This window comes from Gordonia sihwensis NBRC 108236 (genome assembly GCF_000333035.1).
Taxonomy (GTDB): Bacteria; Actinomycetota; Actinomycetes; order Mycobacteriales; family Mycobacteriaceae; genus Gordonia; species Gordonia sihwensis.
The window spans coordinates 1-51,779 of record NZ_BANU01000039.1; the positions used below are offsets into that span (position 1 = coordinate 1).

55 protein-coding genes and 1 tRNA gene are annotated in these 51,779 nt (G+C 67.6%); 26 read left to right on the forward strand and 30 right to left on the reverse strand.

All coding sequences use genetic code 11. The features are described from left to right. Both eccD and mycP read left to right on the forward strand, forming a co-directional pair. Positions 1-651 (forward strand): type VII secretion integral membrane protein EccD (gene eccD / locus GSI01S_RS17740; protein ID WP_006898018.1); only part of this gene is annotated, 651 nt, incomplete at its 5' end. Then, positions 648-1,967: a type VII secretion-associated serine protease mycosin gene (mycP, locus tag GSI01S_RS17745; protein WP_006898019.1), complete on the forward strand. Its 1,320-nt coding sequence runs from the start codon at positions 648-650 to the stop codon at positions 1,965-1,967. The genes eccD and mycP, both read left to right, overlap by 4 nt. 27 nt (positions 1,968-1,994) lie before the next feature. On the opposite strand, the gene GSI01S_RS17750 is transcribed toward mycP, so the two are convergent. Next, complete coding sequence (locus GSI01S_RS17750; protein ID WP_081598154.1) at positions 1,995-2,948, reverse strand: 4-hydroxy-3-methylbut-2-enyl diphosphate reductase; 954 nt, start codon at positions 2,946-2,948, stop codon at positions 1,995-1,997. A gap of 34 nt (positions 2,949-2,982) precedes the next feature. Here GSI01S_RS17750 and GSI01S_RS17755 point away from each other — a divergent pair, with 34 nt between their 5' ends. The 3 genes from GSI01S_RS17755 (at position 2,983) to GSI01S_RS17765 (ending at position 5,256) form a co-directional block, all read left to right on the forward strand. After that, on the forward strand, positions 2,983-3,696 hold the full coding sequence (locus GSI01S_RS17755; protein ID WP_006898021.1) for a lipid droplet-associated protein: 714 nt from the start codon (positions 2,983-2,985) through the stop codon (positions 3,694-3,696). A gap of 79 nt (positions 3,697-3,775) precedes the next feature. Beyond that, the gene (gene xseA / locus GSI01S_RS17760) at positions 3,776-5,020 is read left to right on the forward strand and encodes an exodeoxyribonuclease VII large subunit (protein WP_006898022.1); all 1,245 of its coding nucleotides are present in this window, start codon (positions 3,776-3,778) and stop codon (positions 5,018-5,020) included. Then, complete coding sequence (locus tag GSI01S_RS17765) at positions 5,017-5,256, forward strand: exodeoxyribonuclease VII small subunit (protein WP_006898023.1); 240 nt, start codon at positions 5,017-5,019, stop codon at positions 5,254-5,256. Before xseA ends, GSI01S_RS17765 begins: the two co-directional genes overlap by 4 nt. A gap of 78 nt (positions 5,257-5,334) precedes the next feature. Here the strand turns inward: GSI01S_RS17765 and GSI01S_RS17770 are convergent, their stop codons facing one another. Then, entirely contained in the window at positions 5,335-5,904 is a 570-nt protein-coding gene (locus GSI01S_RS17770) for a DUF4245 domain-containing protein (protein ID WP_006898024.1), read from the reverse strand. Positions 5,905-6,012: 108 nt separating this feature from the next. Between GSI01S_RS17770 and glpX the strand changes: the two genes are divergently transcribed. Further along, positions 6,013-6,999 carry a class II fructose-bisphosphatase gene (gene glpX / locus GSI01S_RS17775; protein ID WP_006898025.1) on the forward strand — a complete coding sequence of 329 codons (987 nt, stop codon included), beginning with the start codon at positions 6,013-6,015 and terminating at the stop codon, positions 6,997-6,999. An 84-nt stretch (positions 7,000-7,083) separates the two neighbouring features. Here the strand turns inward: glpX and GSI01S_RS17780 are convergent, their stop codons facing one another. Both GSI01S_RS17780 and GSI01S_RS17785 read right to left on the reverse strand, forming a co-directional pair. After that, positions 7,084-7,782 carry an ABC transporter ATP-binding protein gene (locus tag GSI01S_RS17780; protein ID WP_039868088.1) on the reverse strand — a complete coding sequence of 233 codons (699 nt, stop codon included), beginning with the start codon at positions 7,780-7,782 and terminating at the stop codon, positions 7,084-7,086. 41 nt (positions 7,783-7,823) lie between these two features. Next, a complete protein-coding gene (locus GSI01S_RS17785; protein WP_006898027.1) occupies positions 7,824-8,795 on the reverse strand; it encodes an ABC transporter permease in 972 nt (323 codons plus the stop codon). 181 nt (positions 8,796-8,976) lie between these two features. Between GSI01S_RS17785 and GSI01S_RS17790 the strand changes: the two genes are divergently transcribed. Genes GSI01S_RS17790 through GSI01S_RS17800 form a run of 3 tightly spaced genes read left to right on the forward strand, consistent with a single transcriptional unit; the run spans position 8,977 to position 11,517 of the window. Beyond that, the gene (locus GSI01S_RS17790) at positions 8,977-10,164 is read left to right on the forward strand and encodes a sensor histidine kinase (RefSeq protein ID WP_039868099.1); all 1,188 of its coding nucleotides are present in this window, start codon (positions 8,977-8,979) and stop codon (positions 10,162-10,164) included. Continuing rightward, positions 10,161-10,793, forward strand: a complete 633-nt coding sequence (locus GSI01S_RS17795) for a response regulator (RefSeq protein WP_006898029.1) — start codon at positions 10,161-10,163, stop codon at positions 10,791-10,793. The genes GSI01S_RS17790 and GSI01S_RS17795 overlap by 4 nt, the downstream gene beginning before the upstream one ends. A gap of 46 nt (positions 10,794-10,839) precedes the next feature. Further along, positions 10,840-11,517 carry a PIG-L deacetylase family protein gene (locus GSI01S_RS17800; protein ID WP_006898030.1) on the forward strand — a complete coding sequence of 226 codons (678 nt, stop codon included), beginning with the start codon at positions 10,840-10,842 and terminating at the stop codon, positions 11,515-11,517. 90 nt (positions 11,518-11,607) lie between these two features. On the opposite strand, the gene GSI01S_RS17805 is transcribed toward GSI01S_RS17800, so the two are convergent. Continuing rightward, positions 11,608-12,471, reverse strand: a complete 864-nt coding sequence (locus GSI01S_RS17805) for a L,D-transpeptidase family protein (RefSeq protein ID WP_006898031.1) — start codon at positions 12,469-12,471, stop codon at positions 11,608-11,610. A gap of 193 nt (positions 12,472-12,664) precedes the next feature. Between GSI01S_RS17805 and GSI01S_RS17810 the strand changes: the two genes are divergently transcribed. Together GSI01S_RS17810 and GSI01S_RS17815 are read left to right on the forward strand one after the other, a co-directional pair. Beyond that, positions 12,665-13,264 (forward strand): class I SAM-dependent methyltransferase, encoded by a 600-nt coding sequence (locus GSI01S_RS17810; RefSeq protein WP_006898032.1) that lies wholly within the window; start codon positions 12,665-12,667, stop codon positions 13,262-13,264. A gap of 96 nt (positions 13,265-13,360) precedes the next feature. Continuing rightward, a complete protein-coding gene (locus GSI01S_RS17815; RefSeq protein ID WP_039868091.1) occupies positions 13,361-14,191 on the forward strand; it encodes a PDDEXK family nuclease in 831 nt (276 codons plus the stop codon). Between the two features lie 73 nt (positions 14,192-14,264). Here GSI01S_RS17815 and phoH2 read toward each other — a convergent pair whose 3' ends face one another. The 4 genes from phoH2 to GSI01S_RS17835 form a co-directional block, all read right to left on the reverse strand. Further along, positions 14,265-15,569 (reverse strand): RNA 5'-3' helicase PhoH2, encoded by a 1,305-nt coding sequence (gene phoH2 / locus GSI01S_RS17820; protein WP_006898034.1) that lies wholly within the window; start codon positions 15,567-15,569, stop codon positions 14,265-14,267. A 498-nt stretch (positions 15,570-16,067) separates the two neighbouring features. Further along, a complete protein-coding gene (locus GSI01S_RS17825; protein WP_006898035.1) occupies positions 16,068-16,937 on the reverse strand; it encodes an acyl-ACP desaturase in 870 nt (289 codons plus the stop codon). A gap of 90 nt (positions 16,938-17,027) precedes the next feature. Beyond that, the gene (glyA, locus tag GSI01S_RS17830) at positions 17,028-18,323 is read right to left on the reverse strand and encodes a serine hydroxymethyltransferase (RefSeq protein ID WP_006898036.1); all 1,296 of its coding nucleotides are present in this window, start codon (positions 18,321-18,323) and stop codon (positions 17,028-17,030) included. Positions 18,324-18,391: 68 nt separating this feature from the next. Further along, positions 18,392-19,618 carry a hypothetical protein gene (locus GSI01S_RS17835; protein WP_039868093.1) on the reverse strand — a complete coding sequence of 409 codons (1,227 nt, stop codon included), beginning with the start codon at positions 19,616-19,618 and terminating at the stop codon, positions 18,392-18,394. Positions 19,619-19,688: 70 nt separating this feature from the next. Between GSI01S_RS17835 and coaA the strand changes: the two genes are divergently transcribed. Then, entirely contained in the window at positions 19,689-20,630 is a 942-nt protein-coding gene (coaA, locus tag GSI01S_RS17840; protein ID WP_006898038.1) for a type I pantothenate kinase, read from the forward strand. Positions 20,631-20,658: 28 nt separating this feature from the next. On the opposite strand, the gene GSI01S_RS17845 is transcribed toward coaA, so the two are convergent. Genes GSI01S_RS17845 through GSI01S_RS17855 form a run of 3 tightly spaced genes read right to left on the reverse strand, consistent with a single transcriptional unit; the run spans position 20,659 to position 22,709 of the window. Then, complete coding sequence (locus GSI01S_RS17845; RefSeq protein WP_039868102.1) at positions 20,659-21,144, reverse strand: aminoacyl-tRNA deacylase; 486 nt, start codon at positions 21,142-21,144, stop codon at positions 20,659-20,661. After that, positions 21,144-21,887 (reverse strand): SDR family oxidoreductase, encoded by a 744-nt coding sequence (locus GSI01S_RS17850; protein WP_006898041.1) that lies wholly within the window; start codon positions 21,885-21,887, stop codon positions 21,144-21,146. Before GSI01S_RS17850 ends, GSI01S_RS17845 begins: the two co-directional genes overlap by 1 nt. 39 nt (positions 21,888-21,926) lie before the next feature. Further along, positions 21,927-22,709 (reverse strand): isoprenyl transferase, encoded by a 783-nt coding sequence (locus GSI01S_RS17855; protein WP_006898042.1) that lies wholly within the window; start codon positions 22,707-22,709, stop codon positions 21,927-21,929. 60 nt (positions 22,710-22,769) lie between these two features. On the opposite strand from GSI01S_RS17855, the gene trhA reads away from it, so the two are divergent. From trhA to GSI01S_RS17870, 3 genes are all read left to right on the forward strand, one after another. Next, a complete protein-coding gene (gene trhA / locus GSI01S_RS17860) occupies positions 22,770-23,456 on the forward strand; it encodes a PAQR family membrane homeostasis protein TrhA (RefSeq protein WP_006898043.1) in 687 nt (228 codons plus the stop codon). 23 nt (positions 23,457-23,479) lie between these two features. Next, positions 23,480-23,980, forward strand: a complete 501-nt coding sequence (locus GSI01S_RS17865) for a hypothetical protein (protein WP_006898044.1) — start codon at positions 23,480-23,482, stop codon at positions 23,978-23,980. Positions 23,981-24,050: 70 nt separating this feature from the next. Continuing rightward, a complete protein-coding gene (locus GSI01S_RS17870; protein WP_006898045.1) occupies positions 24,051-25,499 on the forward strand; it encodes a PepSY-associated TM helix domain-containing protein in 1,449 nt (482 codons plus the stop codon). Positions 25,500-25,604: 105 nt separating this feature from the next. Here the strand turns inward: GSI01S_RS17870 and GSI01S_RS17875 are convergent, their stop codons facing one another. The 4 genes from GSI01S_RS17875 to mca form a co-directional block, all read right to left on the reverse strand. Next, entirely contained in the window at positions 25,605-26,696 is a 1,092-nt protein-coding gene (locus tag GSI01S_RS17875) for a 3-deoxy-7-phosphoheptulonate synthase (protein ID WP_006898046.1), read from the reverse strand. A 271-nt stretch (positions 26,697-26,967) separates the two neighbouring features. Then, positions 26,968-29,004, reverse strand: a complete 2,037-nt coding sequence (locus tag GSI01S_RS17880; protein WP_039868095.1) for a thioredoxin domain-containing protein — start codon at positions 29,002-29,004, stop codon at positions 26,968-26,970. Continuing rightward, complete coding sequence (locus GSI01S_RS20605; protein WP_006898048.1) at positions 28,964-29,329, reverse strand: hypothetical protein; 366 nt, start codon at positions 29,327-29,329, stop codon at positions 28,964-28,966. Before GSI01S_RS20605 ends, GSI01S_RS17880 begins: the two co-directional genes overlap by 41 nt. Next, positions 29,326-30,177 (reverse strand): mycothiol conjugate amidase Mca, encoded by an 852-nt coding sequence (gene mca, locus GSI01S_RS17890; protein ID WP_045537340.1) that lies wholly within the window; start codon positions 30,175-30,177, stop codon positions 29,326-29,328. The genes GSI01S_RS20605 and mca overlap by 4 nt, the downstream gene beginning before the upstream one ends. A gap of 79 nt (positions 30,178-30,256) precedes the next feature. Here mca and GSI01S_RS17895 point away from each other — a divergent pair, with 79 nt between their 5' ends. From GSI01S_RS17895 to greA, 3 genes are all read left to right on the forward strand, one after another. Further along, positions 30,257-30,715 (forward strand): DUF4307 domain-containing protein, encoded by a 459-nt coding sequence (locus GSI01S_RS17895; protein ID WP_006898050.1) that lies wholly within the window; start codon positions 30,257-30,259, stop codon positions 30,713-30,715. Then, entirely contained in the window at positions 30,712-31,461 is a 750-nt protein-coding gene (locus GSI01S_RS17900; RefSeq protein ID WP_006898051.1) for a queuosine precursor transporter, read from the forward strand. The genes GSI01S_RS17895 and GSI01S_RS17900 overlap by 4 nt, the downstream gene beginning before the upstream one ends. A 114-nt stretch (positions 31,462-31,575) precedes the next feature. Then, positions 31,576-32,064 (forward strand): transcription elongation factor GreA, encoded by a 489-nt coding sequence (greA, locus tag GSI01S_RS17905; RefSeq protein WP_006898052.1) that lies wholly within the window; start codon positions 31,576-31,578, stop codon positions 32,062-32,064. Between the two features lie 73 nt (positions 32,065-32,137). On the opposite strand, the gene GSI01S_RS17910 is transcribed toward greA, so the two are convergent. The 3 genes from GSI01S_RS17910 to GSI01S_RS17915 all read right to left on the reverse strand — a co-directional run bounded on the left by GSI01S_RS17910 (position 32,138) and on the right by GSI01S_RS17915 (position 33,574). After that, entirely contained in the window at positions 32,138-32,569 is a 432-nt protein-coding gene (locus tag GSI01S_RS17910) for a helix-turn-helix domain-containing protein (protein WP_006898053.1), read from the reverse strand. 89 nt (positions 32,570-32,658) lie between these two features. Further along, positions 32,659-33,360: a DUF3558 family protein gene (locus tag GSI01S_RS20720; RefSeq protein WP_081598155.1), complete on the reverse strand. Its 702-nt coding sequence runs from the start codon at positions 33,358-33,360 to the stop codon at positions 32,659-32,661. Then, positions 33,278-33,574 (reverse strand): hypothetical protein, encoded by a 297-nt coding sequence (locus tag GSI01S_RS17915; RefSeq protein ID WP_101841724.1) that lies wholly within the window; start codon positions 33,572-33,574, stop codon positions 33,278-33,280. Before GSI01S_RS17915 ends, GSI01S_RS20720 begins: the two co-directional genes overlap by 83 nt. A gap of 252 nt (positions 33,575-33,826) precedes the next feature. Here GSI01S_RS17915 and GSI01S_RS17920 point away from each other — a divergent pair, with 252 nt between their 5' ends. Next, positions 33,827-34,330, forward strand: a complete 504-nt coding sequence (locus GSI01S_RS17920) for an SRPBCC family protein (RefSeq protein ID WP_006898056.1) — start codon at positions 33,827-33,829, stop codon at positions 34,328-34,330. A 40-nt stretch (positions 34,331-34,370) separates the two neighbouring features. Here the strand turns inward: GSI01S_RS17920 and GSI01S_RS17925 are convergent, their stop codons facing one another. Further along, complete coding sequence (locus GSI01S_RS17925; protein WP_006898057.1) at positions 34,371-35,513, reverse strand: cystathionine gamma-synthase; 1,143 nt, start codon at positions 35,511-35,513, stop codon at positions 34,371-34,373. Then, positions 35,513-36,928: a cystathionine beta-synthase gene (locus GSI01S_RS17930; protein WP_006898058.1), complete on the reverse strand. Its 1,416-nt coding sequence runs from the start codon at positions 36,926-36,928 to the stop codon at positions 35,513-35,515. Before GSI01S_RS17930 ends, GSI01S_RS17925 begins: the two co-directional genes overlap by 1 nt. A gap of 97 nt (positions 36,929-37,025) precedes the next feature. Between GSI01S_RS17930 and GSI01S_RS17935 the strand changes: the two genes are divergently transcribed. Beyond that, the gene (locus GSI01S_RS17935; RefSeq protein ID WP_006898059.1) at positions 37,026-38,246 is read left to right on the forward strand and encodes an acetyl-CoA C-acetyltransferase; all 1,221 of its coding nucleotides are present in this window, start codon (positions 37,026-37,028) and stop codon (positions 38,244-38,246) included. 87 nt (positions 38,247-38,333) lie between these two features. Here GSI01S_RS17935 and GSI01S_RS17940 read toward each other — a convergent pair whose 3' ends face one another. The 4 genes from GSI01S_RS17940 to GSI01S_RS17955 all read right to left on the reverse strand — a co-directional run bounded on the left by GSI01S_RS17940 (position 38,334) and on the right by GSI01S_RS17955 (position 42,680). Further along, the gene (locus GSI01S_RS17940) at positions 38,334-38,768 is read right to left on the reverse strand and encodes a hypothetical protein (RefSeq protein ID WP_006898060.1); all 435 of its coding nucleotides are present in this window, start codon (positions 38,766-38,768) and stop codon (positions 38,334-38,336) included. A 109-nt stretch (positions 38,769-38,877) separates the two neighbouring features. Beyond that, on the reverse strand, positions 38,878-39,744 hold the full coding sequence (locus tag GSI01S_RS17945) for a Bax inhibitor-1/YccA family protein (RefSeq protein WP_006898061.1): 867 nt from the start codon (positions 39,742-39,744) through the stop codon (positions 38,878-38,880). A gap of 89 nt (positions 39,745-39,833) precedes the next feature. Continuing rightward, positions 39,834-40,457 (reverse strand): TetR/AcrR family transcriptional regulator, encoded by a 624-nt coding sequence (locus GSI01S_RS17950; protein WP_006898062.1) that lies wholly within the window; start codon positions 40,455-40,457, stop codon positions 39,834-39,836. Positions 40,458-40,466: 9 nt separating this feature from the next. After that, on the reverse strand, positions 40,467-42,680 hold the full coding sequence (locus GSI01S_RS17955) for an MMPL family transporter (RefSeq protein WP_006898063.1): 2,214 nt from the start codon (positions 42,678-42,680) through the stop codon (positions 40,467-40,469). 127 nt (positions 42,681-42,807) lie between these two features. Between GSI01S_RS17955 and GSI01S_RS17960 the strand changes: the two genes are divergently transcribed. Beyond that, positions 42,808-43,929 carry a phosphotransferase family protein gene (locus GSI01S_RS17960; protein WP_006898064.1) on the forward strand — a complete coding sequence of 374 codons (1,122 nt, stop codon included), beginning with the start codon at positions 42,808-42,810 and terminating at the stop codon, positions 43,927-43,929. Beyond that, a complete protein-coding gene (locus GSI01S_RS17965) occupies positions 43,929-45,053 on the forward strand; it encodes an Rv3169 family protein (RefSeq protein WP_006898065.1) in 1,125 nt (374 codons plus the stop codon). The genes GSI01S_RS17960 and GSI01S_RS17965 overlap by 1 nt, the downstream gene beginning before the upstream one ends. A gap of 64 nt (positions 45,054-45,117) precedes the next feature. Here GSI01S_RS17965 and GSI01S_RS17970 read toward each other — a convergent pair whose 3' ends face one another. The 4 genes from GSI01S_RS17970 to GSI01S_RS17985 all read right to left on the reverse strand — a co-directional run bounded on the left by GSI01S_RS17970 (position 45,118) and on the right by GSI01S_RS17985 (position 48,513). Then, positions 45,118-45,753, reverse strand: coding sequence for a DsbA family oxidoreductase (locus GSI01S_RS17970; RefSeq protein ID WP_006898066.1), 636 nt, complete (start codon positions 45,751-45,753; stop codon positions 45,118-45,120). Between the two features lie 69 nt (positions 45,754-45,822). Next, positions 45,823-47,070 (reverse strand): MFS transporter, encoded by a 1,248-nt coding sequence (locus tag GSI01S_RS17975; RefSeq protein WP_081598156.1) that lies wholly within the window; start codon positions 47,068-47,070, stop codon positions 45,823-45,825. Continuing rightward, entirely contained in the window at positions 46,970-47,824 is an 855-nt protein-coding gene (locus tag GSI01S_RS17980) for a 3-hydroxyacyl-CoA dehydrogenase (RefSeq protein WP_006898068.1), read from the reverse strand. The genes GSI01S_RS17975 and GSI01S_RS17980 overlap by 101 nt, the downstream gene beginning before the upstream one ends. A 2-nt stretch (positions 47,825-47,826) precedes the next feature. Further along, positions 47,827-48,513 carry a TetR/AcrR family transcriptional regulator gene (locus tag GSI01S_RS17985; RefSeq protein WP_244874929.1) on the reverse strand — a complete coding sequence of 229 codons (687 nt, stop codon included), beginning with the start codon at positions 48,511-48,513 and terminating at the stop codon, positions 47,827-47,829. Between the two features lie 118 nt (positions 48,514-48,631). Here GSI01S_RS17985 and GSI01S_RS17990 point away from each other — a divergent pair. The 4 genes from GSI01S_RS17990 to GSI01S_RS18005 all read left to right on the forward strand — a co-directional run bounded on the left by GSI01S_RS17990 (position 48,632) and on the right by GSI01S_RS18005 (position 50,338). After that, positions 48,632-48,707: transfer RNA gene (locus GSI01S_RS17990), tRNA-Leu, on the forward strand. A gap of 134 nt (positions 48,708-48,841) precedes the next feature. After that, positions 48,842-49,165, forward strand: a complete 324-nt coding sequence (locus GSI01S_RS17995) for a hypothetical protein (RefSeq protein ID WP_006898070.1) — start codon at positions 48,842-48,844, stop codon at positions 49,163-49,165. Positions 49,166-49,283: 118 nt separating this feature from the next. Then, positions 49,284-49,730 carry a hypothetical protein gene (locus tag GSI01S_RS18000; protein ID WP_006898072.1) on the forward strand — a complete coding sequence of 149 codons (447 nt, stop codon included), beginning with the start codon at positions 49,284-49,286 and terminating at the stop codon, positions 49,728-49,730. After that, positions 49,727-50,338 carry a hypothetical protein gene (locus GSI01S_RS18005; RefSeq protein WP_006898073.1) on the forward strand — a complete coding sequence of 204 codons (612 nt, stop codon included), beginning with the start codon at positions 49,727-49,729 and terminating at the stop codon, positions 50,336-50,338. The genes GSI01S_RS18000 and GSI01S_RS18005 overlap by 4 nt, the downstream gene beginning before the upstream one ends. A gap of 598 nt (positions 50,339-50,936) precedes the next feature. Here GSI01S_RS18005 and GSI01S_RS20255 read toward each other — a convergent pair. Continuing rightward, positions 50,937-51,779: hypothetical protein (locus tag GSI01S_RS20255; protein WP_006898076.1), on the reverse strand; the 843-nt coding region annotated here is incomplete at its 5' end.

A 51,779-nucleotide genomic window follows, 5' to 3' on the forward strand; every position in this document is an offset into this window, starting at 1 on the left:
GGCCTGGTGCTCTGCGCGCCGCGAATCGCGATCGCCGCCGGACGTCTGCCGTTGCCGTCGGTGCCGAACACTGCGCCGGCGGCACCCGACGGGACCGATCCCGCGGTGGTCGACGGCGTGGACGCGGTCCGGCTCTCGACCCGCGATCCGCTCGGCGCAATCGCCGACCTCGCGCTGGGCGACCTCGACGCGCTCGCGCGCCGCGCCGCCGTGACCGCATCGATTCTGACGGGCGCACTCGCCGGTGCCGTCCTGGTCACCGGGGTCGCGACCGCGGCCGTCGCCGCTGCGGCGGGCGGATCGCCGGTGGCGCTGGGCTACTGCGCGTGCATCGTGGTGGCACTCGCCGCCCGCGGCCGGACGCACGCCGACCGGCTGCAGTCGGCTCTGCTGGTCGGGGCGGCCGGGATCATCGGAGTCGTCGCCGCGCTCGCCGCCGTCGCGGGGTCCGGCCCGGAACCGGTCTGGGTGTTCGCGGGGACGATCGGCTGGGCGGTCGGCGCTCTGCTGCTGGGCACGGTCGCATCCGGCCGCGACTACTCTCCGCCCGCCGTGCGCGCCGTCGAGATCGCCGAATACGCCGCGCTGACCGCGGTGATTCCGCTGCTGCTCTGGGTCCTGGACGTCTATCAGGCGGTCCGGACCCTGTGATCCGGCGGATCGGCGCGATCACGGCGGTCGCGGCGGTCGTCTGGTTCTCCGGCGCGGGTGCCGCCGTGGCGGTCCCGGCGCCGGTGATCGCCCGGGCGACGGTCTCGGCCGCACCGCTGGGCCCGCCCGAGCCGACCGAGCAGCGCGCCCGCTGCGCGACCACCGCCGACGCGGACACCGCAGGCGAACCCGCGGGCCACCGACTGCTCGACGTGGCAGCGGCCCATCGGTTCAGTCGCGGCGCCGGCGTGTCCGTGGCGGTCATCGACACGGGTGTGAGCCCGCACACCAGGCTGCCGCGCCTCGTCGCCGGCGGCGACTACGTCGGGACCGGCGACGGACTGTCGGACTGCGACGCCCACGGAACGCTGGTCGCGGGCATCATCGCAGCACAGCCCTCCGCCGACGACGACTTCGTCGGTGTGGCGCCCGAGGCGACCATCATCTCGATTCGGCAGTCGAGCGGAGCGTTCAGCGCCCGGGGCAGCGGAGCCGACGACGCCGTGGTGGGAGCCGGATACGGCCCGCTCACCACTCTCGCGCGGTCGGTGGTACGGGCCGTCGACCTGGGTGCACGGGTGATCAACATCTCAGAGGTGGCATGCGCACCCGCCGCCGGTCCGCTCGATGACGGTCTCGTCGGGACCGCGCTGGCCTACGCGCGTGAGCGGGACGTGGTGGTGGTCGTGGCAGCCGGGAACCTGACCGAGACCACGGCGTGTCGGGAGCAGAACCCGTCGGGTGCGGCCTCGGTCGAGCAGGCGTGGGCGCGACTGCGCACGGCCGTCACCCCGGCGCGATTCGCGCCGCTGGTGCTGACGGTGGGCGCCGTCGCGGCCGCCGACGGCGCAGCGGCGGACTTCAGCCTGCGCGGGCCGTGGGTGAGCGTGGCGGCGCCGGGCACCGATGTGGTCAGCGTGATGCCGGGCTCGGGCGGCCCGCGGCTCGCCGGCGGCCTGCGCACCGGCGACGGGGTGGCCCCGCTCGCCGGCACCAGCTACGCGGCGCCGTACGTGTCGGGCCTGGCGGCGCTGATCCGGTCCCGGTACCCGCGACTGTCGGCCGCTGAGGTGATCGACCGCATCGTCGACACGGCGCACGGCGGCGGCCGGGACGACGCCGTCGGCAGCGGGGTGATCGATCCGCTCGCCGCACTCACCGACGACCCCGAGGTGCGCGCCGCTCCGGGTCTGCGGCCGTTGGCTCTCCCCGACGATGAGCCCGAGTCGGGCTCCGGTGCGGGCGTCATCCTCGCGGGTGCGGGTTTCGCGGCTGTCGCCGTCGTGGGCGGACGCCTGCTGCGCCGCCGCCGATGATCGCTGCCGAGGCGATGGGCGCCGCGGTCAGCGGGGATTGCGGGCGGGCCGCAGTTCGCGCGGCAACGCGAAGGTGAGCGTCTCCTCGGCGGTGGTCACGGTCTCGACGTCCGCGTAGCCGTGCTCGGCGAGCAGATCCACCACCCCGCGGACGAGGACCTCCGGGACCGAGGCACCCGAGGTGACGCCGACCGTGGTGACGCCGTCGAGCCAGGCCAGGTCGATGTCGCGGGCGTAGTCCACCAGGTAAGACGCCTCGGCGCCGTTCTGCAGCGCCACCTCCACCAGCCGCTGCGAATTGGACGAGTTCTGCGAACCGACCACGATCACCAGCTCGCACCGCGGCGCCATCGCCTTGACAGCTACCTGGCGGTTCTGGGTGGCGTAGCAGATATCGTCCGACGGCGGGTCGTTCAGCAGCGGGAACCGTTCCCGGAGCCGGGACACCGTCTCCATCGTCTCGTCCACCGACAGCGTGGTCTGCGACAGCCAGATCACCCGCGACTCGTCGCGCACCTGCACGTCGTCGACGGCGTCGGGTCCGTCGACCACCTGGATGTGCTGCGGGGCCTCGCCGGCGGTGCCCTCGACCTCCTCGTGGCCCTCGTGGCCGATCAGCACGATGTCGTAATCGTCGCGCGCGAACCGCTTCGCCTCCTGATGCACCTTGGTGACCAGCGGGCACGTCGCGTCGATGGTCTTGAGGCTGCGCTGCGCAGCGCTCTGGTGCACCTCGGGAGAGACTCCGTGGGCGGAGAAGACCACGATCGCACCCTCGGGCACTTCGTCGGTCTCGTCGACGAAGATCGCGCCACGCTCGGTCAGCGTGTCGACCACATGCCGGTTGTGCACGATCTCCTTGCGGACATACACCGGCGCACCGTGCTTGTCGAGGGTCCGCTCGACAGTCTCCACGGCCCGGTCGACGCCTGCACAATATCCACGGGGCGACGCGAGAAGGACGCGCTTACTATCAGCCATGAACTCCAGGGTACGGCTGTGAGAGAGTTAGTACATGAGTCGTCCTCCATACGCTGCCCGCGTGGTCGCCGGTCTGGTCGCCACCACCATCGAGGAAACCCGCAAACTGCCGACGCGAGTCATCACTCTGCCGATGGGTGCGGTGAGCCGGAGTCTGCAGGCCGGCATGCGACTTCAGCAGAACATCGCCGAGCTCGCCATCAAGGGCGACGAGCTGCTCGCGCCGCTGTGCGACAAGTCTCAGGAACAGCCCGAGTGGGCGCGGTTCGACGAAGACGACGACGCGGAGGCGGCGAGCCGGCCGCTGCGTGCCGACGCGCCGGCCACTGTTCCGCAAGCCCCGGCCCGCGCCCCTGAGATGAACTCCGCGACAAACCACGCTGAGACGAGCGCCGCCGAGGCCTCCGCTGCGAGCCCCGACGAGTCCGCCGCCGACAGCGCCGCGCCCCCGGCCAACGCCGGACGTTTCGCGCTCTACAGCTCGGCTCCGGCCGACGTGGCCGCGGGCCCCACCTCTACGACGCCGGATGCCGCAGCGTCGCCGGAGCATCTCCCGGCCGCCGTCGCCGCCCTCGACTACCCGACGCTGACGCTGGCCCAGCTGCGCGCCAAGGTCCGCGGGCTCGGCACCGAGGAACTCACCGAGATCCTCGAGTTCGAGAAGGCGAACCGCAATCGCACGCCCTTCGTCACGATGCTCGACAACCGCATCGTCAGCCAGCAGAAGAAGGCCGAATCCGCGCAGTGAGCAACCGCGCAGTGACAACCGGCGCAGTGACAACCGGCGCAGTGATCGGCCCGGCCCGGCTCTGCACCGGGGTTCCGCGATGACGCCCGAGCAGGGGAACACCGCCGAGAATCCGTGGCCGGTGCGCACGCTCAGTTTCAAGATCGCGGACTGGATCCACCGGCTCGGGCAGGTGTGGGTGGAAGGTCAGATCACCCAGCTGAGCCTGCGCCGCGGCACGCGCACCGCTTTTCTGACGTTGCGCGATCCCGCCGCCGACATCTCGATCTCGGTGACCTGCGACCCGGGTCTGCTTCAGCGGAGTCCGGTGCCGCTCACCGAGGGCGCCCGGGTGGTGGTGTACGGCCGGCCCAACTTCTACACCGGCCGGGGCACTCTGTCGCTGCGGATCACCGACATCCGGCCGGTCGGCATCGGCGAACTCCTCGCCCGGATCGAACGCGTCAGGGCCCTGCTCGCCGCCGAGGGGCTCTTCGACGCCCGCCGGAAGAGGCCGCTGCCGTTCCTCCCCCACACGATCGGACTGATCACCGGTCGCGCCAGTGCCGCACAGCGCGATGTGATCGCCGTCGCGACCGCCCGGTGGGACGCGGTGCGGTTCGAGGTCCGGGATTCGCCCGTGCAGGGACCGACCGCGGTGCCTGCGATCGTCGAGCATCTCGCGGCGCTGGACGCCGCACCGCACGTCCAGGTCATCGTCATCGCGCGCGGGGGCGGCAGCGTCGAGGACCTGCTCCCCTTCTCCGACGAGACGCTGCTGCGCGCCGTCTCCGCCTGCCGGACCCCCGTGGTGAGCGCCATCGGCCACGAACCCGACAGTCCGCTGCTCGACCTGGTGGCCGACGTCCGCGCCGCGACGCCGACCGATGCCGCCAAGCGTGTGGTGCCGGACGTCTCGGCCGAACTGCAGGGAATCGCCGAGTTGCGCCGGCGCAGTGCCCACGCGCTGCGCAACTGGGTGCACCGGGAGGAACGGGTGGTCGAGGGGCTCCGGGCCCGGCCCGTGCTCGCGAACCCGCTGCGCATGGTCGACGACCGGCAGGACCGTGTCGACGGCGCGGTACGCGACATCCGCCGCAGTGTCCGGCACCTGGTGACTGTCGAGGAGCATCGCACCGAACGTCTCGCATCGCAGCTGTCGACCCTCGGGCCAGCGCAGACGCTCGCCCGCGGATACGCCGTGGTGCAGCGCACCGACTCCGACCAGCCGCACGCGGTCCGCTCGGTGGACGACCTGCCGGCCGGAGCCGCCGTGCGCATCCGCGTCGCCGACGGATCGGCCGCGGCAGTGATCTCGCCGACCACGAAGGAGAGCCGACAGTGACCGATCCCGGAGCCGATTTCACGCCCGTCGCCGAACTCGACTACGAGCAGGCTCGTGACGAATTGTCGGAGGTGGTCACCGCACTCGAGCGGGGTGGACTGGGTCTCGACGAGTCGCTAGCGCTCTGGGAGCGCGGCGAGGCGCTGGCCAAGCGTTGCACCGAGCACCTCGAGGGAGCTCGATCACGGATCGAGGCCGCACTGAACGACGACGCCGAGAACGACGACGAGGACTGAGGGACGAGGGCTGGCGGACGAGGACTGGAAGATTAACTTCCCCGCAGGCCCGGTGGCCGATCCGGCGACCGGCTCGGGTCAGGGACGCTTGGACGGCAGCGGTTCGGCCTCGGTGACCGCCTTCGCGAGGGTCTGCATGTCGGAGTCCGCGCCGCGGCTCACCACGCCCACTCGCACGTCGCCCATGTCGGCGATCCATGCCTTGCGGTGATCGTCGCCGGAGTAGGTGACCCAGCGCTGGCCCGAGATCTCGCGCACGCCACCGCCACTCGCGCCGTCGCCGAGCAGCTTCGGAACCAGCTGCTCCTCGGTCGCGGCCGTCTGCGTCAGCTGGATGTAGACGCCGTTGGGGGTGATCCAGCCGACGTTGCTGGAGAGAGTGGCGCCGATCTCCTGAGTCGAACCCGAATTGGCCTTCCAGTTCGCGGGCAGTTTCGGCTCCCGGATCGGGAACGGCATCGACTCCGCATCGGCGTGCAGACCTGCACTGACGTTGAAACTGGGAATCTTCTGCTCGGTCGCCGAGTTGCCGAAGCCCCAGGAGCAACTGCCGCTGACCCCGGCCACGATCAGTGCGATCACCAGCAGCGGGATGAGCGACCAGACGAGGTCTCGTCCGTCTTGCAGGATCCGGGGTTTCTGGGCCATGGCTTCGATTATCGCAGTCGGGCGCCGCCCCCAGCCAATCGCCGGTCCCGGCCATGAAAGAATCGAGGTCTAGACCTCATCAAGGTTCGCAACGAAAGTGGAGTCCGCATGACCAAGCAAGCACCCGACCGCAACCTGGCCATGGAACTGGTCCGTGTCACCGAGGCCGCGGCGCTGGCCGCTGGTCGGTGGGTCGGGCGTGGCGACAAGAACTCCGGCGACGGCGCCGCGGTCGACGCGATGCGCGAACTCCTCTCCACCGTGTCGATGCGCGGAACCGTCGTGATCGGCGAGGGCGAGAAGGATGAGGCCCCGATGCTGTACAACGGCGAGATCGTCGGCAACGGCGAGGGCCCCGAGGTGGACGTCGCCGTCGACCCGATCGACGGCACCACGCTGATGGCCGAGGGACGTCCGAACTCGATCGCCGTCATCGCGGTCTCCGAACGCGGCACCATGTACGACCCGTCGGCGGTGTTCTACATGAACAAGATCGCCGTCGGCCCGGCCGCCAAGGGCGCGATCGACATCAACCAGTCCACCGAGTGGAACATCAATTCGGTCGCCGCGGCCAAGGGCATCGACGTCGCCGACCTGACCGTCGTCGTCCTCGACCGTCCCCGCCACGCCGAGCTGATCCACGAGATCCGTGAGGCCGGCGCCAAGATCCGGCTGATCTCCGACGGCGACGTGGCCGGCGCCATCGCCGCCGCCGGCGATTACAGCACCGTCGACATGCTCATGGGCATCGGCGGCACCCCCGAAGGCATCATCAGTGCCGTCGCGATGAAGTGCATGGGCGGCGAGATCCAGGGCAAGCTGTGGCCCAAGGACGACGCCGAACGCCAGAAGGCCGTCGACGCGGGCCTGGACCCGGACATGGTCCTGACCAACGACATCCTGGTGCGCGGAGAGAACTCCTTCTTCTGCGCGACCGGCGTCACCAACGGCGACATGCTCCGCGGCGTCACCTACCGTCCCAACGGGGCCACCACCCGCTCGCTGGTCATGCGCTCCAAGTCGGGCACCATCCGGACCATCGAGGCGGTCCACCAGACGTCCAAGCTGCGCGAGTACGCGCGCCTGGACATCTGATCCCCGCGATCGACCCCCGCGATCGACTGACCCCGGCCTCGCACCGAGGGGCATCGGTGCGTTCGGTGGGGAACGGCAGCGGTGTCAGACCCCGACACCGGCCAGCAGGGCGCCGTCCTTCATCTCCAGCACTCCGTCCACCCCGGTCACCGTCTGCAGATCGTGCGTCACCAGCAGGGAGGCGATGCCGCGGTCTCGCGCCAGTTCGGTGAGCAGTTCGACGATCTGCGTTCCCCGTGTCGAGTCGAGCGCGGAGGTGGGTTCGTCGATCAGCAGCACCTGCGGTCCGTTCATCAGCGCCCGGGCGATGTTGACCCGCTGCCGCATTCCGCCCGAGAGCTGTCCGGGCCGGCGTCCGAACGCTCCGTCGAGCCCGACGGCCGAGAGGAGTTCGCGGGCCTGGGCGCGGTGCCGCGACGGCCGGCGACCGGCCACATGCGCCGCGAGCAGCAGTTGTTCCTCGGCGGTGAGTCCGGGTACCAGGTTGTCGTTCTGGAAGATCAGTCCGATCCGTTCGCGCCGGACGCGGGCCAGCGCCTCCGCGTCGAGGCCGTCGAGGCATTGGTCGCCGATCCGCACCGTCCCCGAGTCGGGCCGGATCAGTGCGCCGGCCACCGCGAGCACGCTCGACTTCCCGCATCCGGAGGGGCCGGTGAGCGCGACGGTGGTGCCCGGCTCCACGTGCAGGCTCACCCCGCGCACCGCGCGCACCACGCTGTCTCCGTCGGGGTAGGTCAGCTCGATGTCGGTGAGTGTCAATCCCGTGTCAGTTGCAGATCCCATGTCAGTTCCCATCAGTAGTCATCGGTCGGATCGGAGAAGTATCAGCGGTTGAGGGCGACCAGCGGGTCCACCTTCACCAGGGGCCGCAGCGCCAGCGCCGCGCCCACCAGTCCCAGGACGGCCATGCCTGCGAGGACCGTCGCCCCGGCCGCCGGGTCGACGACCACCGGCGCCTTGCCCGACAGCAGCGAGGCGAAACCGACCGCCAGTGCCGCGCCGAGTGCCAGGCCGACCACCAGGACCGAACCGGCTTGGGCGAGGCCGTCGCGCAGCAGGTACCAGCGTCCCGCGCCCATCGCCCGGACCACCGCGAGCGAGCCGATGCGCTGACCGGTCCACACGGCGAAGAATCCGCAGACGACGACCGCCGAGATCACCACGAGCAGCCCCTGGATCAACAGCAGCGACATGTGTTCGGATGAGAAGCCCGGGACCAGGTCGGGCAGATCGGCGCGCGCCACCCGGACCAGGCCCGCCGGAGCCGCACTGTCGGAGTCGACGATCAGTGCGTTCACCGAATCGCGGTGCGTCACCTCGCGCCATTCGCCGACCGGCATGGAGATCACCTGCTGATGGGCGTACTGACCGACGTCGGCCACGCGGTCGACCCGCACCGTCGTGGATCCGAGCTGGATCGAGCCGCCGGGGACCACGCCCAGCGTCTTCGCGATGTCCGGCGACACCGCCACCTCGTGAACGTCGCCGCGGCCGAACACCGCGACAGTGGAGTTGGCTCCGTCATGGCTGGCACGCAGCGTCGCCACCCCCAGTTCGGTGCCCTCACCGGCGGTGCGGGTGATCTCGCTGTCCGACAGCAGCGCGGGCTTGTCGCCGTCCTCCTGCACCAGCAACGCGGCTCCTGGGAGCTTCTCCACGGCCGACACCGACTGCTGGCGGAGCCCCTCGGTCAGCGCCGACAGCGCGACCACCATGAACGCGAGCAGTGTCACCACCCCGACGACGAGCGCGAACCGCCCTGCTGCAGCGCGGAACTCCCGCAATCCCAGATACATGCGTCCTCCTGTGAACAGCGGTGCGAAACCGCTCGACCAACGTGCTTCCAGCCTGTCGGGAATCGGGCGCCGGAACATCGTCTGGGCACCTCAGATCTGCATCCATCCGGCGGCGCGCGGGCATCCATCGAAAGTTGTAGACGCCATGGTCGGTGGCGGCGGGGCGGTGATACTGGAGGCTATGACGCACGATCGACCGGCCGAGCGCTATGCGGAATGGGGCGGCCACATCCTGTTCCTGGCGCTTCTGCTCGCCGGAATGGCTCAAGCTCTGGCCGGCTCGGCGCCCATCGTGTTCGGCGGGGCCGCCGCGGTGATCGCCGGTGTCGCCGTCGTCGGCGGGTGGTACCTGCTCGGCGTGTGGTCGCACACGCGCGGCCGGGGCCTCGACACGGGCATCTGGGTGGTGATCCTCACGCTGCTGTGGGTCGCACTGGTGCTGCTCTCCCCCGGGTTCGTCTGGCTGGCCTTCGTCCTGGCCATGCTGTGCTGGTACTTCCTCGAACCGCCGGTCTCGGTGGTCGCCGAGGTGGTGATCGTGACGACGTCGATCGGCTCCACGCTGCTCCACAGTCCCGAGCTGATGGTCGGCGGCATCATCGGTCCGGCGTTCGGCATCGCCACCGCGGTCGCCGTGACTGAGATATTCCGTCGGATCATCGCGATGGTGGACGAGCGCGACGAGCTCGTCGCCGATCTCCTCGCAACCCGAGAACTTTTGGCCGCCAAGGAACGTCAGGCCGGGATCCTCGCCGAGCGGGAGCGCCTGGGCGGGGAGATCCACGACGGCACCGGGCAGAGCCTGGCGAGCATCGTGCTGCTGCTGCGCTCGGCCACCAACGATGAGACCCCGGGCGATCAGCGCGACGTCCAGGTCCGCACCGCGCTCGACACCGCACAGAAGGCGCTCACCGAGTCGCGACGCTTCCTTCGCGGGCTCGACGGGCCGGACCTGCGCCCGGACGGCCTCACCGACGCCCTGCGCGAGGAGGTGGATCGGGTCTCCCAGAGCGGGTTGCCGGCTGAACTGCGAGTGCACGGCGACACCGTCGCGCTCCGGCCGGAGACCCGCAACACGCTGCTGAGAACGGCGCAGGAGGCGCTCACCAACGCCGCCCGCCACGCCCACGCGACCCGGGCCACCGTGACCCTGACCTATCTGCCCGACGAGGTGCATCTCGACGTCGTCGACGACGGAGTCGGCTTCCCGGCCGGCCGGCGACCCCCGCGCAGGTCCGACGGCTCGGGCTTCGGCCTGCGCGCCATGCAGAATCGGGTGTCGGAGGCGGGCGGGAGCGTCAGCGTCGAATCGGAGCCCGACGACGGTACCGTGATCCACGCCCGGCTCCCGATCGGAGGGCAACCGTGATCCGCATCATGCTGGTCGACGACCACCCCGTGGTCCGCGCAGGTCTGCGCGCCGTCCTGGGCGCCTCCCCCGATCTCGACGTGGTGGCCGAGGCCGGTACCGCCGACGAGGCGATCGCCCTCGCCGGCGAACTCTCCCTCGACGTCGTCCTGATGGATCTGCGCCTGCACGGGACCGAGACGCACGATGCGGACGGCGTCTACGCCACCCAATCGATCCGCCGGCTGGCCGATCCGCCTCAGGTGCTGATCCTCACCACCTACGAATCCGATGCCGACATCGTCCGATCGGTCAGTGCCGGTGCCGTCGGCTACCTGCTCAAGGACGCCGCGCCCGAGACCCTGATCAGCGCCATCCGGTCGGCTGCCGCCGGCGAGACGGTCCTCGGCCCAGCGGTGGCGGCGCGGCTGCTGACCCGCGTCACCGACAGCAGGCCGGCGCTCACGGCACGAGAGCTCGAGATCGTAGAGCATCTCGACCTCGGCCTCAGCAACCGCGAGATCGCCAAGCGTCTGTTCATCTCGGAGGCCACCGTCAAGTCGCATCTGGTGCACATCTTCGACAAGCTCGGCGTCTCGAGCCGCAGCAAGGTGGTTGCCGTCGCACGTCAGCGCGGACTGATCGGCTGAGCGCACCCGCCGGACGGGATCGCCGGTTCCGCGTAGCGTGACCCGCATGAGCCTCACCACGTTTCCCACGGACTGGTCCACCGCCCTCGTGCTCGTCGCACATCCCGACGACCCGGAGTACGGGATGGCCGCGGCCGTCGCGCGCTGGACATCCGAAGGCAGACGCGTGGTCTACGGCCTGGCGACCAGCGGAGAGGTCGGCATCGAGGGGATGGCCGCGGCCGAGGCCGGGCCGCTGCGAGAAGGTGAGCAGATCGCCTCGGCCGCCGTGGTCGGCGTCGACGAGGTGGAGTTCTGGGGCTTCCCGGACAGCGAGTTGCGCAACACTCCGGAGCTGCGCGCGAAGATCACCGAGGCGATCGAGCGCGTGTCGCCCGACGTCGTCCTGGCGACGTACGGCGGCCCCGAGTGGGCGCCGGGCTTCCCCAATCAGCGCGATCACATGGAGTTCGCGGCGGCGGTGGTCGACGCCTACGACGAGCTCGCCGACCCGCCCGCGGGATTGTTCTGGAACGGCCCGCACCCGACGCACGCGGTGGACGTGACGGGCTTCGTCGAGGCGGCGGTCGAGTCGCTGTCGTGCCACCGCGTGTACCTCGAGGTGCTCGATCCGTCGACACCGGTGGCCGATCAGGCCCGCAATCAGGTGGAGTCGTTCACCGCCGCGATCGACGGGTTCGACGCCGCGCACGCCACGGGTTTCGAACAGATCCGGCCCCGCTGAACCGGCCTGTGGTGCCCCCGAGACAAGCGCCGGGGCCGCACGCGTCGTCGCATGCGGCCCCGGGTCCAACCGATGTGGCTTGGGTGCGTGTCAGCGCATCGCGCCGCTGAGCAGGTTCGGGATCAGCGTGGCGAGATTGCCCAGGACTCCGCCGATGAGATCGGCACCGGGCATCTTCTGCTCGGCCGGAGCCTCCTTCGGCGCGTTGACGTTGACGCCGATGGTGATCTTCGGGTTCTTGGCCGGGTCGAGCCACTTGAGGATCTCGACCATCTTGTCGCGGTCGATCGCGACGCAGCCCTGCGTCGGTTCGCCGTTGGTCACGTGCAGGAAGATCGCCGACGCGTCGCCCGGTGTGTTGGTCGGGTTGTGGTTGATGTTGACCGCGTAGTCGTACACCGGTCCGCTGTTGTACAGGTTCTCGCTGTCGCCGCCCGGGCTGGTGGCCGACTTGACGTGCGTGTTGTAGGTCGGCGACTTCTCGTTGGAGTCCCACCAGTCCTGCGTGGTCGCCTGGAAGTACGGCATCTTGGTCCCGGGATTCGCCTGGCGACCGAAGGCCTGGTCGAGTCCGAACGTGCCCTCCGGAGTCCGGTACACGTTGTCCTGCGCCTTGCCCATGCCCTTCTCGCCGAGGAAGGCCTTGGTCGGGCCGATGACCGGCTTCCACTGACCTGCCGCATCCTTCTCGAACGCGGTCAGCGTCGCGGTCTGCGACGACGCCACCGGCGCCGTCACCACGATCATCTGGCTCGTCTCCTGCGCGCCGGGCACGGCGGGGGTACCCGGTTCCTTCATCCCCTTGAGCAGGTTGTCGATCAACATCGTGATGCTGTCGGATCCGGTCTGCGGAGACTCTGTCTGCGGCGCGGTCTGCGGGACCGCGGACGCCTGTCCGGCACCCACGACGAGTGCTCCGAGGAGCGCAGTAAGCGCAAACCCCACTTGCAACATTCGCCTCATCAGTAACTTCAGCACCATGCCAGTGTGCCAGTCGTTCGCTCGTGGCTGCCACACCTGGAGACCATCGTCACCTTTCCGCAACTGTTCTGTGAGCTGCCTGCGGAGGGTTCGCCGACGGCGTCCGCACCGAGGCCCGGCCCCGCACCCATGCCGCTGACCTGTGGCTCCGGCTACGGTGGAGGCCATGACCCCTGCTCCCCGATGGATCACCGACACCGCGCCCGGCCACAGTGAGTGGTACATCCAGCGATTCCGTGAGATGGCGGCGAACGGCGACGATCTGTTCGGGGAGGGTCGACTCATCGATGCGATGGTCGCCCGCTCGGCGCGGGTCCTGGACGCCGGTTGCGGACCCGGCCGGGTCGGCGGCTACCTGCACGGCGTCGGTCACCGGGTCACCGGCGTCGACGTCGATCCGAAGCTCATCGAGGCAGCGCAGACCGACTACCCCGGCCCCCGCTGGCGCGTCGCCGATCTCGCCGAACTCGATCTCCGCCGGCCGGACGGAACGCGCGAGCAGTTCGACGCAATCGTCTGCGCGGGCAATGTGCTGGCCTTCGTGGCGCCGAACACCGAGGCGGTCGTGCTGCAGCGCTTGTCCGACCATCTGCTGCCCGACGGCTTCGTCGCCGTCGGGTTCCATACGGCGAAACTGGCGGTGGAGACCTTCGACGCCGCCCTGACCGAGACCGACCTGTCGCTCGACCTCCGGCTGTCGACCTGGGACGTCCGCCCGTGGCACGACGACGCCGACTTCGCCGTGTCGATTCTGCGGCGCGCATGAGGTTGACGCCTGTAGACGAGGAGCAATCGATCCACACTCGCGCTCCCGCGCGGAGGAAACCCGGAACGCAGTTCCCGAAGTGCGCATCATCTGCGCATGAACGCGATCAGATCCGGGGTGTACCCGTACCGAGAGATCGAACGGATGATCGGCCGCGCCCGCTTGAACGACCTGATCCGGCGCGGCCACGCCGAACAGCTCCGTCGGGGCTGGTACCGAATCGGTGAGGCGCGCAGTGACGACGTCGCCGCGGTCCGCCGCGGCGGTGTAGTGAGTTGCATGTCGGCCCTCAGACGCCACGGCGTCTGGGTTCCCGCCGACGACCGGCTCCACGTCCGCGGCAACTCGTGGGCGGTGCAGCACCTTCGAGGACCGTTCTGCAGGCAGTTCGGGCGGCCCGTTCCGGAGGCCGACGCAGTCGACGACCTCCCGACCGCACTGCGACACGCGGCTCGCTGCCTCGATGCGGAGGGATTTGTGGTCGTTTGCGATTCGGTGCTGAACCTGCGACTGATGCACATCGAGGAGCTCGAGTACCTGTTCCGCGACGCTCCGAAGTCCGTCCGACTGCTGATCGATGAGTGCGATCCGAACGCCGAGTCAGGCCCGGAGTCGATGGCTCGCCGACGACTGCGCACTCACCGCGTCCCCGTGCGAACGCAGGTGAAGATCGACGGAGTCGGCCGGGTCGACCTCCTCATCGGCGACTACCTGATCATCGAGATCGACGGCTGGGAGATCCACGGCGACCGGCCGCACTTCCAGTCCGACCGGACGCGCGACGCGACCGCCTTCGACCTCGGCTATCACACGCTCCGCTTCACCTACGACGACATCGTCTTCCGATGGACGGCAACCCTCGCGAAGATCATCCGGGCCGTCCGCAACGGCACTCACATGCGTCCGGCGCAGCGCGCACAGCATTGACCGCTCACGCGTGTCGCCCGAACTTCTCGGCCGGAAGCCGCCGAATCGGTCAATGCTGTGCGCGAGCCAGGAGTCACACCCCGGCGCCCGGCGCGAACTCCTCCAGCATGTCGGTCACCAGCGCTGCGATCGGCGACCGCTCGCTCCTGGTGAGGGTCACGTGTGCGAACAGCGGATGGCCCTTGAGCTTCTCGATCACCGCGGCGACACCGTCATGGCGGCCGACGCGCAGGTTGTCGCGCTGCGCGACATCGTGCGTCAGCACCACGCGCGACCCCGACCCGAGCCGCGAGAGCACCGTGAGCAGCACGTTGCGCTCGAGCGACTGCGCTTCGTCGACGATCACGAAGGAATCGTGCAGCGACCGTCCGCGGATGTGCGTCAGCGGCAGAACCTCGAGCATGCCCCTCGACAGGACCTCGTCGACCACCTCGGTCGACACCAGTCCCTCCAGCGTGTCGAAGACGGCCTGCGCCCACGGCCCCATCTTCTCGGCCTCGCCTCCGGGCAGGTAGCCCAGTTGCTGACCGCCGACCGCGTACAGCGGGCGAAAGACGACCACTTTGCGCTGAGTGCGACGCTCGAGCACCGCCTCCAGACCCGCGCACAGGGCCAGCGCCGACTTGCCGGTGCCGGCCTTGCCGCCCAGGGAGACGATCCCGACGGATTCGTCGAGCAGCAGGTCGAGCGCCACGCGCTGTTCCGCCGACCGGCCGCGCAGGCCGAACGCCTCGCGGTCGCCGCGGACGAGCTGTACCTGTTTGGTCTCGGTGACGCGGCCCAGCGCACTCTGCCCGTTGCCGACCATCCGCACGCCCGTGTGGCAGGGCAGTTCCCGCGCCTCGTCGAGATCGATCAGCCCGTCGGCGAACAGGGCGTCGATCGCCGTGTCGGCGACGTCGATCTCGTCCATTCCGGTCCATCCCGAGACCACCACGTCCTGGGCGTGGTACTCGTCGGCGGCGAGGCCGACCGCGCCCGCCTTGACGCGCAGCGGGGTGTCCTTCGAGACCAGCGTGACGTCGCGGCCCTCCGCACGCAGATTGAGCGCGCAGGCCAGGATCCGCGAGTCGTTCGTGTCGTTGCGGAAACCGGCGGGCAGGACCGTCGGGTCGGTGTGGTTGAGCTCCACCTGCACGGTTCCGCCCTCGTCGCCGATCGAGATCGGCAGATCGAGACGTTCGTGTCTGACTCGCAGGTCGTCGAGCAGGCGAAGTGCCTGACGCGCGAACCAGCCGAGTTCGCTGTGGTGGCGTTTGCCCTCGAGTTCGCTGATGACGACCAGCGGGAGCACTACGTGATGCTCCGCGAAGCGGGTCACCGCCCACGGGTCGGACAGCAGGACGGAGGTATCGAGGACGTAGGTGCGAACGGTCACGTCGGACTCCTAGTCGCCCGTGCAGCCCCGCACGGAACGAGTTTGTCTGAGCAGCCGGTCGGCTCGTGCCTGCTCGATCTCCACCTGCCGGCGGTCAACCGAAGTCGGCGAGAGCCGGGGCCGGCCCTCTCGTGACACCTGTGTCGTTCACGAATCGAACCTCCCGAACGAACCGCTTCCCCGCGGCCCGTTAAGGCCCAACGTACGCTGCGTCACATCTCCGAGTGGCCAAGCGCAGTCGGCGCGTCGGTGAAGGTTGAGTTACCGAACGACGACGCCGAGCGATCTCTCGTCACACCACGGATCAGCGGCAACTTCAGCACCACGACAGCGGTCGACGGGCGTCGCGCCCGTCGACCGGTCACCAATGGTGGATCGACCGCCGCCGGGACGTGCGGGGCGGTTCGCCGCGCGACGCCTTACGGACGCGGGTGTCTGTGAATCGGCTCGGGCCGGGAACGACGATCTCCCGGACCCGATTCCGGGGCCTGCAGGGAGTCAGTGCCCGGCAGCCTTCGCGAGAATCCGGGCACGCGCGGACTCGGCCTCGGCGCTGAGCTCCTGAAGGCTCTCCAGCTTGAGCTCCGAGGCCAGCTTCGCCGCGATCGCGGCGTCGGTCGAGACGTCTTCGAAGTCCGAGATGAAATCGCGCTGCGCGTCGAAGTCGGCGATGTCGGAACCGATGTGCTCGATCCCGGCGAGCGCCTTGTCGACGGCCAGGACGGTGGACTCCTGGTCCGCTACCACGCCCGCCATCAGGAAGGCCTGGAACGTCGCGGCCTGCACGGCGTCGTCGGTCTGGATCTTGGTCAGGATCTGAGTCAGGTTCTCGTCGTCGACGTAGCCCAGCAGCTTCTCGATGAACGTGACGCACTGGTTCTCGTGGACCGCGAGCAGGGCCAGGACGTCCATCGGTCCAAGGTTCTCGATGGCCTCGGGCGACTGCCGCCAGCCGGCGACCACATGGATGCGACGACGGTTCTCGGCCTCCACCGGATCCACCGCCCGGGTCACCACCAGGTAGTCGCGCAGGACGATCGAGTGACGATTGTCCTCGGCGGTCCACACGCCGACCAGCTGTCGCCAATCGGAGAACGCGGGGAAGTGCATCGCGAGGACGCGATGGAACGAGGGCAGATTGTCCTTGGTGAGCAGCAGCGCCTGGAGTCCGGCCGCGGCGGTCTCGGGCAGCGTGGAATCGGACGGCACGTAGTCGTCACCGCCCAGGAAGGCGAAGTTGCGGCCCAGGTCCCAGGGGATCCAATCCGACGGCGTCCACGAGATGGCACCTTCGGCGTGCTCCTCCGCGATCTCCGGGAGCGCCTTCTCCAGCGCGTTGATCAACTCGTCATTGCTCAGTACAGCCACGACACCCACCCTAAACGACGGACGGCCCCCACCGAAACCAGGTCGACGCCGGCCGCTACGGGACCGGCGTCGCCTGGATTTCGGCTCGGATCAGGCCTGCGCGCTCATCAGACCCCAGTCCTCGAGGCCCTCGTACAGAGGCAGATCGAGAGCGAGCTTGCTGACGCGTGCACGAAGGGCCGAGACGTCGGCGCCCTTGCCCGCGGCGAGCGCGGTGCCGATGATGTCGGCGACCTCGGTGAACTCGGCGTCGCCGAATCCGCGCGTCGCGAGCGCCGGGGTGCCGATGCGCAGCCCGGAGGTCACCATCGGCGGGCGGGGGTCGAACGGCACGGCATTGCGGTTGACCGTGATGCCGACCTCGTGCAGCAGATCCTCGGCCTGCTGGCCGTCGAGGTCGGAGTTGCGCAGATCCACCAGCACGAGGTGGACGTCGGTGCCGCCGGTCAGGACCGAGACGCCGGCCTTGGTCACGTCGTCGGCCGTCAGGCGCTCGGCGAGGATCTTGGCGCCCGACAGGGTGCGGCGCTGGCGCTCGGCGAACTCCTCGCTCGCGGCGATCTTCAGCGCGACGGCCTTGGCCGCGATGACGTGCATCAGCGGTCCGCCCTGCTGGCCGGGGAACACCGCGGAGTTGAGCTTCTTGGCCCACTCCTGCTTGGCGAGGATCATGCCCGAGCGCGGACCGCCGAGAGTCTTGTGGACGGTGGTGGAGACGACGTCGGCGTGCGGCACCGGGCTCGGGTGCAGCCCGGCCGCGACCAGACCGGCGAAGTGCGCCATGTCGACCCAGAGGTGTGCGCCGACCTCGTCCGCGATCTCGCGGAACGCGGCGAAGTCGAGGGTGCGCGGGTACGCCGACCATCCGGCGACGATCACCTTCGGACGGGTGTCGAGCGCGATCTTGCGCACCTCGTCCATGTCGACGCGAAAGTCCTCTTTGCTGACGCCGTAGAAGGCGTTCTCATAGAGCTTGCCGGAGAAGTTGAGCCGCATGCCGTGGGTCAGGTGGCCGCCGTGCGCCAGATCGAGTCCGAGGAGCGTCTCCCCCGGTTCCATGAGAGCCTGCAGCACCGCGGCATTCGCCTGCGCACCCGCGTGCGGCTGGACGTTGGCGAAATCGGCGCCGAAGAGAGCCTTGGCGCGGTCGCGGGCGATGTCCTCGATCACGTCCACGTGTTCGCAGCCGCCGTAGTAGCGGCGTCCCGGGTAGCCCTCGGCGTACTTGTTGGTCAGCACGCTGCCCTGCGCCTGCAGGACGGCCCGGGGAACGAAGTTCTCCGACGCGATCATCTCCAGGGTGTCGCGCTGACGCGACAACTCGCCGTTCATGGCGGCGGCTACATCGGGATCCAGGTCGGCAAGGGACTGCGAAAACAGGCTCATGGCGCCCGATTCTACCTGCGTGTCTCCGCTCTCCACCGCGTCGGGTTCACGGGCGAACCGGCGGCCCGCTACGCGGCGAGTTCCCTGCGCAGCGACGCCGGGATCAGCGGCTCGTCCAGCAGTCGGCCGAACCGTGCCAGACGTTCCGGACCCGAGGTGCCGGCCCGATCGAGCCAGGTCTCGAGCAAGGCGTAACCCTCGACGTAGGTGGAGATGTACGCGCGCCAGAGCGGCGAGGTGAGGAACCGGAGCATCTGGCGGGCCCGGTCGGGCGCCACGAGCAGCCAGCGCTGGAGGAAGACCGCGACATCGTCGATGTCGTCGCCGCGATCGTGCAGCGCCAGGGCCGCGTCCTGACGCACCCGGATCAGACCGGCGGCCGCGGCCCCGACCGCGCGTGCCCGCTCGGGGTCGAAACGCAGCCCGAAGTCGGCGTAGATCTCCGCGGCCCACTCGTGCCACCCGGTGCCCTTGGCCGCCGCTAGCGCGTGGTCGGCGAGCCCCTCGGCCATCAGACACTGGGGCGTGTTGACCAGGAACACGGTGTGTTCGAGTTGTCCCGATCCGACCAGACCCTGTTCCTTGCGGCAGTGCTCGGTGTGGTGTCCCGGGTAGGCCTCGTGAGCGATCAGCCCCGGCAATGAGGACATGTACTGCGGAAGGTCGGTGTTCACCGCGACCTTGGAACGGTAACCGCCCAGGTAGTAGTTGAAGCCCGACCACGGTTTGTCGCCGACCACTTCGAACTCGACGGTCTCCGCATCCGGCAGCGGGAAGGCGGTGCGCACCGTCTCGCGCAGACTGCCCGAGAACTCCGCGATCAGTTGCGCCACCGCGGCGGCCGGGATCTCGTCGGCCCGACGGTAGGCGGCGTACGCCTCGCGGAGCCGGTCGCCGGTCGCCCCCGGCACCCCGAGCGCCTCGGCCATCCCGGCGTGGGCCTCGCGGTAGACGGCCTCGTCGCCGGGCTCGATCCGGACGTCGAAGTACGCCTGGACCTCGTCGACGAACCCGACCTCCTCGCCCGCGAACTTGCGGGCCGAGCACTCGAGTGCACGCAAGTGGGCCCCGACGAACTCGGCCCGTTCGGCGGGCAGACCGGCCGGCAACTCGCGCTGCAGCGCGCGGGCGCGGTCCGCCAGCTCGGCCGGGTGCGGCGCGGGCGCGTTCTCGACCTCCACGCGCAATGCGGGATCACCGGTGTAGGCGTCGACGAATCCCTCTTCGAGGCGGTCGAACGCCAGCCCCAGCCGCAGGTACTCGGTCACCGGATCCGCGGACATGCCACCTGTCATGTGACCAACGCTACCGGCGACGCCCGGCTATCGTCTCCGCGACATCGGCGTCCCTGTAGCCTTACCCTCCATGGCGCGTCTATCCCACGACCGCGACCCCGGCCTGTACCTGGAACTCGACCGCAAGCAGTGGCGTGAGCTGCGGCAGTCGATGCCCATGGTGCTGAACGAGTCTGAACTCGACAAACTCGTCGGCCTCGGTGAGCAAGTCGATCTCAACGAGGTCGCTGAGGTCTACCTTCCGCTGTCCCGGTTGATCCACCTGCAGGTGGAGGCCAGACAGCGACTGTTCGCGGCGACGTCGACCTTCCTCGGCGAACGTCAGCGGAATCGACAGGTGCCCTTCGTGATCGGCATCGCCGGTTCGGTGGCCGTCGGCAAGTCGACCACCGCCCGCGTCCTGGCGACGCTGCTGTCGCGGTGGGAGACCCACCCGAAGGTCGACCTCGTCACCACCGACGGATTCCTACTGCCGACGGCGGAGTTGGAGCGGCGGGGCATCATGCACCGCAAGGGCTTTCCCGAGTCGTACGACCGCCGCGCGCTGCTGCGCTTCGTGACCGAGGTGAAGTCGGGCACGCCCGAGGTCACGGCACCGGTCTACGACCACGTCAGTTACGACATCGTGCCCGGCGTGGTGCACTCGGTGCGCCAGCCCGACATCCTGATCGTCGAGGGCCTCAACGTCCTCCAGACCGGTCCCACCCTGACCGTCTCGGATCTGTTCGACTTCTCGATCTACGTCGACGCGAAGACCTCCGACATCGAGAAGTGGTACATCTCCCGATTCCTGCAGATGCGCACCGGTTCGTTCGCCGACCCCGAGTCGCATTTCCACTACTACTCGTCGCTGACCGACGAGCAGGCGACGATCGCGGCGCGCGATATCTGGACCTCCATCAACCGCCCGAACCTGATCGAGAACATCCTGCCGACGCGACCGCGGGCCACCCTCGTGCTGCGCAAAGACGGCAACCACGCGATCAACCGGGTGCGGCTGCGCAAACTCTGACGCCGGCCCGATGCCGACGAGCGCGGCCTCAGGCCGTGATCGGCGCGATCTCCGCGTTCGTCGCGGTCACCAGGTCGGCGGGCGCCAGCCGGATCTCCAGGCCGCGGCGGCCCCCGCTGCACAGCACCGAATCCCATTGCAGCGCAGACTCGTCGACGACGGTCCGCAGCGCGGTCTTCTGGCCCAGCGGCGACACACCGCCGAGGACGTAGCCGGTGGAGCGGGTCACTCTCGCCGCCTGCGCCATCTCCGCCTTCGGCGCTCCGAACGCCTTGGCCACCGCCTTCAACGACAGTTTCTCCGGCACCGGCAGGATCGCCACACCGAGTTCGCCGCCGAGGTCCACCACCAGGGTCTTGAGGATCTGCGCGGCGTCGATGCCGAGGGTCGACACCGTGACGGCGACCGCCTCGTCGCCGTAGTCGCCGCGTCGGCGGTCGTGTTTGTACCGGTGGACCTCGAAGGGCAGGCCCGCGCGCTCCAGCGCCGCGATGGCCGGCGTCGCCGCTGCCATCAGCGCCTCGCCAGCCACTGATCGAAAGTCGTCTCGGTGATCGCATCCGGGTGGTCCGGGACCAGGCCGCCCGAGCGCAGACCGGGTCCGCCGTAGTTGACGCCGAACACGAATCTCGGCGAACCCTTCTGCGCGGCTATCGCTTTGGCGGCGTCGGCCAGATCCATGACGGCCGGTCCGGCCACCGTCACACGGGCCGGTCGCGCAGTGTCCAGCACGACGTCGGCGAACACCTCGGCCACATCCTCGACCGCCGCGGGACGGCTGAGCATCCGGGGTGCTGCACCGATCGGACCGAAGGTGAGCATCGAGAGGAACTTCTGCGCCAGTGAGTACCACTGCGTCGACAGCACCGCGGTGGCCGTGCCGCCGAGGGTCTCGGCGTACACCGTCTCCTGCTCCGCCTTGCCGCGGTAGTGCCCCATCTTCCTGTTGACGACCGGGTCGGACGCACCGTAGATCGACAGGAACACCACTGCCGCGCCCGCAGCCTCCGCGGCGATCGAGATGTTCCGGGCCACGGCACCGAAGAATCGCACGGACTCGTCGGCGCTTCGGGACAGCAGGCTGGTGGCGTCGACCACGACGTCGGCGCCCTCGCACGCCTGCGCCAGGCCCGAACCGGTGACCGCGTCCACGCCGGTCACCCGATGCGCTCGGGTAACCTGCGCACCGCGGCGTTGCAGTATCTCGCTGAGCACCGAACCGAACTCTCCGCTGGCACCGACGACGGTGACTCGCATGTTCTCAGCCCTCGCGTGGATTCTCGCCGCCGATCGACCTCATTTGCCGAAGCGGCGGTTACGTGCCGTGTAGTCCCGCAAGGCGCGCAGGAAGTCGACGCGCCGGAACTCAGGCCAGTAGGCGTCGGTGAACCAGATCTCCGAGTACGCGGACTGCCAGAGCAGAAATCCACTGAGGCGCTGCTCGCCCGAAGTCCGGATCACCAGGTCCGGATCGGGCGTCCCACTGGTGTAGAGGTGGGAGTCGATGCCCTCGACGGTCACCGCGTCCACCAGTTCCTCGGAGGACGCGCCCGCCGCCAGGGCCTCGATCAGCAATTGCTGTACCGCGTCGACGATCTCCTGCCGTCCGCCGTAGCCGACGGCCACGTTCACGGTCATGTCGGCCGCGCCCTCGGTGCGATCGGACGCCTCGCGCAGCCGTTGGGCCACCGCGGTCGGGAGCTGATCGAGGTTTCCGACGATCCGGACGCGCCAGTCGGCGTCGACGTCGGAGATCTCGTCCACGATGTCGGGGACTATCTCCATGAGCGCATCGAGCTCGTCCGAGTCGCGCGTGAGGTTCTCGGTCGAGAGCAGGTAGATGGTGACCGCTTCGATGCCCAGTTCCGAGCACCACCCGAGCATGTCGGCGATGCGCTGTGCGCCCACCCGGTGCCCGTGGCTGACGTCCTCGAAGCCGGCTTCCCGCGCCCACCGCCGGTTGCCGTCGCAGATGATCGCCACGTGCCGCGGAATGCGCTCGGGATCCATCAGCTGTACAAGCCGATGCTCGTAGACGCGCAGCATGCCTCCGCGTAGCCGGTCTGGGAGCAGTTTCACAGCCGTGATCCTACTCCGCCGGTAAGTTACCGGAGCAAAACTTACGGTACCGTAGGTTTCATGACGGACTCCTCGACGCCTACCAGGCCCGCAGACCCCGCAGCCGGGGTCAAGCCCGTGCTGCGCGGAGTCATCCACACGTACGCCGCCTTCGTCGCGGCGGCCGTCGGCGTCGTGCTGATCGTCGGCACGGCGATGCACCGGAGCGCCCCCGCGGTGGTGGCAGTGGTCGTGTACGTGATCACCATCTGCGGGCTGTTCGGCACCAGCAGCGTGTACCACCGGATCGACTGGCGGAACCCCAGGGCGAGGATCGCCATGAAACGCGCCGACCATTCGATGATCTTCGTCTTCATCGCCGGCACCTACAGCCCGTTCTGCGTGATGGGTCTCGATTCGCCGACACGCTGGTGGGTGCTGGGCGTCGTGTGGGCCGGCGCCGTCGTCGGAGTGGCTCTCAAGATGATCTGGCCCGCCTCGCCGCGCTGGCTGGGAGTGGTGCTCTACATCGTGCTCGGGTGGGTGATCATCGCAGTCTCGCCGATGCTGGTCCACAACACCGGCGTCGCGGTCATCGTGCTGCTCGCCGTCGGCGGCGTGTTCTACAGCCTCGGCGGCGTTCTCTACGCCCTGCGCTGGCCCGAACCCTGGCCCGGAGTATTCGGCCATCATGAGGTGTTCCACGCCTGTACCGCCATCGCAGCGACCCTGCACTACATCGCCGTCTGGCTGGTGGTGATCGGCTGAGGCCGCCGGGCTAATCTGAGCGGGTGAACACGCCGATCCGCCTCTCGCGCCTGCGTGGCGCAGTGGTCGGCGGAACGTCCGCCGTCACCGGCGTGCTCGCCCACGCGACCGCGCAGGGCATGCTCCCCGAGACGTCGGTACTTCTGATGGTCGGAGCGGCCGCGGTGGCCGTGGGCATCGGCGTCCGCGCCGCGCCCAGCGTTCGGGCGCTGCCCGCACTCGTGGCCGGCCAGGCACTGGTCCACCTGCTGCTCGTGCTCACCTCGGGTCATCACCACGACCTGTTCACCGCGCCGATGGCCGTCATGCACACCGCGGGCACCATAGCCGCACTGCTGCTGCTGTGCGGAGCCGAGATCCTGGTGCGGGCCGTCTCTGCGCTCGCCGTTCGCGCGAGCAGTCTGCGGCTGCGGCCCCGGACCGGCTACGCCGCCGTCGTCGTTCCCGCTCCCCCGCAAGCCGCACCGGCCGCGCTCGTCTTCCTCGGCGCCGTCGGACGCCGAGGCCCGCCCTTTTCGGTCTAGCAACCCACGTCATCACATCGCGTGCCGTCGACGGCGCGCGATGACTTCTGCTTGACCGAAAGGCACACCGTTGTCCACCACTCTGTCTTCGGCGACCCCGGAAACACCGGACTCGCCGCCGAGACCCGCATCCACCCGCGCGACCCTCATCCGCCTCGTTCAGCGACTGCACTTCTACGCCGGCGTGCTGATCGCTCCGTTCCTGCTCATCGCCGCCGTCACCGGCGCTCTCTACGCCGTCTCCCCGTCGGCCGAGCAGTTGATCTACCGGCACCAACTGCACACGGACTCGTCCGGTCCGGCCAAGTCGGTCGCCGAGCAGGTCCGCGCCGCCCAGGCCGTACGCCCCGATCTCCAGGTCACGGCGGTGCAGCCGGCCACCGAACCCGGTGCCACCACCCGTGTGCTCTTCTCCGACCCGTCGCTCGGCGAGTCGGAGCGACTCGCCGTCTTCATCGACCCGGTGACCGGTGAGTCGCTCGGCCAGCTCGCGTCGTACGGGTCGTCCGGCGCGCTCCCGGTCCGTACGTGGATCGACCAACTCCACCGCAGTCTGCACCTCGGCGAACCGGGCAGGATGTACTCCGAGCTGGCCGCGTCGTGGCTGTGGGTCGTCGCGCTCGGCGGTCTGGTCATGTGGGCGGTCCAGGTCCGCAAGCGCCGCCGTGCGACCGGCAGTGGTTCCATGCTGCGCGGCCTTCCCCGCATGCGCGGCCGAGGCCGAACCATCAGCAGACACGGCGTCATCGGCACCTGGATCGCCGTGGCGCTGCTGTTCCTGTCGGCCACCGGCCTCACCTGGTCGACCTACGCGGGCGAACACGTCACCGAGCTGCGGTCGGCGCTGAATTGGACCACTCCGACCGTCGACTCGTCCCTCACCGGCACACCGCAGGCCGCCGGAGGCGAGCACGCCGATCATCAGATGAGCGGATCGGGCTCCATGTCCGGTGCCATGTCCTCGGCCGACGAGGTCGCGGGAATCGACGGCGCCATCGCTATCGCGCGCGCCAACGGCATCGGCGGGCCGGTGGAGGTGACGATCCCCGACAACGCCTCGACAGCCTTCGTCGTGGCCCAGAATCGCGTCCCGTGGCGGATGTCGACCAGCTCCATCGCCGTCGATCCGTCGCGCGACGCCGTGGTCGACGTCAACGACTTCTCCGACTGGCCGCTGGCCGCCAAGTTGTCCGCGTGGGGCATCCAGCTGCACATGGGGCTGCTGTTCGGCCTGGCCAATCAGCTCCTGCTGTTCGCGGTGATGATCGCGCTCATCGTCGCGATCGTGCTCGGTTACCGGTCGTGGTGGCAGCGGCGGTCGCGCACCCGCCGGATCGGTGCGCCCCCGGCACGTAGCGCGTTGCGGGAGCTCCCGTTGCCCCTCACGCTCGCGATCGCGGTGGCAGCGGTGGCCATCGGTTGGTTCATCCCGCTGCTCGGCTGGCCACTGCTGGCATTCCTGGTGGTCGACACAGTGATCGGCGCCGTCCGCACACGCGGTCTCGAATCAGCCGCATAGCTGATTCTCCGTCTACCCGGAACGGGCGAAAGGCGGCGAGGCATGGCGCGCCCGTACCCCGCTCCGGGTAGTCGCCGCTGAGGGTAGGGGTGCCGCTCGGCACCCCTACCGCGCGGCGCGCGCCAACCGGGCGAGCACTTCGGCCGACGCGTCCCATCCCATGCACTTGTCGGTGACCGACTGCCCGTACACCAGGTCGCCGCCGAGCGACTGCGCTCCCGGCACCAGGAAGCTCTCCAGCATCACACCCGAGAGCACCTGGTCCTCGCCCGCACGACGAGCCGCGGCGAACATCTCCGCGACCTCCACCGCGACCTCCGCCTGCCGCTCGTGATCCTTGCCCGAGTTCGCATGAGAGCAGTCGACCATCACCTTCGGCGACAGACCGGCCTCCGCGAGAGTCTGAACCGCGGAGTCCACCGAAGCCGCGTCGTAATTCGGGCCGGGCGTGCCACCGCGCAGGATGATGTGGCAGTCCTCGTTGCCCGAGGTGTGGACAACGGCGCCGCGACCGAAGTCGTCGACCCCGAAGAAGACGTGTTCGGCCGCCGCGGCCTTGACGCCGTCGATCGCGACCTGGACGTTGCCGTCGGTCCCGTTCTTGAAACCGACCGGCATCGACAGTCCCGACACCAGCTGGCGATGCACCTGCGATTCGGTGGTGCGAGCGCCGATCGCGCCCCAGGCGACGGTGTCCGCGATGTACTGCGGGCTGGTCGGCTCGAGGAATTCGCAGCCCACCGGCAGTCCCAGATCGATGACGTCGAGCAGCAGCGCGCGGGCCGTCCGCAGTCCGCGCTCGACGTCGAACGATCCGTCCATCCCGGGATCGTTGATCAGTCCCTTCCATCCCACGGTGGTGCGCGGCTTCTCGAAGTACACGCGCATCACGATCTTCAGCGCGTCGCGGTACTGCTCGGCGAGCGGCGCGAGGCGACGGGCGTAGTCGAGCGCGGCGACCGGATCGTGGACCGAGCAGGGCCCCACCACCACGATCATCCGATCGTCGTGGCCGGCGAGGATCGCCGCGATCTCCTCCCGATCGCGCTGCACGGCTTCGGCGCGACGCGCGGTCAGCGGAAGCTCACTGCGGAGAGCCTCCGGAGACGGGATCGGCGAGAACGCCGTCACCCGCCGGTCGGAGGTGGACGAACTCTGCCCACTGTCGGTGGTTGCGGCGTCGGTGGTGGTAGTCAAGGAAATGCCTTTCAGGTGTCATCCGCGAATCGGGCTGGTCCGCCGCTTCCGGATTCACGCCTGAGGCGCTCTGAGATACTCCCGAAACGACGAGAGCAGCGACCATCAGGTCACTGCTCAGGCTCCGGGAAGGTTGATGCGTGCGCGCGTTATCGCTTCATCTCGGCCCCACCCGGAGCCTTGATAAAGAAACGCCAATAGCGTGCGGACTGCATCACGCGACCGAGGCTAGCACAACCGCTTCCCCGGCCGCCAAATCGGCGGTCGGGGGTCACGGGATCGCGGCCAGCACGGTCTCCGCGTCGACGGCGGGCAGATCGCAGACGGTTCCGCGGCACACGTAGGCGGCGTCCAACCCGCCGACCGGTCCTCGATCCTCCAACAGCGGCAGCGAATCCCGTTCGCCGGCGACCACCACCACGCCGCCCGGCACGCCGCGCCGGATCTGCGCGGCGAGTTCGCCCGCGCTGTCGGCGGACTGAGCCACCGCCACCTGGACGGGCCCGGCCACTCGCGCGATCGCCACCGAAAGCCAATGCCCGGCCGAGCGCGGCGCCTTGGCGAGAATGAGTCCCGAGCGGCTCAGGGTCGCGTCGAGCAGTTCCCCGTAGCGTGCGGCATCGTCGACGGAGGGGACGAGAGTCGACGCCAGAAGCAACGCCTCGGCGGCCAGCGAGGCACCCGCCGGGGTGGCCCCGTCCACCGGATCGCGCGGACGGAGCAGCAGGCCGGTCGGATGGGCGTCGTACCAGGCGCCGAACGAATCCGGGTCGGCGAAGACCTCGATCATCTTCTCGATGACCGCCGACGCCGTTGTGCGCCAGCCGATCTCACCAGTCACCTGGTGCAGCGTCAGCAGCGCCGTCGCGAAGGCCGCGTAGTCGTCGAGACCGCCGAGGGGCGCCGCCGGCGTCCCGTCGAGCGACGACCGTCGCAACTCGTCCCCGACCAAGTGCACCTCGGCGAGGACCCGCGCGCATTCGGCGGCTCGCGCCACCCACCGCGGTCTTGCCAGCGCGGCGCCGGCCTCGGCCAAAGCCGTCACCGTCATCGCGTTCCACGCGGTCACCACCTTGTCGTCCCGGTCGGGCTGCGGTCGCCGGTCCCGTGCGGCGCGCAGACGCGACCGCACCGAGGCGTAACGGATCCGGTCGCCCGGGTCGCGGAGCAACTGCAGCGTGGAAGCCCCCTGCTCGAACGTCCCCCGATCGGTCACGGTGAACAGCGCCGCGGCCCACGCGCCGTCGTCGGGTCCGAGCACGTCGATGAGTTCGCCGGGGCGCCAGACGTAGGTGAGCCCTTCGACGCCTTCGGTGTCGGCATCGAGCGACGAGGCGAATCCCGACCCGGTCCACAGGTGCTCGTCGAGGAAGTCGGCGGTCTCCTCCGCCACCCGCAGCGCCAGCGCGTCACCGCGCCTCGCTAGATGGGCGTACGCGCGCAACAGCAGAGCGTTGTCGTAGAGCATCTTCTCGAAGTGCGGAACCACCCAGTCTGCGTCGACGGCATAGCGGGCGAAACCGCCCGCTAGCTGGTCGTATATGCCTCCGCGCGCCATCGCGTGGGCGGTGCGCGTGGCCACGGCACCTGCTTCGCCGAGACCCAGCAGTTCGTCGGCGCGCAACAGTGCTTCCAGCAGGGCGGTGGGCGGGAACTTCGGCGCACCGCCGAATCCGGACGAGCGCGGATCCTCGTCGGAACAGATCGCGCGGACCGCGTCGGCGAGCAGTTGTGCGTCCGGCGGCGGCCCGGTCGGCAGTGAGGCCGCGTTGGCGCGCAGGTGTTCTGCGATCTTGGTTCCTGCGACGATCACCTCGTCGCGCCGGTGATCCCAGGTCCGAGTGATCGCGTCCATCACCTCGGAGAATCCGGGCTGCCCGTTGCGGGGTGTGGGTGGAAAGTAGGTGCCGCAGTAGAACGGATCGGCGTCGGGTGTCAGGAAGCAGGTCATCGGCCACCCGCCCTGGCCGGTCATCGCGACCGTCGCGGCCATGTAGATCGCGTCGATGTCGGGACGTTCTTCTCGGTCCACCTTGATGCAGACGAAGTCCCGGTTCATCTGCGCGGCCAGCGTCTCGTTCTCGAAGGTCTCGTGCGCCATCACGTGACACCAGTGGCACGCGGCATACCCCACCGACAGCAGCACCGGGACGTCGCGGCGGCGCGCCTCGTCGAAGGCCTCCTCACCCCACTCCTGCCAGTGAACCGGGTTGGCGGCGTGCTGGCGCAGATAGGGGCTCGACGATTCACCGAGCCGATTACGAGCGCTATCCGCGGTCTGTGGATCCTCCACTGTTCTGGCCTCCATTGTCGTGGCCCGTGTTGTTCCGGTGTCCGTCACCGGCGCCGTTCTCGGCCTCGGCCGGTGTCGTCGACTCGGGTAGCCCGGCCGGGTCGTCGACTCGGTCGGTGCCGTCGTCGAAGGCCTGGTCCGGTGCAGGATTGTCGGCGTCGAAACTCTCGGGCAGCTTCTTGAGCTGCTTGTTCATCGACCGGATCAGCAAGAAGACGGCGATCAGCAGCAGGATGATGATCAGCAGGCCGATCGGCGACGCCTTGCCGAATTCCGGGCCTTTCGCCGGCTCGTCGGCCAGTAGCATCACCGCGTCAGAGGACAGGGACAGGACGTTCATTGCTGCTCAATTCCGGCGAAGAGATCGTTCTCCGGGAGGTCTGTGTGCACCCGGGTCTGCGCCAGCTCGAATTCTTCGGTCGGCCACAGTCGCTGCTGCCATTCCAGCGGGACAGCGAAGAAGAAGCCGTTGGGGTCGATCTGCGTCGCGTGTGCGCGGAGTGCGTCGTCGCGCTGCACGAAGTAGTCGCTGCACTCCACCTGGGTGGTGACGCGGCCCATCATGTCGCCTTGGTTACGGCGCCACTTGCTGAGCCATTCCTTGAACGGGTTCTCCTGACCGGCCTTCTCGAACTCGTCCGAGAACGCGAGGATCCGATCGCGGATGAAACCGTGCGTGTAATAGAGCTTGAGCGGCGTCCACGGATCGCCGGCCTCGGGGAACTGTTCCGGATCACCGGACGAGTCCCACGCCGCCATCGACACCTCGTGGCACTTGATGTGATCGGGATGCGGGTAGCCGCCGTTCTCGTCGTAGGTGATGATCACGTGCGGACGAAACTCGCGGATCACCTTCACCAGGCGCTCGTTGGCCTCCTCGAGCGGTACCAGCGCGAAGCATCCCTCCGGCAGCGGAGGCAGCGGGTCGCCCTCGGGCAGACCCGAGTCGACGAAGCCGAGCCACCGGTGCTGCACGCCGAGCGCCTTGGCCGCGGCAGCCATCTCGTCACGCCGGATCTGTGTGATGTTGTCCATCACTCCCGGACGGTCCATCGCCGGGTTCAGGATGTCGCCGCGCTCCCCGCCGGTGAGGGTGACGACCATCACCTCGTGCCCCTGCGCTGCGTATTTGGCCAGAGTCGCCGCCGCTTTGCTCGACTCGTCGTCGGGATGTGCGTGCACAGCCATGAGCCGCAGCCCGTTCGCGCGTTCGGTCACGCTTCCTCACCTTCGCTTAGCTCCTACCCAACATGGTAGGTATTGACGCGTGAGCACATCAGACGGGGGCGCCGACCAGCAGAAGCCGCGCAGTGGCCCGCGGGCGACCTATCCGGCAGATCGGTCGCGGAGCAGCAAGCGCCGCTGGTTCTACGGGCTCGCCGTGCTCGTCGTCGTCGCGGGTGTCGGGATCGCATACCTCGGTTTCCGTCAGTTCGGCGATCCGGACGTCTCTGGACAGGCGACGGGTTACGAGCTCCTCTCGTCCGACCGCGTCGCCGTTCAGTACACCGTCAACCGCAACAGCCCGGACGACGCCGTCGTCTGCATCGTCCGCGCGCGCGCCAAGGACGGCGCCGAAGTGGGCCGCCGCGAGGTGCTGGTCCCCGCGGGCACCGAGGTGCAGGTCGGCGCCCGCACCGAGGTCGCGACGTCTCGGCCGCCGGTGATCGGCGAGGTGTTCGGCTGCACGCTCAACGTACCCCCCTACCTCTCCCCGAACGCATGACGCACGCCGGGAAGGCGGTCTTCGCCAAACTCGCCAGTCCGTACTACCCGGCGCTGACGGCGCTGTTCGTCGGCATCATGCTGATCAGCAACATCGCCGCCACCAAGGCCGTCGTCCTGTTCGACGACTGGCTGCACTTCGACCTCGGCCCTCTTCACGTCAACGGCCTGGTGACCGACGGGGCCTTCTTCCTGTTCCCGCTGAGCTACGTCATCGGCGACGTCATCAGCGAGGTCTACGGGTTCCGCGCGATGCGCCGGACCATCGCCTCCGGTTTCGCTGTGATCGTCCTCGCGTCCCTGTGCTTCTGGGTGGCGATCGAACTGCCCGCCGCAGACTTCTACGACGGCCAGTCCGGGTTCGAGTCGGTCCTCGGCACGGTTCCGCGGATCGTCGCCGCCGGGCTCGCCGGTTACGTCGTCGGCGAGCTGCTGAATTCCTTCGTGCTCGTGAAGATGAAAGAGCGGGCCGGGGAGCGGCACCTGTGGGCCCGGCTGATCGGGTCCACCGTGGTCGGCGAGTTCTTCGACACGCTCGTGTTCTGTTCCATTGCCGCCACGGCGATCGGAATCAGCACGTGGTCGGACTTCATCAACTACGTCGTCATCGGTTTCGTGTGGAAGACGCTGGTGGAAGTGGTTGTCATGCCGATCACGTACGCCGTGGTCCGCTACCTCAAGCGGGCCGAGCCGAGCTATGCCGAAGCGCTCGCCGATGTTAGCCGAGTCACCTCGGATGTGCCTTAGAACACAGGCGCTGCTATCATTGGCTGTGCACGGCTCCGCGAGGGGCCGTGTTGCTGCATTTAGAGCAGTCCAAGCGGACAGATCGTCCAGTAGCGGACAGCAAAGGAGACCACAATGACCGATGCGGGTGTGACTTGGTTGACGCCGGAGTCGTACGAGCGCTTGAAGGGTGAGCTCGATTCGCTTATTGCGAATCGGCCGGTCATTGCCGCCGAGATCAACGAGCGCCGCGAAGAGGGCGACCTCAAGGAGAACGGCGGCTATCACGCAGCGCGCGAGGAGCAGGGCCAGCAGGAAGCGCGTATTCGCCAGCTGCAGGATCTGCTCAACAAGGCGAAGGTCGGCGAAGCTCCGAAGCAGTCGGGTGTGGCGCTCCCCGGCTCGGTCGTGACCGTCTACTACGACGGCGACGAGTCGGACAAGGAGACTTTCCTCATCGCCACCCGCGAGGAGGGTTCGGGCGACATCGAGATCTACTCGCCGAGCTCGCCGCTGGGCGCGGCTCTCATCGACGCGAAGGTCGGAGAGACTCGGACGTACACGGTCCCCAGCGGCGCCGAGATCAGTGTGACGCTGGTCAGCGCAGAGCCGTACCAGCCGTAAGTTCAGGCCGGAAAGGGCCGATCCGCACAGCGGATCGGCCCTTTCTCATGTCTGGACCCACTCCGAGGGAACGTCAGTACCGCCGGCCCGGAAAGTCGTCTGGGCGGGGCTCATCAGGCCGGTCGGGCGTCGTCTCGTCCGACTGCGCGAACTCATCCGCCAGCAGCCTCAGTAGCTCCGCCTCGACGTCGGAGAGCGCGTGGTTGGTCTCCTGCTCGGCCGCCCGCATCCCCGGCCGCGTATCAGCGCCGGGCATCAGATAGGTCGGTGGAACGTCGAGCGCCCGAGCGAGGCGGTACACCGTCGACATCAGCGGGTCGGCGATCCCCGACGCGCTGTTGCTGGTCGCTCGCTCCAGATTCGATACCGCGTTTCGGTGCAACCCGCACCGCTCCGCGAGCTCTTCCTGGGACAGGCCGCGCGCCTTCCGGACGGTCACCAGACGATGACCGAACGCGAACGCATAGGTATCCCACTCGAGGGATCCACGGTCGGCCGACAGCACAACAACCAATCTGACGACTGCACACCAGAATGTCCGCACACCACCGTGTGCGAGTGCCGTGACCTGCGCCTACGCGGCGAAATTTGTTGTCACAAAGGCATTTTCGAGATCGTCGCGCGAGTGAAGGCCAGTGCACGGTCGCAGATCTCGGAGGGAGGCGGCGGGGTGGGCCCGACGTACATTGCGACGGTGTGGACGCCTGCTCGACCTGACTGCACGTACGTATCGCAGTCAGCGAGTTGTGCTGAGCGATGCAGTCCGACAACCCGTCCGTTGATTGAGAGGTCGGCCAGCCAAATGTCATCCCCCGAACGGAACTTGGCTTTGTCCGCTGCGAGACTCGCGGAGTTGCCAACGAACTGTGCGATCGACCAACCACTGTGTTTGCCCGTGATGTACCGCCATCGACAACCCCTCAGCGTCTGACCGTCAGTCCCGGCCGCATCGGTAGCCGTCGTTGGATCAATGCTCAATCGCGCAAGTTCTTCGAGCCCGACCGCTGTGCATGGCTCGAATACCGTTCCGTCGTTCGCGCCGTTCCATCGCCGCGAATGGGACGTCTGGAAAGGCAACGTGCGTCCTGAATCATCGACCTGCCTTACTTTGCTGCTAAGCGCCGAAGGAACTACCGGCTGTCCATCTTCATGGGTCGCACATCCTGCGAGTAGGGCTAAGACCAGAGGCACCAACGGAAGTACGCTTCGTATCTCACTCGCCAATGCTCTCCTCCGCATCAGCAGCCTCCATCTCCGCGATCGCATGCTCGGAGGCAGTCGCGAGAGACGCGGCATCGGTAGAGCTACGCGCAAGTGATCTACTGCCACCACGCAGGACTCTAGTCAGAGCGTCGAATAGGAGATCCCCTTCGACACACCCGCTGCCGAAGTAGTTCGCCCTCAGGACGTAGTTGAGCGCCGTCGCCAACTCCCCCAACTCATCGGCGCACTCTTGCGCGACCTCCGCCCGTTTTCGCCAGAGTTCCTGCACGTAGACGAGTTCGCTCACTATGCCCTCCGGTGCGCCGACGCGATGGAACGACATTCCGTAGCGGAGACCGTCACCCCCCAAATCGAGACGGTCTCCGCTCCGGAATCCCCTTCGCCATCAAGTCTGTTTTCGTGTTCATGAATTAGACGCACCAAACGCCCGATCGGTTCCACTTTTGCGCGAGAATTCTTTTCCAGCAACCGTTTTCGCTGGTCAAGAGACCAGCCAGAACAGCACCGGCGTGTCGGCGCACGGCTACACTGCGTACCCATGGCCTACGACCTGCAACCGTTCGACGAGTCCTATTTCGACACCGCGCCGATGAAGTACACCATCGATGTGCACATCCCCGTCGCTCCCGAGACCGCGTGGGCCGAGTTCACGCGCCAGAACACCCTCGACTGGTGCCGTGCACTGAACTCGGTCACATACACATCGCCCGCGCCGTACGGCGTGGGCACCACACGCTCGGTGGCCCTCGCCCCGGGCGTCGTGAAGATGGACGAGTACTTCTTCCTGTGGGACGAGGACTCCGAGACGTCGACGTACAAACACGGCTTCCACGGCGTGCGGGCGAACATCCCCGGACTCAGGAAGTTCGGCGAATACACCGAGGTGTCGCCGACCGAGCACGGCTCACGCCTTGTCTGGAAGTTCGCGATGGAACTCGGCGGCACCGGGCTGCCGCCGTTCCTGTCCGGTCCCATCGCCAACGGCGCCTTCGGCACGGTGAAGACCGACACCGTCAAGCATTTCGCGACCTTCCACGGCTGACACCGCGAGCCGTTCACCACAGCTCACGGCGCCGTCCCCGCTACGCGAGCGCCTGGCGCACGTCCTCGAGAAGATCGTCGGCGTCCTCGATTCCGACCGACAGTCGGACGAGGTTGTCGGGCACCTCGAGCAGAGAGCCGGCGGTGGACGCGTGGGTCATCGCTCCCGGATGCTCGATCAGCGACTCGATGCCGCCGAGCGATTCGGCGAGGGTGAACACCTTCGTCCGCGCACAGAAGTCGAGCGCAGCCTCACGACCACCGGTCAGCTGAACGGAGATCATGCCGCCGAAGCGCCGCATCTGCTTGGCCGCGACAGCATGCCCCGGGTGGTCGGCCAGCCCCGGATAGAGCACCTTCTCGATCTTCGGATGCGCCGAGAAGAACTCGACGAGCTTCTCGGCGTTGTCGCAGTGCCGGTCCATTCGCACGGCGAGTGTCTTGATGCCTCGCATCGTCAGGTAGGCGTCGAAGGGCCCCGGAACTGCGCCCGCGCCGTTCTGGAGGAAGGCGATGTCGGAGTCGAGCTGCTCGTCGTTGGTGACGATCGCTCCGCCGACCACGTCCGAGTGTCCGCCGAGATACTTGGTCGTCGAATGCACGACGGCATCGGCGCCGAGCGTCAGCGGCTGCTGCAGGTACGGAGTCGCGAAGGTGTTGTCCACGACGAGCTTGGCGCCGGCCGCGTGCGCGACCTCGGCGACAGCCGCGATGTCGCCGACGTTGAGAAGCGGATTGGTGGGCGTCTCGACCCAGACGAGCTTGGTCGCGGGGGTGATCGCCGCACGGATCGCCTCGACGTCGACGACCGGCGCCACCGAGTAGGTGATACCCCACTCGGTGAATACCTTGTCGATCAGCCGGAAGGTGCCGCCGTACGCGTCGTTCGGGATCACGAGGTGGTCGCCGGGACGCAGCGTGGCGCGCAGCAGCGCGTCGGTGGCCGCCATGCCCGACGCGAACCCGCGACCGAACCGTCCGGCCTCGATGGCCGCGATATTGGCCTCCAGCACCCGTCGGGTCGGGTTGCCGGTACGCGCGTACTCGAACCCGTCGCGCATCCCGCCGACCCCGTCCTGCGCGAACGTGGAGCTCGCGTAGATCGGCACGTTCACCGCACCGGTGCGCTCATCCGGATCCCAGCCCGCGTGAATTGCCTTGGTCGAAAATCCCTGCTCGGACACTACTTCTCCTCCTGCTGACGGATGGCGATCGGGTGCGTGCTCGCGAAGGCGAGCAGGTCGTGCCGGGTGATGACGCCGACCGGCTTGCCGTCGTCCACCACCATCAACGCGTCGGAGGTGCTGAGAGCTTCCATCGCGGCCGAGACGGGCTCGCCCGCACCGATGAGCGGAAACGCCTCGCCCATGTGCGCCGACACCGGGTCGGCCAGATTGGCGCGCCCCTCGAAGACCGCGCTGAGCAGGTCCCTCTCGGACACCGCGCCTGCGACCTCGCCGGCGGTGATGGGCGGTTCGGCGCCGACAACCGGCATCTGCGAGACGCCGAACTCGCGAAGAATCTCGATCGCGTCGCGGAGCGTCTCCTGGGGATGCGTGTGCACCAGATCAGGCAGCGTGCCGCCCTTTCCTCGGAGCACATCGCCGACACGCGATTCCGTGCGCGGAGTGCCATCGAGCGGCGTGCGCAGGAACCCGTAGCTGCTCATCCAATCGTCGTTGAAGATCTTCGACATGTAGCCGCGACCGCCGTCCGGAAGCAGCACCACGACCACGGCGTCCGGCCCCTCACGCTCGGCGATCTTCAGCGCGGCCACCACCGCCATACCGCACGAGCCGCCGACCAGCAGGCCCTCTTCACGCGCCAGCCGCCGGGTCATCTCGAACGAGTCGGCGTCGGACACCGCGACGATCTCGTCGGGGACGGTGGGGTCGTAGGCGTCCGGCCAGAAGTCCTCGCCCACGCCCTCGACGAGGTACGGACGCCCCGATCCACCCGAATAGACCGAGCCTTCGGGGTCGACGCCGACCACCTTCACGCGCCCGTCGGAGACCTCCTTGAGGTAGCGGCCGGTTCCGGTGATGGTGCCGCCGGTGCCGACGCCTGCGACGAAATGGGTCACCTTGCCCTCGGTGTCGCGCCAGATCTCCGGACCGGTGGTCTCGTAATGACTCAGCGGGCCGTTCGGATTCGCGTACTGGTTCGGCTTCCATGCTCCCGGGATCTCCCGGGTGAGGCGATCGGAGACGTTGTAATAGCTGTCGGGGTGCTCCGGCGGGACGGCGGTCGGGCACACGACCACCTCGGCACCGTAGGCGCGCAGCACGTTGCGCTTGTCCTCGGCCACCTTGTCCGGGCAGACGAAGACGCATTTGTAACCGCGCTGCTGCGCGACCAACGCGAGACCCACACCGGTGTTGCCCGACGTCGGCTCGACGATGGTGCCGCCGGGCTTGAGCTCGCCGGATTCCTCGGCCGCGTCGATCATGCGGGTGGCGATGCGGTCCTTGGAACTGCCGCCCGGGTTGAGATACTCGACTTTGGCGGCGACCAGGCCGGACCCCGGCTGCACGACCTTGTTGAGCTTGACGAGCGGAGTGTTCCCGACCAGGTCTACAACGTGATTGGCGATGCGCATACCGTCCATGGTCCCATCTACGACCGCGCCCCGCCCGATCGGGCGGTCAATGGATCGTCCGAAATGCGCAGTGACGCCCTGGAGTAACGTGGCGCACATGTCTGAAGCTGTCATCGTCTCCACCGCACGCTCCCCGATCGGCCGCGCCGGCAAGGGCTCCCTGAAGGACGTTCGTCCGGACGAGCTCGCTCGCCAGATGGTCGCCGCCGCACTCGCCAAGGTTCCCGAACTCGACGTCGCCGACATCGAGGACATCCACATGGGCATCGGCCAGCCCGGTGGCCAGGGCGCCTACAACATCGGCCGCGTGGTCGCCGTCGAGCTCGGTCTCGACCACGTCCCCGGCGTCACCGTCAACCGTTACTGCTCGTCTTCGCTGCAGACCACTCGCATGGCGTTCCACGCCATCAAGGCCGGCGAGGGCGACGTCTTCATCTCCGGCGGCGTCGAGAGCGTCTCCAGCTTCGGTGTCTCCGGCGGCGCCGACGGGGCACCCAACTCGAAGAACCCGGTCTTCGACGAGGCCATCGCTCGCACAGCCAAGGCCTCCGAGGGCGGCGCGGGAAAGTGGCACGATCCCCGCGAGGACGGGCTGCTCCCCGACGTCTACATCGCGATGGGCGAGACCGCCGAGAACGTCGCCTCGTACACCGGCATCTCCCGCGAGGATCAGGACCGCTGGGGCGTCCTGAGCCAGAACCGCGCCGAGAAGGCCATCAACGACGGCTTCTTCGCCCGCGAGATCGACCCGGTCACGCTGGCCGACGGCACCCAGGTCACCACCGACGACGGCCCGCGCGCCGGCACCACCTACGAGAAGATCTCGCAGCTCAAGCCGGTCTTCCGTCCGGACGGCACGGTGACCGCGGGCAACGCGTGCCCGCTGAACGACGGCGCCGCCGCGCTGGTCGTCATGAGCGATGACAAAGCGAAGGCGCTCGGTCTCAAGCCGCTGGCCCGCATCGTCGCGACCGCGGCCACCGGCCTGTCGCCCGAGATCATGGGGCTGGGCCCGATCGAGGCCGTGCGCAAGGTTCTCCGCGTCGCAGGCATGTCGATCTCCGACATCGATCTGTTCGAGATCAACGAGGCGTTCGCCGTCCAGGTCCTGGGTTCGGCGGCCGAGCTCGGCATCGACCATGACAAGCTGAACGTCTCCGGCGGCGCGATCGCCCTTGGTCACCCGTTCGGCATGACCGGCGCCCGGATCACCACCACCCTGCTGAACAACCTCAACACCTACGACGGTCAGTTCGGCATCGAGACCATGTGCGTCGGCGGTGGCCAGGGCATGGCGATGGTGCTCGAGCGTCTCTGACGGCGAGCCCTCACACGACCGCGAACGGGCGGGTCCGGAGATCTTCTTCGGACCCGCCCGTTCTGCGTCCGCGGGGCCGCTCGCAGTTCAGCGAACGTCGACCGTCGCGAATCCCGGTGTGACGACCCCGCCCGCGGCCATCAGCGTGACGACGATCCGGCCCCGCCCGGTGTGCAGCACCGCCTGCGCCGGGTGGTCGTTGAGCCCGGCCGACATCCGTGCGGCGCCGGTCGCGCCGGTCGCCGTGTTCAGCCACCACACGCGCCCGAACGGCAGACAGCCCCACCGTTCGGAGAGGGTTCCGGTCACGGTCACCTGGCCCGCCCCGGGGCCGCTCTCGAGCCCGCAGTGGATGGGCGGCACATCGAAACTGCCGTTCGGGTTCCCGAAGGATGCCGGCTGGATCGCGAACGGCTGTACCGGCGCCGCCGAGGCGGTCCCCGCGCCCACCGTCGCCGCCACAACCGAGCCCGCGACCGCCGCCGCAAGCGTCAACCGCCGCCGTAGACCTTGTTCGATCATGTCCGACTCCCGTCGTCGCGCCTGTATCCACCGAACAACAAAGAGCCCGGTGATGCAACCGATCTCTCGGTGCACACCGGGCTCTGAGCCGACCAGCCAAGTCTATTGACTAGTCACTGTTGAAGTAGCTCAGCAGTCGCAGGATCTCGACGTAAAGCCAGACCAGGGTGACGGTCAGCCCCAGCGCCACACCCCATGCCGCCTTCGACGGCGCGCCGGCGCGGATGAGCTCGTCGGCCTGGTCGAAATCGAGCAGGAACGAGAAAGCCGCGAGGGCGATGCAGACCAGCGAGAAGATGATCGCGATCGGTCCGCCGCTCCGCAGGCCGCTGTCGACGCCGAACAGTCCGAGGACCAGGTTGCCGAGCATCAGGACGAGCACACCGACCATGCCCGCCATCAGCATGCGGGTGAATCGGGGGGTGACGCGGATGGCGCCCACCTTGTAGACCACCAGCATGCCGACGAACACACCGAGGGTGCCGAGGACCGCCTGCCCGATCAGCGCACCGGCCGAGGTGTCATCGCTGATGACCCAGTTACCGAACACATACGAGATCGAACCGACGAACAGTCCCTCGAATGCCGAGTAGGTGAGGACGATCGCGGGGTTGTCCTGTTTGCGGCCGAAGCTCGCGATGAGGACGAGGATCAGACCGCCGATCGCACCGACAGCCATCAGCGGCGCGGCGAGCGAGGCCTGCTGCGAGATCGCGAAGTAGGCGCCGGCGGCGACGACGATCAGGACGCCGAGCGTCATTGCGGTCTTGGTGACGACGTCGTCGATCGTCATCGGGCGGGTGTCGGCCTGAGGCACGTATCCCTGGGTGTACTGGTCGGTGTACTGCTGCTGGCCGGTCGCCATCGACGCCTGGCCGGCGCCCGCCAGTCCCTGACCGAAGGAGGCGTAACCGCCCGCCTCCTTCTTATTGTCACGGACCACGCCACGCATGATCGGGTTACTGCTCTCTCGCACTGGTGCTCCTTTAGAAAGTTGTGCGCATCAGTTGACTTGGCTGATTCACGGGTTCAACGATCCTCGAGCCGATTCGGTTCCGACTTTACCTATTCTTGACCGAGGCCGTTGCACACGGCGCGCAGCGCCGACTCCGCCAGCTCGTATCCCTCACCCCACGGCAGGCCCGGCTTGGCGATCATCAGCGATGCGAGACCGTGCGCAGTGGCCCAGAGCGTGAGGACCGTCTGCACGGTGTCCGCACGTGGAATCAGTCCCTGGTCCATCATCTCTTCGACGGTGTCGGAGAAGTGCACGAACGCCGACGAGAGCAAGACCTCGTCGGTGAGCGTCGGCTCCCCCGGCGGGGTGACGCGGGCGAAGGTGATGCGGTACATCACGGCACTGTCGATGGCGAACCGGACGTAGGCCAGCCCCTGCGCCAAGCCGCGGTCGAAGAGGTCGTCGATCCCCTCCGACGCCCGCATCATCACCTCGTCGAACTGCTCGAAGAATCGGGCGCATACGGCGTCGAGCAGCGCTTCCTTGTCCTCGAAGTGCAAGTAGATCGACGGAGGCGTCACCCCGACACGGCCCGCGACCGCCCGGATGGACACCTTCTCCTCACTGCCCGACTCGATGAGCAGGTCGGTGGTGGCCGAGATGATCTCCTCGGCGAGCTGATCGCCCGATCCTCGCGGTGAGCGCGGACGGGGCGACACATGATCGTTCATGACCGCAGTTCACTCCTCCTTGAATCCGAACCGGTCGTGCAGCGCACGAAGCGGTGCCGGCGCCCACCAGTTTCCCACTCCCATGATCCGCATGAACGCGGGAACCAGAAGCATGCGGATGAACGACGCGTCCATCAACACTGCGATGGTGAGACCGACTCCGAACATTCTCATGAACGACACCTCCGACGCGGCGATCCCGGCGAAGACGATGCTCATCAGCAGGGCAGCTGCCGTGACCACGCGCCCGGTTCGGGCGATGCCGACGGCGACGGCGTGGTCGTTGGCTGCTCTGGTCCGATCGGATTTGAGCCACTCCTCCCTGATTCTGCCGAGCAGGAACACCTCGTAGTCCATCGAGAGCCCGAAGGCGATGCAGAACATCAGCACGGGCATCGTCGCCACCAGGTAGCCTGTCGACGTGGTGCCGAGGCCCCCGAGGTGACCGTCCTGGAAGATCCAGACCATCGCGCCGAACGTGGCCGACAGCGACAGCACGTTCAGGACGACGGCCTTGAGCGGTAGCACCACGCTCCCGCTGAACAGGAACAGCAGGACATACGTGAGCACGGCGATCACACCGAGCACCCACGGCAGATAGGTGAGCAACGCCGCGACCACATCGTGGTTGAGTGCGGCGAGGCCGGTCACCTGGACCACTGAACCCTGCGGGGCCGGGACCGCGCGCAGCGCCGACACCCGATCCTGCCCTGCCTCGCTCAGCGGATCGACGTCGCTCGACGCCGTCACCACCGAGTACTCGCCCGACCTGGCCGAGGGGTCGCCGGGCGCCACCTGACGTCCTTCCAGGAATACGCCGACCGGAGCGGTGACGGCGCCGACCCCGGTGACTCTCGACAGTGCCGCCGCGTAGTCCGACATCGCGTGGTCGGAGACCGCCCCCTCGACCACCACGGTCGCCGTGCCGCCCGAGTCCTGGTCGTACTCGTCCCGGATCTCCTGCTGCACCGAGTGTGCGGTGGCCGTCGACGGCAGCACGCGGTCGTCGGGGAAGCCGAACTTGATGCCGAGGAAGGGTGCTCCGAGGAGCAGCAGCACTGCGGGAACGATGATCGCGACGGGGACGGCGCGTCGCAGCACCACCGTCGCCATGCGGTACCAGCCCGTCTGCTCGATCGGCTTCGGTTCCGGCTCGGGACGGCCGCGCCGCCGCCGGATCCACGCCCGGACGTCGAGCGCGTCGACACGATCGTCGAGAACCACCAACAGTGCGGGCGTGATGATCAGGGCCGCGGCCACCGCCACGACCACCACACCGACGCCCGCATAGGCGAACGAACGGAGGAAGTACATCGGGAAGATCGCCAGCGCCGCGAGCGACAGTCCGACCGTGATGCCGGAGAAGAAGACCGTGCGCCCGGCGGTGTCCATCGTGCGGAGCACGGCGTCGCGACGGCCCAACCCGCGATCGACCTCCTCGCGGTATCGGGTGACGATCAACAGGGTGTAGTCGATCGCCAGCGCCAGCCCCATCGCGGTGGTGAGGTTGAGCGCGAAGATCGACACGTCGGCGAATCCAGCAATGACCCGCAGTAACGCCATCGTTCCGGCGATCGCCGCCACGCCGACCAGGATCGGCAGTGCCGCGGCCACCGCCCCGCCGAACACCACGATCAGGAGCAGGAAGCTGATCGGGATCGCGATGGCCTCCGCCACCGCGAGATCCTTCGACGTCTGCTGATTCACCTGGCTGTACATCAACCCCTGGCCGCCGACCTTCACCTCGAAGCCGTCGATTTTCCCGGTGAGCCGATCGGACAGTTCGGCCGCGTGCTTCGGAGCCAGTTCGTCACCGCCGTCGAGGCCCGCGATGATCTGCGTGGAGGTCTTGTCCCTGCTGAGGAGTTCTCCGGCCAGCCCCGGATTCGACCAGATCGAGAGGATGGGCTTCTGTACGTAGCCCGCCGCCTCGAGCTCACCGACGATCTTCCGGCCGACCTCCGCGGCCGCGCCGCTCGTCGCCATATCGGTACCCGCGGGCCCGTCGATCTTCACCACCACGTCGGCACCACCCCGATGGAACTCCCGATCGAGGACGTCGCGGGCCTGGGACGACTCCGCATGCGGGTCGTCGTATCCGCCGGCGAGCATCTTGTCCGCGGCACCGAGCCCGTAGAAGCCGCACAGCGCGAGCAGCACCACCGCTACTCCCAGTACCAGTCTGGGCGCCCCGACCACACGTCGTGTCAATCCAGTGAGCATCTCCGAGTCCCCTGATCGCGATCACTTATCAGCGTTAAGTTAGCAACTGGGCGTCCATTCGAGGAAGCCCCGGCTGCCGCCGAGTGATTCACCACACGTTTGAAATAGAACGTGTTTCAATCGACATATGGCGGATGCGATCGATCACGAAGGCAGCGCGCAGGTGGCACGACCGAGCGAATCCCGGCGCGATCCGGACTGGCTCCGCGAACGACTCGGTCACTGGTTGCGTCGGCAGGAGGGTCCCGATGCACGTGTCACGGCCGTGACGGTGCCGGAGTCGAACGGGATGTCGAGCGAGACGCTCCTCGCCGAAGCGTCGTGGGGAGGTCAGGAGCGGTCCCTGGTGATCCGCGTGGCGCCGCAAGCCGAGAGCGATCCGGTCTTCCCCTCCTACGACCTCGACGGGCAGTACCGGCTCATTGATCACGTCCGCACTCATTCCGACATTCCGCTGCCCCGGCTCTGGTGGTCGGAGACGGGATCGGCGGCGCTGGGCGCACCGTTCTTCGTGATGGACCGCGTGGACGGACAGGTGCCGCCGGATGTCATGCCGTACAACTTCGGCTCCTGGGTCACCGAGGCCACGCCCGAACAGCGATCGTCGATGATGTGTGCGACGGTCCGAGTCCTCGCCGAGATCCACCGCGTACCGGTGCCGGACGTGTTCATCGCGCAGCCCGCCGCCGGCGAGTCTCCGCTCGCCGCACACATCCGGCGCCTTCGCGACTTCTACCGCTGGGCCAGCGCAGGCCGGGCGGGGTCGCCACTCATCGAACGCGCCTTCGCCTGGGTCGAGCAGAACAGGCCGGAGCCGGCCGAGAACGTGCTCACCTGGGGAGACGCCCGCATCGGCAACATCATGTACCGCGATTTCGAACCGGTGGCCGTTCTCGACTGGGAGATGGCCGCCCTCGGCCCGAGGGAACTCGACATCGGGTGGATGATCTTTCTCCACCGCTTCTTTCAGGACCTCGCGGAGATGGCGGGAATCGAGGGACTGCCCGACTTCCTGCGACGCGAGGACGTCGCCGCCGAATACCGGCGGCAGACCGGACACGCACCCGCCGATCTGGACTTCTACACCACGTACGCGGCCCTGATCCACGCGGTGGTGATGTTCCGAATCCAATGTCGCGCGATCCATTTCGGTCAAGCAGCGGAACCCGCCGATCCCGACGAACTGATCATGCACCGGGCGACTCTCGAAGCGATGCTGGCCGGTACCTACTGGGAACAGGTGAAATGATGCTCTCGGAGATGGACGACTACCCGATTCACCAGGTCGCCGAGGTGATCCGTCACGTCGGCACCTCCGACCGCAACTTCTACGATCGCTACTACTTCAACTGCCATCACGGCGATCCCGACGACCCGTGGCTGATCGTCGGACTCGGCGTGTATCCCAATCTCGGCGTCACCGATTGTTTCGCCGTGGTGCGGTATCGCGACGAGCACATCGTGGTGCGAGGATCACGGGCGCTGGGCGCCAACCGCAACGACCTGCGCGTGGGCCCCTTCCTCGTCGAGGTGGTGGACGGTCTGCAGAAGCTGCACGTGCGACTCGCGCCGGGTCACGGAGACCTCTCCTTCGATCTCGTCTTCGACGCCGACTCTCCTGCTGCTCTGGAGCCGCGCCACTTTCAGCGACAGCTCGAACGCGTCACCTTCGACACCATGCGATTCGTCCAGACCGGCCGATGGACCGGATCGATGACAGTGGACGGCACTCATTTCGCGGTGGAGCCGCACACCTGGCGCGGCAACCGCGACCGGTCGTGGGGTGTGCGCCCGGTCGGCGAAGCGGAGCCGCCGGGGCGACGCGCCGCCGAGACCGATGCCGCGTCGTTCTTCTGGATCTACTCGGTGATGCGGTTCGACGATTACGCGGTCACGGTTATCGTGCAGGAACTGCGCACCGGAGAGCGGGTCATGGGCGATGCGCGACGGATCTGGAACGATCCGGCGCGCGAGCCGGAATGGCTCGGCCGCGTGGAGCACGACGTCACGTTCGTCTCGGGCGGGCGCGAGCCGGCGTCGGCCATCCTGCGGTTCATCCGCCCCGGCGGCGAGGAGATCGTGGTGCGCTGCGCGCCACGGCTGGCGAACTTCATCGGATTCGGCACGGGCTACGGACTGGAACAGGACTGGCGGCACGGCATGTGGCAGGGCGAGGAGAAGGTGGAGTCGCTGCACCTGAAGGTCTCCGCACTCGACGCGACCATGAAGCTATTCTGTCCTGCCGACCATCTCGCGACCTTCGAACTGTCGGAGGGGGATCGCACCGTGCGGGGCGAGGGCTTGTTCGAGTTCTCCGTCATCGGTCCGCACGATCAGTACGGATTCACCGACTACACGGATGTGGCGCCGTAGGCGACGGCACAGACCAGATCTTGTCGAGTTGTGCACCCCACGGGTACACAACTCGACAAGATTCTCAGTCCCATGCCCTGTTGAGGACTTGGGTGAACAATTCCGCCGGCTGCGCCCCGGACACCGCGTACTTGCGGTCGAAGACGTAGAACGGCACTCCGTTGACGCCGAACTCCTGCGCCTGCCGTTCGTCGGCGCGGACCAGGTCTGCGTATCGGTGCTCGTCGGAGAGAACCTCTCGCACACTCGTCTCGTCGAAACCGGCACCGACTGCGACCCGGACGAGGCGCTCGGTGTCGCCGAACAACGGCTCGCTCTCCGCGAAATTGGCCAGGTACAGCGCGTCCAGCATCGCCTCCTGCCGATCCAGTTCCTTCGCCCAGTGAAGGAGCCGGTGCATATCGAAGGAGTTGCCGTAGTCGCGCCCGTCGGTGACGTACTCCAGCCCGGCCTCCTGCGCCGCGTCGCCGAGCCGTCGCTCGCCTTCCGCGGCCTGCTCCAGGGTGCGCCCGTACTTCTCCGCCAGATGCTGCACTACGTCGCCCGAGGTTCCCGCGGGCACCGTCGGGTCCAGTTCGAACGAGCGGTGCACCACCTGCACCTGCTCGGCGTGGTCGAACTCGGCCAACGCGTCGTTGAATCGCTTCTTTCCCAGATAGCAGAAGGGACAGTTGACGTCGGTCCAGATCTCGACCTGCATGAGCGCGCCTCCAAGAATTGATGTCGTCTCGGTCCAACACCAGCGCCGGCGTCGATGTTCCTTCGTGCCTCAGGCCCGGACACCTTCGTGCCGGACAGTGGGCGCCGGCACCGAGGCTCGGCCCGGGAGCAGCAGCGCCAGCACACCGCCCGCGACCGCCAGGCCGGTGGCCCACCAGAACGAGTAGCGGAACCCGATGGTCATGGTGGCGCCGGCGGTCAGGACGACGGCGATCACCGCCGTCCCGAATGAGCCGCCGACCTGCTGGAACGACCGCGTGACGACACTGATGTCGTTGCGTTCCGAACCGTCGGCCCCCACGAAGCCCGCCGCCATCAGCGGACTCAGCAGTGTTCCCAGCCCCAGACCGCGAACGAAGAGCGCGACCATCAGCCACACCAGATTCGTCGAGGCGTCCGCGAGCGCGAACGGGACGGTGGCCACGGCGACGATGCCGCAGCCCGCAACAGCGATCCAGCGAGCCCCGATGCGATCGGTCAGTGCACCGGCGAGGGACCGAGACATCAGGGCACCCACTCCCTGCGGAATGAGGACGAGGGCGGCCATGAGCACCGACTCGTCACGTTCGCTCTGCAGATACAACGGCAGCGCGAGCATCGCACCGAACGAGACCACGCTGAAGAAGAACAGCCCGATCGACGACGCCGACACCGCGCGCCGGGCCAGCACCCGCACGTCGACGAGCGTGGCTCCAGTGGCATGAGCGGAGCGGAACGCGAAGACGGCCAGGAGCACGACACCGGCGAGCATCGGGAGCAGGACGTCGGTTCGCATCACACCGCGGTGGGTGTTCGAGAGACCGAGGAGCACTCCGACCAGACCGGGTGCGAGCAGGCACACGCCGATCACGTCGAGACGGGCGCGGTCGGAGTCGGGCGCACGGTCGTCCGGGATCCGGTGCGAGAGCGCCAGCGCGACCAGACAGACCGGGACGTTCACCACGAAGAGCCACTGCCAGTCGAGCCAGTGCAGGATCACGCCGCCGATTACCGGACCCAGAATCGGGCCGAGCGCGGTCGGCAGACTCACCAGTGCCACGAGCCGGCCCATCGCGCGACCACCGCCTGCCGCCACCAGAATCGACGTCATCAGCGGGAACAACAGCCCACCGCCCTCACCGGCTCGCGCACATCCGATCACATTCACGGTAGAGCAGATGCCACCGTGGCAAGCGACGCGAGCCGGTGCGGACCTGTCACCGGTACTTGTAGAAGCCTTCGCCCGCCGCGATCCCCAGCTTGCCCTTGTCGATGTAGTTCTCCTTGAGCCAGGCGGCCAGCTGCTGGGCGTGCTCATCACCGTTGGCCATGATGTTGTACGGCGTGTTGAGACCGATCACGTCGTACATCTGGAACGGCCCGATCGGTGCTCCGGTTGCGATCCGCCAGGTGTTGTCGACGTCCTTGGGTTCGGCGTAGTCGCCCGCAGCCAGTTCGAGCGCCGCGTTGAGGAAGGGAACGAGCAGTGAGTTGAGCACATAGCCGGCCTTCTCCTTGTGGATGGGGATGGCCACCATGCCGATCTCGCCCGCGAACTCGACGATCGTGTCGAAGACAGTCGGCGAGGTCTGTGCGGTGCCCATCACCTCGGCGGTGTTGAACTGCCACACGCGGTTGGCGAAGTGCAATGCCAGGAACCGGTCCGGGCGGTCGGTGGACCCCACGATGTCGCTGGGCAGCAAGGTCGACGAGTTGGTCGCGAAGATGGTCTTCTCCGGCGCCACGGCGGACAGCTTCTGATAGATGTCGCGTTTGAGGTCGAGTACCTCGGGAACGGCTTCGATCACCAGATCGGCGTCGGCGACGGCCTCTGCCAGATCCGACGAGTACGCCAGCGCAGCCAGGGCGGCCTCGGCCTTCCCGTCCGCGGCGCCCGGCACCTCGTTCTTGTAAGTCTCGACCAGTCCGGCGAACCGCTCCTTCGCCTTGGCGAGGGCGTCGTCGTCGATGTCGTAAGCGGTGACCTCGAACCCGCTGTAGGCCGACTGGAACGCGATCTGCGATCCCAGCACGCCCGTTCCCAGTACCACTACCTTCTTGATGTCGGACATTGTCAGTTCCTCTCATCGTGATCGGCTAAGAATCCATCGACGATCTGCCGGAGTTGTCTGCGCAGATCGGCGGGGTCGGAGGGGGCGTCGGACTCGGGGTCGTCGAGTGTCGCGGCGCTGCGCGCGACGTCGAGGTGGACCGCGGCGAAGACCGAGCGGCCGGCGGCGCGCACCGCGTCCGCGGATGTGACGACGCCCCGTCGGCGCGCCTCCGCGGCGAGCACGTCCGCCAGCGCCACCTCGGTCTGTCGAACCAGGCCGACGCCCTCTGCTCGATATCGTTCGGATCGGGTTCCGAAGACCAACTCCCGCTGGTAAGCGGCCGCGTTCTCCGGCCGCACGGCGGCGCTCCGGAGTATGGGCGCGACCACCGCGAGCAGCGCGTCGACCACGTCGTCCGACTCGGCGGAACGTTCGACGCCGGACTCCAGTGATCGACGGAACTGCTCGTTGTAGACCATCAGCAGCAGTTCGACCTTCGACGACGCGTACCGGAACAGGGTCCCGGCGGCGACGTCGGCACGTTCGGAGATCTCGCGCGTGGTGACGGCGTCGTATCCCTTCTCGGCGAACAGTTCCGTTGCCGCGCGGAAGATGCGGTCGCGCTTCTGACGCATATTGCGGTCGCGGCGCCCGCCGGCAGCCGTCTCGTTCTCGACCACCTGCCACCTCCCGCAATCGTCGATCACGCTTATTAATGAGCGTACTCCGTTTCTGCGGCAGGCGCCATGGTTGAAGTCCGGTTCCACCGGTTCGGCGGAGACCGGCAGACACCCGGCCTCCGGCGGCCTGGCATGCTTGTCACGCGCCCCCATAGCCCAACGGCAGAGGCATCGGACTTAAAATCCGCTCAGTCCGGGTTCGAATCCCGGTGGGGGCACCAATAACACCAGGCAGACGTCAGATCGCTTGTCACACACCATCAGACATGTGACAAATCGTGTGCCAGGGACGTGTCCACGTACGCGCTTCTGAGTCCTTCCACGCCAACCAGGGCACAACGGAAGGAACCACGACATGACCACCGCTGACCGCGACACCCAGCACGCCAACATCGCCGCCATCCACGCCGCAGCAACCAAACTCGAACTCACGCCCGCCATCAACGCGGAGGATGACGGCTACGTCTGCGCTACCTGGTCCAAACGCATGGTGCGCCTCGGCCTACCGACCGGCGATATCCATGTGATCACGTTCTTTTCCCCCGGCTCGACCCAGCCGCAGCATGAAGTCATCCTGTTCGACTTCGAAGCCAATCTGACTGTCGAGTCGATGCCCGCCGTCCTCGTCGCGCTGGAAGAGGCCCAGTCGCTTCTTGGGCGGGTGGCCGAAGCGTTGTAAGTACCACCGAGGCCCCCGGCAGCCAACCTCATCGCGCAGTCGGGGGCTTTTCGTGTCCCGCAGAACACAAAATGGGCAAAACGCAGCATCTCTCCAAATCGGATCAGAAGATGTTGCAGTGATACTCAGCGACGAATCCCCCACAGTCCTGCCCAAGACGCCACCCGCCTCACACGCCAACGCGATCCTCACTGCGCTAGCTGGCATCGGCAACGCCATCGCATCTGTGCGCAAAGTTGATGTACAGCAACACGAGCTCATCGTCGCCGCGACGCCAGCCGGGCTGGTCCATGCGATTCTCAACTACGACGACGAAGCTGGGTGGAACAACGTCGAAAGAGTCACCCTCACGATAGAAGTCTGCGTGCTGTATCCATGGCGGCGGGTTCGTGCTATTCGCGTTGCAGACGTCCAGGTCAGGCGGCCTTCCGACTGGGATGATCCGAAGCGATACTTCACTCTTGCCTACGGCATCGACGTCGAGGGTGCAGAGTCCATCACACTTCCGTCCGGCGACGAAAGCGACACACTCGTTGCGGCAATTCGGGACTACCTGCCGCGATGACACTCATCATGAGGTCCCTCGAACCAGGGCGGATCACCGTAATCACCGACACGCTTGCCAAAGGCGTCGGCAGGACGCCAGACGAATACCACCGCAAGATTGTCACCGATCGGACCCGGACGCACCTCTTCACCGGCAGTGGTGATGGACGAACCCTCGCCGCCTGGCTTGACCACATGGCAGGCCAGACGTGCTTCACACCCCAAGCCGCCGTGGACACGAGCGTCACGGTTCTGCGTAGTCTTTGGGACCTTGCAGACCACGTTCCCGGCGATCACGTGCGCGCCCGCGTGTTCGGCTTCAGTGGCACCGTGCCCGCCGAAGGCTTCGCCCCATGCCCATTCGGCTACCTACTCGAATCCGCCTCAGGCTTTAGCCCTCAAGCAATGGACCAACGATTCGGCCAGATCGCGATGAACTTCTGTCCAGATGAGGACGAGCTACGCACGGCGCCGAGCACAGACGTCGGCGATCCGAATCAGTGCTTCAAACTCGCCCAGTGGGCCAAACCTGTGAGCGATCGGCACAACAACCCAGTCGGAGGCGACGTGTGGCTGACGACGTTGACCCGCAGCGGGGTCGATGACCGGATGATAGGCAGCCTGTGACCGATCACGACCCCGAATGCGTAGACCGCAGTGACACCGACGAATGCGTCGGCACACCAACCCAGGGCAACGGCACAGTCCGGTGCACCAGACACTCACTGCGCCAGGCACTTCAACCGCAGGCAGACGCCGCACCACCGCGACGGAAGCACATCGCACTCTGGAGCTTCGTAGGCGTCGCCGTCATTGCCGCCATCGCCCTGACGACTGGTGCCGTCGCCCTCGTGAAGCAGGAGCCTCGCCCGGTCAACGCAACAGCACCATCCGTGACGATTTCGCGGCCGGTGTTCCAACCGATCGCGCCGCCAGTCTCTTCGGACGCCGACGGAGATGCAGGTAAATGATCCTCAAGGCGGGACAAACACACGCTGGTCTAAGACATTCCACCTTGCCTCACCGCCGAAACAGGTCGGATTTGTTGCTTACCCATATCTCAATAACTACATTCGATGCGAAATCTGGGTGAACGGCAATCTCAAATCCGCCCACGAACAGGAAGGAACCACACGCGGCCTCCGTTGCGGCGTGACGTGGAACAGTTAGAACCTTAAGACAAAAACAGCGGCCCCGAAGCATAATTCGCCTCGGGGCCGCTGTCCTAACTCTTCGCCCAAATGAGCGGTTCCTCCACATCACCAGCAATACGAAACGTCGTACCAGCAATCCAGTCCTCCGTGCGCACCGCACCACACTTCCACGTCAAAGACGGGTCAACCAAATCCGGATCAACAATATACTCATGCTCCACCACCTCGAACAACACATCACCAACAGGCGAATCAAACACCTTCGACTGGCGCGGAATACCAAGCCAATCGTCACCGCCAGAGTAATGCATAATCCGACCAACAATCGCCTCAGCGGGAACCAGAGCACCGAAAGTGTATGACACTGGCGCGATTGTTTCGTTGCCGAGAGCACGCCCCATCCACCCAGCCGAACACGCTATGGCCTGCACCGGAATTGACGCCCAGTGGACTCCGGTCCGCCAGTCTGTAGCATGCCGATACAGCACCCGCCAGCCAGTCAGCGGCGTCCTCGACACCGCCTTGCGCAAGATGCGACTATAATCCACATACCCATACTCGCGAAGAATCTCAAGCAGATAATCGGGCGGTCGGTAACCATAATCAGCACCGCCATAGACGTACGACTCAGTTTCAAGTGGATACTTGTATTTAGGTGGCACCTCCTCGGCGTTGTCGGTCCACTCGGGGAGAATCAGGTCACGCGGCCAACCCTCGTCGCCAAGCCGCCAGCCATAGACTCGACGCCACCGCTCCCCGGCGGGCTTGCCAACACGAACGGCCTCAGCCACGCATTCGGCTACCCTCCCCGCCGCAGCCTGCCCCGCCGCCAAAGCCTCAGCAACAGAGGCAAGGTCATCATCCACCCTGCGCGCTTGTGCCGCCCGATAGTCGGCAATCGCCCGGTCTTGTAT

Coding starts and splice junctions, on each gene's coding strand:
- GSI01S_RS17750 (WP_081598154.1), bottom strand. CDS start 2,948: ATGGCTGATAGTAAGCGCGTCCTTCTCGCGTCGCCCCGTGGATATTGT.
- GSI01S_RS17755 (WP_006898021.1), top strand. CDS start 2,983: ATGAGTCGTCCTCCATACGCTGCCCGCGTGGTCGCCGGTCTGGTCGCC.
- xseA (WP_006898022.1), top strand. CDS start 3,776: ATGACGCCCGAGCAGGGGAACACCGCCGAGAATCCGTGGCCGGTGCGC.
- GSI01S_RS17770 (WP_006898024.1), bottom strand. CDS start 5,904: ATGGCCCAGAAACCCCGGATCCTGCAAGACGGACGAGACCTCGTCTGG.
- glpX (WP_006898025.1), top strand. CDS start 6,013: ATGACCAAGCAAGCACCCGACCGCAACCTGGCCATGGAACTGGTCCGT.
- GSI01S_RS17780 (WP_039868088.1), bottom strand. CDS start 7,782: ATGGGATCTGCAACTGACACGGGATTGACACTCACCGACATCGAGCTG.
- GSI01S_RS17785 (WP_006898027.1), bottom strand. CDS start 8,795: ATGTATCTGGGATTGCGGGAGTTCCGCGCTGCAGCAGGGCGGTTCGCG.
- GSI01S_RS17790 (WP_039868099.1), top strand. CDS start 8,977: ATGACGCACGATCGACCGGCCGAGCGCTATGCGGAATGGGGCGGCCAC.
- GSI01S_RS17800 (WP_006898030.1), top strand. CDS start 10,840: ATGAGCCTCACCACGTTTCCCACGGACTGGTCCACCGCCCTCGTGCTC.
- GSI01S_RS17805 (WP_006898031.1), bottom strand. CDS start 12,471: ATGTTGCAAGTGGGGTTTGCGCTTACTGCGCTCCTCGGAGCACTCGTC.
- GSI01S_RS17810 (WP_006898032.1), top strand. CDS start 12,665: ATGACCCCTGCTCCCCGATGGATCACCGACACCGCGCCCGGCCACAGT.
- GSI01S_RS17815 (WP_039868091.1), top strand. CDS start 13,361: ATGAACGCGATCAGATCCGGGGTGTACCCGTACCGAGAGATCGAACGG.
- glyA (WP_006898036.1), bottom strand. CDS start 18,323: ATGAGCCTGTTTTCGCAGTCCCTTGCCGACCTGGATCCCGATGTAGCC.
- GSI01S_RS17835 (WP_039868093.1), bottom strand. CDS start 19,618: ATGACAGGTGGCATGTCCGCGGATCCGGTGACCGAGTACCTGCGGCTG.
- coaA (WP_006898038.1), top strand. CDS start 19,689: ATGGCGCGTCTATCCCACGACCGCGACCCCGGCCTGTACCTGGAACTC.
- GSI01S_RS17845 (WP_039868102.1), bottom strand. CDS start 21,144: ATGGCAGCGGCGACGCCGGCCATCGCGGCGCTGGAGCGCGCGGGCCTG.
- GSI01S_RS17850 (WP_006898041.1), bottom strand. CDS start 21,887: ATGCGAGTCACCGTCGTCGGTGCCAGCGGAGAGTTCGGTTCGGTGCTC.
- trhA (WP_006898043.1), top strand. CDS start 22,770: ATGACGGACTCCTCGACGCCTACCAGGCCCGCAGACCCCGCAGCCGGG.
- GSI01S_RS17880 (WP_039868095.1), bottom strand. CDS start 29,004: ATGGAGGCCAGAACAGTGGAGGATCCACAGACCGCGGATAGCGCTCGT.
- GSI01S_RS20605 (WP_006898048.1), bottom strand. CDS start 29,329: ATGAACGTCCTGTCCCTGTCCTCTGACGCGGTGATGCTACTGGCCGAC.
- mca (WP_045537340.1), bottom strand. CDS start 30,177: ATGGCTGTGCACGCACATCCCGACGACGAGTCGAGCAAAGCGGCGGCG.
- GSI01S_RS17900 (WP_006898051.1), top strand. CDS start 30,712: ATGACGCACGCCGGGAAGGCGGTCTTCGCCAAACTCGCCAGTCCGTAC.
- greA (WP_006898052.1), top strand. CDS start 31,576: ATGACCGATGCGGGTGTGACTTGGTTGACGCCGGAGTCGTACGAGCGC.
- GSI01S_RS20720 (WP_081598155.1), bottom strand. CDS start 33,360: ATGCCGCGTCTCTCGCGACTGCCTCCGAGCATGCGATCGCGGAGATGG.
- GSI01S_RS17920 (WP_006898056.1), top strand. CDS start 33,827: ATGGCCTACGACCTGCAACCGTTCGACGAGTCCTATTTCGACACCGCG.
- GSI01S_RS17930 (WP_006898058.1), bottom strand. CDS start 36,928: ATGCGCATCGCCAATCACGTTGTAGACCTGGTCGGGAACACTCCGCTC.
- GSI01S_RS17935 (WP_006898059.1), top strand. CDS start 37,026: ATGTCTGAAGCTGTCATCGTCTCCACCGCACGCTCCCCGATCGGCCGC.
- GSI01S_RS17940 (WP_006898060.1), bottom strand. CDS start 38,768: ATGATCGAACAAGGTCTACGGCGGCGGTTGACGCTTGCGGCGGCGGTC.
- GSI01S_RS17950 (WP_006898062.1), bottom strand. CDS start 40,457: ATGAACGATCATGTGTCGCCCCGTCCGCGCTCACCGCGAGGATCGGGC.
- GSI01S_RS17955 (WP_006898063.1), bottom strand. CDS start 42,680: ATGCTCACTGGATTGACACGACGTGTGGTCGGGGCGCCCAGACTGGTA.
- GSI01S_RS17960 (WP_006898064.1), top strand. CDS start 42,808: ATGGCGGATGCGATCGATCACGAAGGCAGCGCGCAGGTGGCACGACCG.
- GSI01S_RS17965 (WP_006898065.1), top strand. CDS start 43,929: ATGCTCTCGGAGATGGACGACTACCCGATTCACCAGGTCGCCGAGGTG.
- GSI01S_RS17970 (WP_006898066.1), bottom strand. CDS start 45,753: ATGCAGGTCGAGATCTGGACCGACGTCAACTGTCCCTTCTGCTATCTG.
- GSI01S_RS17975 (WP_081598156.1), bottom strand. CDS start 47,070: ATGAGCACGCCCAGCAGCTGGCCGCCTGGCTCAAGGAGAACTACATCG.
- GSI01S_RS17980 (WP_006898068.1), bottom strand. CDS start 47,824: ATGTCCGACATCAAGAAGGTAGTGGTACTGGGAACGGGCGTGCTGGGA.
- GSI01S_RS17995 (WP_006898070.1), top strand. CDS start 48,842: ATGACCACCGCTGACCGCGACACCCAGCACGCCAACATCGCCGCCATC.
- GSI01S_RS18005 (WP_006898073.1), top strand. CDS start 49,727: ATGACACTCATCATGAGGTCCCTCGAACCAGGGCGGATCACCGTAATC.